Annotated in this window: 60 protein-coding genes (2 of these 60 cut by a window edge); 58 read left to right on the plus strand and 2 right to left on the minus strand. The window is 39.7% G+C overall.

Annotation, left to right across the window (positions count from 1 at the left end; all coding sequences use genetic code 11):
- From hemW to CS898_RS09140, 33 genes are all read left to right on the plus strand, one after another.
- A protein-coding gene (gene hemW, locus CS898_RS08980; RefSeq protein ID WP_099208887.1) for a radical SAM family heme chaperone HemW crosses the window boundary here: on the plus strand, positions 1-327 show its 3' portion. It extends 804 nt beyond the left edge of the window; only the last 327 of its 1131 coding nucleotides appear in the window; the start codon falls outside the window, past its left edge; its stop codon occupies positions 325-327.
- A gap of 148 nt (positions 328-475) precedes the next feature.
- A complete protein-coding gene (gene hrcA, locus CS898_RS08985; protein WP_009431963.1) occupies positions 476-1498 on the plus strand; it encodes a heat-inducible transcriptional repressor HrcA in 1023 nt (340 codons plus the stop codon).
- Positions 1499-1511: 13 nt separating this feature from the next.
- Positions 1512-2033 carry a nucleotide exchange factor GrpE gene (gene grpE, locus CS898_RS08990; RefSeq protein WP_099208888.1) on the plus strand — a complete coding sequence of 174 codons (522 nt, stop codon included), beginning with the start codon at positions 1512-1514 and terminating at the stop codon, positions 2031-2033.
- An 11-nt stretch (positions 2034-2044) separates the two neighbouring features.
- On the plus strand, positions 2045-3874 hold the full coding sequence (dnaK, locus tag CS898_RS08995) for a molecular chaperone DnaK (protein WP_009430457.1): 1830 nt from the start codon (positions 2045-2047) through the stop codon (positions 3872-3874).
- A gap of 248 nt (positions 3875-4122) precedes the next feature.
- Positions 4123-5769, plus strand: coding sequence for a DEAD/DEAH box helicase (locus tag CS898_RS09000; RefSeq protein WP_009431865.1), 1647 nt, complete (start codon positions 4123-4125; stop codon positions 5767-5769).
- Positions 5770-5943: 174 nt separating this feature from the next.
- Complete coding sequence (gene dnaJ / locus CS898_RS09005) at positions 5944-7068, plus strand: molecular chaperone DnaJ (RefSeq protein ID WP_009430943.1); 1125 nt, start codon at positions 5944-5946, stop codon at positions 7066-7068.
- A gap of 8 nt (positions 7069-7076) precedes the next feature.
- Positions 7077-7985, plus strand: coding sequence for a 50S ribosomal protein L11 methyltransferase (gene prmA / locus CS898_RS09010; RefSeq protein WP_099208889.1), 909 nt, complete (start codon positions 7077-7079; stop codon positions 7983-7985).
- Positions 7978-8682 (plus strand): RsmE family RNA methyltransferase, encoded by a 705-nt coding sequence (locus tag CS898_RS09015; RefSeq protein WP_159459157.1) that lies wholly within the window; start codon positions 7978-7980, stop codon positions 8680-8682. Before prmA ends, CS898_RS09015 begins: the two co-directional genes overlap by 8 nt.
- Positions 8683-8686: 4 nt before the next feature.
- On the plus strand, positions 8687-9997 hold the full coding sequence (gene mtaB / locus CS898_RS09020; RefSeq protein ID WP_039880865.1) for a tRNA (N(6)-L-threonylcarbamoyladenosine(37)-C(2))-methylthiotransferase MtaB: 1311 nt from the start codon (positions 8687-8689) through the stop codon (positions 9995-9997).
- A gap of 2 nt (positions 9998-9999) precedes the next feature.
- Entirely contained in the window at positions 10000-10338 is a 339-nt protein-coding gene (locus tag CS898_RS09025; protein ID WP_009431398.1) for a histidine triad nucleotide-binding protein, read from the plus strand.
- Positions 10339-10448: 110 nt separating this feature from the next.
- Entirely contained in the window at positions 10449-10628 is a 180-nt protein-coding gene (gene rpsU, locus CS898_RS09030) for a 30S ribosomal protein S21 (RefSeq protein ID WP_009431570.1), read from the plus strand.
- A 12-nt stretch (positions 10629-10640) separates the two neighbouring features.
- Positions 10641-11090 (plus strand): GatB/YqeY domain-containing protein, encoded by a 450-nt coding sequence (locus CS898_RS09035; protein ID WP_099208891.1) that lies wholly within the window; start codon positions 10641-10643, stop codon positions 11088-11090.
- A 79-nt stretch (positions 11091-11169) separates the two neighbouring features.
- Positions 11170-12009 carry an NfeD family protein gene (locus tag CS898_RS09040; protein ID WP_234976057.1) on the plus strand — a complete coding sequence of 280 codons (840 nt, stop codon included), beginning with the start codon at positions 11170-11172 and terminating at the stop codon, positions 12007-12009.
- A 3-nt stretch (positions 12010-12012) separates the two neighbouring features.
- The gene (floA, locus tag CS898_RS09045; protein WP_009431904.1) at positions 12013-13002 is read left to right on the plus strand and encodes a flotillin-like protein FloA; all 990 of its coding nucleotides are present in this window, start codon (positions 12013-12015) and stop codon (positions 13000-13002) included.
- On the plus strand, positions 13002-13382 hold the full coding sequence (locus CS898_RS09050; RefSeq protein WP_009431467.1) for a hypothetical protein: 381 nt from the start codon (positions 13002-13004) through the stop codon (positions 13380-13382). The genes floA and CS898_RS09050 overlap by 1 nt, the downstream gene beginning before the upstream one ends.
- Positions 13383-13401: 19 nt before the next feature.
- Complete coding sequence (locus tag CS898_RS09055) at positions 13402-14427, plus strand: PhoH family protein (protein ID WP_099208919.1); 1026 nt, start codon at positions 13402-13404, stop codon at positions 14425-14427.
- Positions 14408-14881, plus strand: coding sequence for an rRNA maturation RNase YbeY (gene ybeY, locus CS898_RS09060; RefSeq protein WP_009430948.1), 474 nt, complete (start codon positions 14408-14410; stop codon positions 14879-14881). Before CS898_RS09055 ends, ybeY begins: the two co-directional genes overlap by 20 nt.
- The gene (locus CS898_RS09065; protein WP_009430482.1) at positions 14868-15584 is read left to right on the plus strand and encodes a diacylglycerol kinase; all 717 of its coding nucleotides are present in this window, start codon (positions 14868-14870) and stop codon (positions 15582-15584) included. Before ybeY ends, CS898_RS09065 begins: the two co-directional genes overlap by 14 nt.
- A complete protein-coding gene (gene cdd, locus CS898_RS09070) occupies positions 15577-15981 on the plus strand; it encodes a cytidine deaminase (RefSeq protein ID WP_009431788.1) in 405 nt (134 codons plus the stop codon). The genes CS898_RS09065 and cdd overlap by 8 nt, the downstream gene beginning before the upstream one ends.
- Complete coding sequence (gene era / locus CS898_RS09075; RefSeq protein ID WP_009431952.1) at positions 15978-16865, plus strand: GTPase Era; 888 nt, start codon at positions 15978-15980, stop codon at positions 16863-16865. Before cdd ends, era begins: the two co-directional genes overlap by 4 nt.
- A complete protein-coding gene (gene recO / locus CS898_RS09080; protein WP_039880878.1) occupies positions 16852-17574 on the plus strand; it encodes a DNA repair protein RecO in 723 nt (240 codons plus the stop codon). The genes era and recO overlap by 14 nt, the downstream gene beginning before the upstream one ends.
- Before the next feature lie 16 nt (positions 17575-17590).
- Complete coding sequence (glyQ, locus tag CS898_RS09085) at positions 17591-18475, plus strand: glycine--tRNA ligase subunit alpha (RefSeq protein WP_099208893.1); 885 nt, start codon at positions 17591-17593, stop codon at positions 18473-18475.
- A complete protein-coding gene (gene glyS / locus CS898_RS09090) occupies positions 18468-20549 on the plus strand; it encodes a glycine--tRNA ligase subunit beta (protein WP_009431189.1) in 2082 nt (693 codons plus the stop codon). The genes glyQ and glyS overlap by 8 nt, the downstream gene beginning before the upstream one ends.
- Positions 20550-20558: 9 nt before the next feature.
- A complete protein-coding gene (locus CS898_RS09095) occupies positions 20559-21176 on the plus strand; it encodes a CBS domain-containing protein (protein ID WP_009431679.1) in 618 nt (205 codons plus the stop codon).
- Between the two features lie 10 nt (positions 21177-21186).
- The gene (locus CS898_RS09100; RefSeq protein ID WP_009430520.1) at positions 21187-22005 is read left to right on the plus strand and encodes a pyruvate, water dikinase regulatory protein; all 819 of its coding nucleotides are present in this window, start codon (positions 21187-21189) and stop codon (positions 22003-22005) included.
- A gap of 8 nt (positions 22006-22013) precedes the next feature.
- Complete coding sequence (locus CS898_RS09105) at positions 22014-23024, plus strand: deoxyguanosinetriphosphate triphosphohydrolase (RefSeq protein ID WP_009430843.1); 1011 nt, start codon at positions 22014-22016, stop codon at positions 23022-23024.
- Positions 23025-23026: 2 nt separating this feature from the next.
- Positions 23027-24820 (plus strand): DNA primase, encoded by a 1794-nt coding sequence (dnaG, locus tag CS898_RS09110; protein WP_159459158.1) that lies wholly within the window; start codon positions 23027-23029, stop codon positions 24818-24820.
- The gene (gene rpoD, locus CS898_RS09115) at positions 24798-25898 is read left to right on the plus strand and encodes an RNA polymerase sigma factor RpoD (protein ID WP_009430262.1); all 1101 of its coding nucleotides are present in this window, start codon (positions 24798-24800) and stop codon (positions 25896-25898) included. The genes dnaG and rpoD overlap by 23 nt, the downstream gene beginning before the upstream one ends.
- Positions 25898-26575 (plus strand): tRNA (adenine(22)-N(1))-methyltransferase, encoded by a 678-nt coding sequence (locus tag CS898_RS09120; RefSeq protein WP_099208895.1) that lies wholly within the window; start codon positions 25898-25900, stop codon positions 26573-26575. Before rpoD ends, CS898_RS09120 begins: the two co-directional genes overlap by 1 nt.
- Entirely contained in the window at positions 26562-27356 is a 795-nt protein-coding gene (locus tag CS898_RS09125) for a Nif3-like dinuclear metal center hexameric protein (RefSeq protein ID WP_009431935.1), read from the plus strand. Before CS898_RS09120 ends, CS898_RS09125 begins: the two co-directional genes overlap by 14 nt.
- Before the next feature lie 46 nt (positions 27357-27402).
- Positions 27403-27873: a 5-(carboxyamino)imidazole ribonucleotide mutase gene (purE, locus tag CS898_RS09130; RefSeq protein WP_009431569.1), complete on the plus strand. Its 471-nt coding sequence runs from the start codon at positions 27403-27405 to the stop codon at positions 27871-27873.
- 27 nt (positions 27874-27900) lie between these two features.
- Positions 27901-29568, plus strand: a complete 1668-nt coding sequence (locus tag CS898_RS09135) for a formate--tetrahydrofolate ligase (RefSeq protein ID WP_099208896.1) — start codon at positions 27901-27903, stop codon at positions 29566-29568.
- A 9-nt stretch (positions 29569-29577) separates the two neighbouring features.
- A complete protein-coding gene (locus CS898_RS09140; RefSeq protein ID WP_099208897.1) occupies positions 29578-29877 on the plus strand; it encodes a YerC/YecD family TrpR-related protein in 300 nt (99 codons plus the stop codon).
- 85 nt (positions 29878-29962) lie between these two features.
- Here the strand turns inward: CS898_RS09140 and CS898_RS09145 are convergent, their stop codons facing one another.
- Positions 29963-31720: an Rqc2 family fibronectin-binding protein gene (locus tag CS898_RS09145; protein WP_099208898.1), complete on the minus strand. Its 1758-nt coding sequence runs from the start codon at positions 31718-31720 to the stop codon at positions 29963-29965.
- 275 nt (positions 31721-31995) lie between these two features.
- Here CS898_RS09145 and gmk point away from each other — a divergent pair, with 275 nt between their 5' ends.
- Genes gmk through CS898_RS09215 form a run of 14 tightly spaced genes read left to right on the plus strand, consistent with a single transcriptional unit; the run spans position 31996 to position 45529 of the window.
- Positions 31996-32631, plus strand: coding sequence for a guanylate kinase (gene gmk / locus CS898_RS09150; RefSeq protein WP_099208899.1), 636 nt, complete (start codon positions 31996-31998; stop codon positions 32629-32631).
- Positions 32612-32905, plus strand: a complete 294-nt coding sequence (gene rpoZ / locus CS898_RS09155; protein ID WP_009431314.1) for a DNA-directed RNA polymerase subunit omega — start codon at positions 32612-32614, stop codon at positions 32903-32905. Before gmk ends, rpoZ begins: the two co-directional genes overlap by 20 nt.
- A complete protein-coding gene (coaBC, locus tag CS898_RS09160; RefSeq protein WP_234976056.1) occupies positions 32895-34082 on the plus strand; it encodes a bifunctional phosphopantothenoylcysteine decarboxylase/phosphopantothenate--cysteine ligase CoaBC in 1188 nt (395 codons plus the stop codon). Before rpoZ ends, coaBC begins: the two co-directional genes overlap by 11 nt.
- Positions 34083-34117: 35 nt before the next feature.
- Entirely contained in the window at positions 34118-36283 is a 2166-nt protein-coding gene (gene priA / locus CS898_RS09165; protein WP_099208901.1) for a replication restart helicase PriA, read from the plus strand.
- Positions 36284-36287: 4 nt separating this feature from the next.
- Positions 36288-36803, plus strand: coding sequence for a peptide deformylase (def, locus tag CS898_RS09170; RefSeq protein WP_099208902.1), 516 nt, complete (start codon positions 36288-36290; stop codon positions 36801-36803).
- A complete protein-coding gene (gene fmt, locus CS898_RS09175; protein WP_099208903.1) occupies positions 36800-37696 on the plus strand; it encodes a methionyl-tRNA formyltransferase in 897 nt (298 codons plus the stop codon). Before def ends, fmt begins: the two co-directional genes overlap by 4 nt.
- Positions 37697-37719: 23 nt before the next feature.
- Positions 37720-38403: a zinc metallopeptidase gene (locus CS898_RS09180; RefSeq protein WP_099208904.1), complete on the plus strand. Its 684-nt coding sequence runs from the start codon at positions 37720-37722 to the stop codon at positions 38401-38403.
- Positions 38384-39679 carry a 16S rRNA (cytosine(967)-C(5))-methyltransferase RsmB gene (gene rsmB / locus CS898_RS09185; RefSeq protein WP_159459159.1) on the plus strand — a complete coding sequence of 432 codons (1296 nt, stop codon included), beginning with the start codon at positions 38384-38386 and terminating at the stop codon, positions 39677-39679. The genes CS898_RS09180 and rsmB overlap by 20 nt, the downstream gene beginning before the upstream one ends.
- Positions 39673-40704, plus strand: coding sequence for a dual-specificity RNA methyltransferase RlmN (rlmN, locus tag CS898_RS09190; RefSeq protein ID WP_009430527.1), 1032 nt, complete (start codon positions 39673-39675; stop codon positions 40702-40704). The genes rsmB and rlmN overlap by 7 nt, the downstream gene beginning before the upstream one ends.
- Positions 40701-41411 carry a Stp1/IreP family PP2C-type Ser/Thr phosphatase gene (locus tag CS898_RS09195; RefSeq protein ID WP_099208906.1) on the plus strand — a complete coding sequence of 237 codons (711 nt, stop codon included), beginning with the start codon at positions 40701-40703 and terminating at the stop codon, positions 41409-41411. Before rlmN ends, CS898_RS09195 begins: the two co-directional genes overlap by 4 nt.
- The gene (gene pknB, locus CS898_RS09200) at positions 41408-43372 is read left to right on the plus strand and encodes a Stk1 family PASTA domain-containing Ser/Thr kinase (protein ID WP_099208907.1); all 1965 of its coding nucleotides are present in this window, start codon (positions 41408-41410) and stop codon (positions 43370-43372) included. Before CS898_RS09195 ends, pknB begins: the two co-directional genes overlap by 4 nt.
- Positions 43369-44253, plus strand: a complete 885-nt coding sequence (gene rsgA, locus CS898_RS09205) for a ribosome small subunit-dependent GTPase A (RefSeq protein ID WP_099208908.1) — start codon at positions 43369-43371, stop codon at positions 44251-44253. The genes pknB and rsgA overlap by 4 nt, the downstream gene beginning before the upstream one ends.
- Positions 44244-44894 (plus strand): ribulose-phosphate 3-epimerase, encoded by a 651-nt coding sequence (rpe, locus tag CS898_RS09210; RefSeq protein WP_009431267.1) that lies wholly within the window; start codon positions 44244-44246, stop codon positions 44892-44894. Before rsgA ends, rpe begins: the two co-directional genes overlap by 10 nt.
- The gene (locus CS898_RS09215; protein WP_099208909.1) at positions 44891-45529 is read left to right on the plus strand and encodes a thiamine diphosphokinase; all 639 of its coding nucleotides are present in this window, start codon (positions 44891-44893) and stop codon (positions 45527-45529) included. The genes rpe and CS898_RS09215 overlap by 4 nt, the downstream gene beginning before the upstream one ends.
- A 49-nt stretch (positions 45530-45578) precedes the next feature.
- Here the strand turns inward: CS898_RS09215 and rpmB are convergent, their stop codons facing one another.
- Positions 45579-45770, minus strand: coding sequence for a 50S ribosomal protein L28 (gene rpmB, locus CS898_RS09220; protein WP_083815457.1), 192 nt, complete (start codon positions 45768-45770; stop codon positions 45579-45581).
- A gap of 181 nt (positions 45771-45951) precedes the next feature.
- On the opposite strand from rpmB, the gene CS898_RS09225 reads away from it, so the two are divergent.
- The 11 genes from CS898_RS09225 to CS898_RS09275 form a co-directional block, all read left to right on the plus strand.
- A complete protein-coding gene (locus CS898_RS09225) occupies positions 45952-46989 on the plus strand; it encodes an ABC transporter ATP-binding protein (protein WP_009432037.1) in 1038 nt (345 codons plus the stop codon).
- Complete coding sequence (locus tag CS898_RS09230; RefSeq protein WP_009431519.1) at positions 46982-47824, plus strand: ABC transporter permease; 843 nt, start codon at positions 46982-46984, stop codon at positions 47822-47824. The genes CS898_RS09225 and CS898_RS09230 overlap by 8 nt, the downstream gene beginning before the upstream one ends.
- Positions 47811-48581 (plus strand): ABC transporter permease, encoded by a 771-nt coding sequence (locus CS898_RS09235; RefSeq protein ID WP_099208910.1) that lies wholly within the window; start codon positions 47811-47813, stop codon positions 48579-48581. Before CS898_RS09230 ends, CS898_RS09235 begins: the two co-directional genes overlap by 14 nt.
- Before the next feature lie 8 nt (positions 48582-48589).
- Positions 48590-49621: an ABC transporter substrate-binding protein gene (locus tag CS898_RS09240; RefSeq protein ID WP_099208911.1), complete on the plus strand. Its 1032-nt coding sequence runs from the start codon at positions 48590-48592 to the stop codon at positions 49619-49621.
- A gap of 29 nt (positions 49622-49650) precedes the next feature.
- The gene (locus tag CS898_RS09245; protein WP_099208912.1) at positions 49651-50832 is read left to right on the plus strand and encodes an NAD(P)/FAD-dependent oxidoreductase; all 1182 of its coding nucleotides are present in this window, start codon (positions 49651-49653) and stop codon (positions 50830-50832) included.
- A 74-nt stretch (positions 50833-50906) separates the two neighbouring features.
- Positions 50907-51938, plus strand: coding sequence for a hypothetical protein (locus tag CS898_RS09250; protein WP_099208913.1), 1032 nt, complete (start codon positions 50907-50909; stop codon positions 51936-51938).
- A gap of 166 nt (positions 51939-52104) precedes the next feature.
- Complete coding sequence (locus CS898_RS09255; RefSeq protein ID WP_099208914.1) at positions 52105-53178, plus strand: BMP family lipoprotein; 1074 nt, start codon at positions 52105-52107, stop codon at positions 53176-53178.
- Between the two features lie 162 nt (positions 53179-53340).
- Entirely contained in the window at positions 53341-54843 is a 1503-nt protein-coding gene (locus CS898_RS09260) for an ABC transporter ATP-binding protein (RefSeq protein ID WP_099208920.1), read from the plus strand.
- A complete protein-coding gene (locus CS898_RS09265; protein WP_009430213.1) occupies positions 54830-55963 on the plus strand; it encodes an ABC transporter permease in 1134 nt (377 codons plus the stop codon). Before CS898_RS09260 ends, CS898_RS09265 begins: the two co-directional genes overlap by 14 nt.
- Positions 55956-56882 carry an ABC transporter permease gene (locus CS898_RS09270; RefSeq protein ID WP_099208915.1) on the plus strand — a complete coding sequence of 309 codons (927 nt, stop codon included), beginning with the start codon at positions 55956-55958 and terminating at the stop codon, positions 56880-56882. The genes CS898_RS09265 and CS898_RS09270 overlap by 8 nt, the downstream gene beginning before the upstream one ends.
- A gap of 110 nt (positions 56883-56992) precedes the next feature.
- A protein-coding gene (locus CS898_RS09275; RefSeq protein ID WP_099208916.1) for a LytR/AlgR family response regulator transcription factor crosses the window boundary here: on the plus strand, positions 56993-57671 show its 5' portion. 29 nt of this gene lie beyond the right edge of the window; the window shows 679 of its 708 coding nt (coding positions 1-679); the start codon lies at positions 56993-56995; the stop codon falls past the right edge of the window.

Consider the following 57671-nt stretch of genomic DNA (forward strand, 5'->3'; position numbering starts at 1 on the left):
AGCCAACGTTGGGCCAATACGACTTGTCTTTCTTCCTATATGGAGGACCTAGCCCTGGACAAAAAGCCCATTAGTCAAAGGGAAAAGCTAAGTGATCGAGACCGGCTTATGGAAAAAATTATCTTGTCCCTAAGACTCAATAGGGGAATACCTGTGAAAGACCTTGAAGAAGGATATGGGATTGACTTTAAAAAAGTTTTTTCCAAAGCTATTGAAAAAAATATCCAAGCCCAAAGCCTAGAAGAAGTGGACGGTTTCTACCGTCTTACCAGATATGGTCGGGATGTGGCCAACCAAGTGGAATTAGATTTTTATCGAACTTTTTAAAGAGCTCCTAGGAGCTCTTTTTTTCGTAGGAAAATTATTTTAGAAAAGATTAGCAGTCCTATTGACAAAGTGCCAAAAGCATAGTAATATATAGACAGAAGGTTTGGCACTCCCTTTAATTGAGTGCTAATAAGAAAGGGTGAAGAAGATGGATGAGCGAAAGATTAGAATATTAAATGCCATCATTCACTCCTACTTGGAAATCCCTATTCCTGTAGGATCTAGAAAGATTTCAAAGGAATATGACTTGGGAGTGAGTTCTGCTACGATTCGTAATGAAATGAGTGACTTAGAAGATTTGGGTTACTTAAACAAGCCCCACACCTCTGCAGGGAGGATTCCTTCCGATAAAGCCTACCGCTTTTTTGTGGAGGAGTGGAAGGATCAAAAGCGGGCCATTGCTTCAGATCAAAAGCTCTATATTGTTGACCTACTAAAAAAAGCTATGTATTCAACAGAGGAACTTTTGAGTCAAACGGCCAAACTGCTGAATGAAATAACTAGATTTCCGGCTTTTGTTTTAGCCCCTAGTCGTCAAGACCGAATCTTAAAGCAAATTGAATTGTTGCCAATTCATGATAAATTTTTGTTAGTTATCCTAGTTGGTGACCAGGGAATTGTTGAGAAAAACATTTTGAGGTTGCCTAATAAAATTTCTGAGGAAGATTTAAAGTCTCTAAAGTACAGCTTGAACAAAAACCTATGTGGTGTTGACTTCTCTTCCTTTGATTCTGTTCATATCCAATTAACAGGGGATATGGTGGAATATAAGGGCCTGATTACAGCCATTGTAGATTTAGCCATCCACTTAACGGAAAAAGTTGAAAAAGTTGACGTCTACAGCCAAGGGCTGACAAGTATTTTGGACTTAGAAGAGTTCCAAGACTTCAGCAAGGCCAGAGATGTAATTCGGTTTATGGAAGATCCTAGAAACATTGTGGAAATCTTCCCTAAAGATACAGATTTAGGTGATGTTCATGTCATTATTGGCTCTGAAAACAAAGAAGAAGTTCTACATGAAAATTCTCTAGTAACAGGGACCTATGCTATTGATAGTAACCGCATTGGACAAATTGGCGTTATTGGGCCAGTTCGCATGGATTATCCCTGGATTATAGATATAGTCGGCACTGTTGCAAAGAATCTTTCTAAAAGTATTCAAGTAATGTAGAGAAGGTGATGAAATGGCGAAGGAAAAGAAAAATGAAGATTTAGATTTACAAGAGGAGGACCTTTTAGAGGAGGACCTGGACCAAGAGGATTGCTCAGAAGAAAATCCAGAAGTTCAGGCCCAGGAAGACTCCTATAAGGACCAACTCATTCGATTAACAGCAGATTTTACAAACTATAAAAGAAGGGTTGAAAAAGAAAAAAAAGACTTTTTAGCTCTGGGTGTTAAAAAGGTTGCTCTAGATTTATTGGGAGTCATCGACAATTTTGAGCGAGCTCTAGACCACTCTGATGAAGATTCCTCTTTTAAAGAAGGGGTTGAAATGATCTACCAGCAACTTTTAGACCTGTTAAAGAAAAACAATATATGTCCTATGGAAGCTCTGAACGAAAAGTTTGATCCAAACCGTCACCACGCTGTTTTAGTAGAAGAAAAAGAGGGCGTGGAAGAAGGAGTTGTTATCGATGTCGTTCAAAAGGGCTATATGATAAATGATGAAGTATTAAGACCTGCTATGGTCAAAGTTTCACAATAAGGAGGAAATTTATGAGCAAAATTATTGGTATTGATTTAGGAACAACAAACTCAGCTGTAGCTGTTATGGAAGGTGGAGATTCCATCATTATTCCAAACATTGAAGGAAACCGTACAACACCTTCAGTAGTGGCTTTTACAAAAGATGGGGAAAGACTGGTTGGAGAAACAGCAAAACGTCAAGCAATCACAAATCCTGACCGGACAATTGCTTCTATTAAAAGACACATGGGAAGTGACTACAGTGTAGAAATAGATGGCAAGAAATACTCTCCTCAAGAAATTTCAGCTATGATCTTACAAAAATTAAAAGCAGATGCTGAAAGCTACCTGGGAGAAAAAGTAACTGATGCTGTTATCACTGTTCCAGCTTACTTTACAGATGCCCAAAGACAAGCTACAAAAGACGCAGGAAAAATTGCTGGTCTAGAAGTTAAACGGATAGTCAATGAACCAACAGCCGCTGCCTTGGCCTATGGAGAAGACAAGGATCAAGATTCACAAACTGTTATGGTCTTTGACCTTGGAGGAGGAACTTTTGACGTGTCCATCCTGGAATTATCTGATGGAGTCTTTGAAGTTCATGCAACTCGAGGCAACAACAAACTTGGTGGGGATGACTTTGATAACCGTGTTATTGACTTTATTGCTGAATCCTTTAAAAAGGAACACGATGTTGACTTAAAGGCTGACAAGATGAGCCTTCAACGTCTAAAAGAAGCTGCTGAAAAGGCTAAAAAAGAATTATCTTCAACCATGTCTACAAATATCAACCTTCCCTTTATTACTGCAACAGCAGAAGGTCCACTTCACTTAAATATGGACCTAACTCGGGCTAAGTTTGATGACTTAACCAAAGACCTTGTAAAGGCAACAGAAGGACCAGTTAAAGAAGCCTTAAAGGATGCTGGTTTATCTGCAGGAGATATTGATAAGGTCTTACTTGTTGGTGGATCTACCCGGATTCCTGCTGTTCAAGATTCAGTTAAAAAATTAATCGGCAAAGACCCACAAAAAGATATTAACCCAGATGAATGTGTAGCCCTAGGTGCTGCAATCCAAGGGGGAGTTTTAAGTGGAGATGTAAAAGACTTACTTTTACTTGACGTAACTCCCTTGTCTCTAGGCCTTGAAACCATGGGTGGGGTTACTACACGCTTAATTGAAAGAAATACAACAATTCCTACAAAAAAATCTCAAGTGTTTACAACAGCTGCAGATAACCAAACCAGCGTAGATATTCATGTTCTTCAAGGGGAACGTCAAATGGCAGCAGACAATGTGACCTTGGGCCGCTTCCAACTTGATGGAATTGCGCCAGCTCGCCGAGGAATCCCTCAAATCGAAGTTACCTTTGATATTGATGCCAACGGAATCGTAAATGTTTCTGCCAAGGATTTAGGAACTGGAAAGGAACAACACATTACCATCACTTCCTCTTCCAACCTAACAGACCAAGAAATTGAAGAAAAGGTTAAAGAAGCAGAAATGTATGCAGAAGAAGATAGCAAGAAGAAAGAATCTATTGAAGTGAAAAACAATGCAGATTCTATGATTTACCAAGCAGAAAACACCTTGAAAGAAGTTGAAGGTAAGATTGGTGATGATGATAAGAAAAAGGTTGAAGATGCTGTCGCAGCCTTAAAAGAAGTAAAAGATTCAGACGATATTGATGCAATCAAAGCAAAAACTGAAGAATTAACTCAAGCCTTCTATGCAATTTCTGAAAAGCTCTACCAAGAAAATGCGGCTCAAGGAAATCCTGGAGAAGCTGACGGTTCTGAAGAAAATGTAACCGATGCTGACTATGAAGTTGTAGACGAAGACGAAGATCAAGAATAAGACTAGCAAGCTTTTAATGAGATATATAGGCTGTTGCCAAAGATAAGAGGGGCTCAATTTTGAGCCCTTCTTTTTTATCATGGTTAGGGGATAGGTTTTTTTAAGGGATCGAAAAAAAACAAGTTGCCTTGGAAAGTAAGAAAAAGAGGAAATTCTACCTATTTTATGCTATAATGATAAAAGAAAGAACTTGAAGGCCGGGTGAATCTCGGCCTTTTTTGTTTAAAAAATACAATTAGGAGAATATATTGAGATTTAATAAATTAAACTTATCTAAAGAACTTTTACGGGCCATTGACGATATGGGATTTGAAAGGCCTTCAGAGGTCCAGGAAGCAACAATTCCCTACATTCTTCAGGGGAATGATATTTTAGCCCAAGCCCAAACTGGAACAGGAAAGACAGCCTCTTTTGGGATTCCCATGATTGAAAAGATTCAAGATAAGCAATTAAAATCCCCCCAAGGCCTGGTCCTAGTTCCGACTAGAGAACTGGCGAGACAGGTGACGGAAGAATTAAAAAAACTTGCTAAGTATAAAAGATTTATCAAGCTGGCGGCTATTTATGGTGGCGCTGATATGGGTAAACAATTAAGCCAACTTAGAAATGGGACAAGCATTGTTGTTGGAACTCCCGGCAGAATTATGGACCATATGAAGAGAAAAAGCCTTCAGCTGGATCAGCTGGAATTTTTAGTCTTGGATGAAGCAGACGAAATGTTTGATATGGGTTTTAGGGATGACATGAAGACCATTATTGAAAAGACCAATCCAAACCGTCAAACCCTGTTTTTTTCTGCTACTTTTGACAACAATATTAAGGATTTTTCCAAACTCTACCAAGATAAGCCTAAAAAGGTTATTCTTGAAAAGAAAGAATTAACAGCTGAAAAAATCCACCAATACTATTTGGAATTAAACAGGAATATGAAGACGGAGATATTAAACAGACTCCTGCTAATCCATAGACCCAACAAGTCCATTATCTTTTGCAATACCAAGAAAATGGTTGATAGCTTGGAAGTTGAAATGGCCCAAAAAGGATACCAAGTGGCCTCTCTACATGGAGATATGAGACAATCTTCCAGGGACCAAGTGATGAAAAAGTTTAGAGACGGCAGTATTGACCTATTAATTGCAACGGATGTAGCGGCTCGAGGCTTAGATGTATCCGATATTGATTTGGTCTTTAACTATGACCTACCCCAACAATCTGAATACTATGTCCATAGGATTGGCCGGACAGCCAGGGCGGGGAAAAAAGGTATCTCCTTTACTTTTGTGACAAATAAGGACTATGACAAATTTAGAGAAATTGAAGACTATGCTAATATAAAAATGGACAAAATGAGCCTACCTACAAAAAAAGATGTGGAAAAAGAAGGTATGGAAAGCTTGTATGAAAGAGTTAATAAGAGCATAGTTCCATCAGCAGATCAAGAAGAATACACAGACCTCTTAAATAGGCTCTTAGGTCAAGGACACAGCCTCTATGATATTGGGGCATCTCTGTTAAAGATGGTAAACCAAGAAGCCAATAATGTAACTCTGGTCGAACTTGACAAGGTAGACTTTGGCAAAAAGTTTGAATTGTCTAGGTCAAAAAAATCAGGAAATTTTGGAAAAAAGGGCAAGAAGGACTGGGGAAATAAAAAAATCCAAGGGCCGAAGATCTTCATCAACAAGGGAAAAAGAGACGGTGTCGACTCAAGAGAAGTTATCCGTTTAATTAGAAGATATACTGATGTGGCCACTAAGGATATTGGGCGAATTAATATTATGCCCAATTTTACCTTTGTGGAAATTCCAAAATCCAAGATTAAAAAGGCCATAAAAGATTTAAACGGTAAAAAGATTAAAGGCAAGCCTTTTAAGGCGGAATATTCAGAAAAATAAAGAGGCCCCAGCCAAAAATGACAAGGAGATAGAAAGACGAGGAGGAAAAAAGCCTCGTTTTTTCAAGTGGACTAGGCTATAAAAGCTTGGAAGGGGTCTTATAGGGAAGTCTTCCCTTTTTTATGGATATCAGGTACAATATTATCATTTGAATTGATAGAAAGTGGGATTGGATTGAGAGATTTTTATGAAATTTTAGGAATCAAAAAAGAAGCAACACAAAGAGAAATAAAAAAAGCCTATCGAGTCCAGGCGAAAAAATATCATCCGGATTTAAATCCTGGAGACAAGGAAGCAGAGCAGCAATTTAAGGAGGTTACCCTGGCCTATGAGGTTCTAAGTGATGAAAGTAAGAGACAAAACTATGACCTCTATGGGGAAGACTCTTTAAAAGATGGTTTTTCTGGTCAAGGTGGTTTTGGCGGCTTTGGAGATATTTTTGGCGACCTTTTTGATATCTTTGGTGGCGGATTTTCAGGAAATTATGCTTCAAACAATCAAAAAGTTCCCAAAAGAGGCGGAGATATTCGCGCTGATGTGGAGCTTGACTTTAAAGAAGCTGTTTTTGGCTGTGAAAAAGATGTGACCGTCCGGCGGACAGAAATCTGCAGGAGCTGCGATGGTAGTGGGGCAGAAGAAGGAACAGAGGTCCACAAATGTGAAAGATGTCATGGATCTGGCCAGGTTAGAGAGAGCAGGCAAAGTCCCTTTGGCCGTATGGTACAAGTTGTTCCTTGTCCAGACTGTCAAGGGAAGGGAGAGATTATAGAAACTCCCTGTTCCCACTGTCATGGGAGTGGACGGGAAATCTTCTCTAGAAAGATCCATGTCCATATTCCCAAGGGAGTCAACAATAAAAGTATTCTCTCCATGCCTGGAGAAGGAAACCATGGAGAAAATGGGGGACCAGCAGGAGATCTCTACATCTATATTTCTGTAAAAGAGGATCCAATCTTTAAGAGAAAGGGCCACGATATCTATATTGACCTACCGGTTTCTTATATGGATGCAGTCCTAGGGGCAAGAATTGAAGTGCCCACCCTGGATTCCATAGAAAGCTTCGACCTTCCCCCAGGAACTGTAGGAGGAAAGATCTTCAGTCTGGCAGGAAAGGGAGTACCCAAACTCCAATCTGTAGGCCGGGGAGACTTTTACTTTAGGGTGGAAATTATTGTTCCCCAAAAAATCAGCAAGAGACAAAGAGAACTCTTAGAAGAATTAAGGGGAGAAAGCCCCAGTGAAGCCAAGACGGAACGCAAGGGATTTTTTGACCGGGTCAAAGAGTGGTTTGAAGAATAGGAGAGGCTATGCAATATTATGAGGTAACCCTTTTTGGACAAGAAAAAGATTATAATGAAGTCCTGTCCTGGCTACTGGACCATGGTGTGGATACCTTTAGGGAGGAAACTCCTTCTCTAGTGGATGAATTAAACTCTAGTGAAATTCAATGGGACTATGTTGATGACAATCTTTTAAATACAAAAAAAGGTCAATTATTTATCCAGTTTTATCCATCAGAAGAAGAAAAGGGTCTGATTAAAGAATTTGAAAATTATGTTATAAAAAATGACCTGGGAGAAGTAGGGGTTAGACAACTACAAGAATCTGATTGGGCCAATGACTGGAAAAAATACTTTCAACCCTTTGACCTAGGAGAAAATCTGGCCATTGTTCCCTATTGGAGTTCCTATGAGACAAGCCGGCAGAAAATTTTAATTGATCCCGGTATGGCTTTTGGGTCAGGGAGTCATGAAACAACCTATTTTTGCCTGGAAATGTTGGAGAAATATGTCCAAGAAGGAGACCTGGTTTATGATGTAGGCTGTGGGTCAGGAATCCTGTCCGTGGCCAGCTCCATTCTAGGAGCAAGTCGGGTTCAAGGAGTGGACATTGATCCTCTAGCTATTGAGGCGTCCTACCACAATAGTCAGTTGAACTCCTGTGAAAACTGTGACTTTTCCAAGGGAGATCTATTGGCTAACTTTCAAGAAAAAGCAGACCTGGTGGTGTCCAATATCTTTGCTGAAATTATCATTGACTTTTTGGGAGATTTGGGCCAGTGCTTAAAAAGGGGAGGAATCTTTATTGCTTCTGGAATCCTTACAGAAAAAAAGCCTGCTGTCATGGAGGCTCTAAAAAACCAGGGATTTAGTATTTTAGAGGACCACGATAAAAATGACTGGTCTGTCATTGTGGCTAGGGCGAAAAATGACTAGGGTATTTTTAAATGACGATCAAAAATTGGATCCAGAAGACCTTCACCACCTCTTTCATGTTTTGAGGATGAGGGCTGGGGATTCTCTAGAGGCAGTTTATAAGAGAGACCTCTATAGGGCAAGACTGACAGACCAAAGTGCCCAGGATGGGAACTTGGTCTTGGAAGAAAAGTTGGAAGCCAGAGAAAAAGGCTACCGAGTCTTTCTTCTACAAGGGCTAGCCAAGGGACAAAAGTGGGAAGAAGTTTTAGAGCATGGAACAGAGGTAGGGATTGATACCTTTGTGGCCATCCAAATGAAAAGAAGCCTGAGAAAGGTCAACCATAAATGGGACAAGTTAAAAAATCGTTGGGAAAAAATTGTGGAAAAAGCCGCCAAACAATCTAAACAAATAGACATTCCCCAGGTTTATCCTCCCATGACCTTAAAGGAAGGTCTAGAAATTCTTCCCAAGGATAGCTTGATTTTAGTCTGTTATGAAGAAGAAAAAGACCACTTTATGAAAGATTATATCCAGGGACAAGAAAAAAACATTGCCCTAATCATTGGACCGGAAGGTGGTCTGGATCCTGAAGAAGTTGACCTAATCAAGGCCAGAGGCGGTCATCCAGTAAGTCTGGGAAAAAACATCTTAAGAACGGAAACGGCTCCTTTAATTGCTGGAGACCGAGTATATTGCTTAATGGAAGAGAGGTGATTTTATCTCTACAAATCATAGAAAAAGTGTCCATATCCTGACCCTGGGTTGTAAGGTGAATGCCTATGAATCCGAGGCCATGTTGGAGCTATTTGAGAAGGCTGGCTACCAGGTACACAATAATCCGGAGGAAGTCTCCGATATTTATATCATCAACACTTGTACAGTAACTAACCTGTCGGACCGGAAGAGTCGGCAATTCATTCGTCGGAGTAAGAGGGCCAACCCCCAGGCAGTAGTGGCTGTAGTGGGCTGTTATGCCCAAACTTCTCCGGACCAAGTAGAGGCCATGGAAGATGTAGACTTGGTCTTGGGTACAAAAGACCGAAATAAAATTGTGGATTATATCGAAGAAATTTTGATCAAGAGGCAAAAGATTGTTCGTGTTACTGATTCTTCAATGCATAGAGAATTCGAAAGCTTTTTTATTGAAAACCAAGAAGACCACACCCGGGCTTATGTAAAAATCCAGGATGGCTGCAATCAATTTTGCAGCTATTGTATCATTCCCTATGCTCGAGGTCCCATTCGGTCAAGAGATCCTCAAGAAACCCTGGAAGAAATTCAATCTCTAGTGGACCGGGGCTACCAAGAAGTGATTTTAACAGGGATTCATGTTGCTAGTTATGGTGTAGATTTAGGAGAAATTCGTCTGATTGATTTGATTGAACGGATTGCAAGGATTCCTGGTCTAAAGCGAATTCGCCTGTCCAGTGTAGATCCAAGACTAGTGACAGAGGACTTCATCCAAAGGCTGCAGGCAACAGGAAAGGTTTGTGACCATTTTCACCTATCCATGCAACATGCATCCAACAAGATTTTAAAGGCCATGAACCGAAAGTATAGTCAGGAAGATTTTTTCGAAAAGACAGAAATTATCCGGAAATACATGCCCTATGCAGGACTAACAACAGACTGTATTGTAGGTTTTCCAGGTGAAGAAGAAGAGGACTTTGAAATTTTAAAGGACTTTGTAAAAAAAGTTGGTTTTTCCAGAATCCATGTCTTCCCATATTCTCCAAGAGAGGGAACCAAGGCTGCTAGCATGAAACAGCTTGATGGCAAAATAAAACAAGCAAGGTCTAAGGCCTTGTTAGAGGTTGGAGAAGAACTTTCTTTAGATTTTATTGATCAAAATAGGAATCGAGACCTGGAGGTCTTGTTTGAAAAAGAAGAAAGAGGTCTCTATCATGGCTATACCACAAACTATATCCGGGTAGTAGCTTCCAGTCAAGAGAACTTAACAAATAAAATCTGTCATGGTACAATTAAAGATAAGACAGTGGAACCTGTAGAATTTCAAATAAGGAGGTAAAAATGGACTGCCTATTTTGTAAAATTATAGCAGGGGAGATTCCCAGCGAAAAAATTTACGAAGATGAAGAGATGTTTGCCTTCAAGGACATCGACCCCCAAGCCCCTGTACACTTTCTTTTAGTTCCTAAAAAACACATCAAGAGTGCTGACGATTTAAAGCAAGAAGATGCAGAATTAATTGGCCACATTTTCTTAAAGGCTGCAGAAATTGCCAGAAGCCTAGGTTGTGAAAATGGATACCGGATTGTCAACAACTGTAAAGAAGACGGGGGACAAAGTGTAGACCACCTTCATTTCCATGTTTTAGGACAGAGATCTTTGCAATGGCCACCAGGTTGATGGCCTAGAACTTTAGCCTAGGGAAAATCGTTGCTATTTTTAGTGAAATCGTGTATAATAATACAGTATTAGCCGTAGGCTTAACTCTTAGAAATGAGAGGAGGGAAATTATGTCAGAAATCCGTGTTGGAGAAAATGAATCATTGGACAATGCTTTAAAGCGCTTCAAACGTCAATGTGCTACTAGCGGTGTACTCAAGGAGTATCGTAAAAGAGAACATTATGAAAAACCCAGTGTACGTCGTAAAAAGAAGTCTGAAGAAGCACGTCGTAAAAAACGTAAATACTAAGGAATGGTGAATATGTCTTTAAAAGAAGAACTTATGGCCGATTTAAAAAAGGCGATGAAAGAAAAAGACAAAAAACGCAAAGATACCATTACAATGGTGCGTGCAGCCATAAAACAAAAAGAAGTTGATGAACGAGTTGACTTAAAGGATGAAGATGTTTTAGCCATTATATCCAAGCAAGTCAAGGAAAAGAAAAAGTCCATCGACGAATTCAAAAAAGGTAATCGGCAAGATTTAGTAGATGCCACAGAGGCTGAGATTGAAATTTTGTATGATTATTTACCAAAACAATTATCAGAAGATGAACTTAAAGACATTGTGCAAGAGACAATTTCCCGCTTAAGTATCCACAGTAAAAAGGACATGGGACGTTTAATGCAAGACATTATGCCCCGTATTAAAGGACAAGCAGATGGTCAAACCATTAATCGTCTTGCGCAAGAATTCTTCACAGAAGAATAATGACCCGGACTTTCCGGGTCTTTTTTTATAAATACTTTTCCTGGGTATATATAAATAGGTGGTGGTAAAAGTGAAAAAAATGATTTATCTTTTGACCATTTTTATTTTTTGGGGACAAATTACATATGCAAGCGCCTTGGAAAGCCAGACCTGGTCTCAGGGATTTCATTGGAAGACATCCTTGCAAGAAGAGGGGGTAGGGGCTTCTGCCAGTAAGGACCTGACCCTGTTTGTTGAAGGCAAGGACAAGACAGGGGTCCAAGCTCAGACTAAGTTTCAAGAAACCATGCAAGAGCTTATGACCAATCCGTGGATTGTGGACTTTCTCCTTGTCTTAGGGATGGTGAGTTTTGTCTTGGAACTATTCAGACCAAAATTCGCCCTATGGGGGATAGTCAGTGCCTTATCCTTTGGTTTTTTCTTTATAGGAAATATTTTAGCAGGTTATGCCAGTCCAATATCCATTTTTTTCTTTATCCTGGGAGTTTTTCTCTTAATTGTAGAGGCCTTTATTCCTGGTTTTGGCATCCCAGGGGTCCTGGGGATCTTAGCGATTTTTCTAGGTCTTATGACGGCCATGCATTCTGTCAATGCAGCCCTTACCAGTTTAACAATCGCCAGCTTATTTACCCTGGCTACTATTTTAATTTTGATAAAAAAGGGAACTCGATCCCCCTGGCTAGACCGGGTTACCTTGAAGGTTTCCAACAATAAAAAAAGTGGATATAACTCAAGTCCTCAAAGCTCTGTTCAAATTGGAGACTTGGGCATTGCGCTGACAAGTCTTAGGCCATCGGGCTTTATCTCCATTCAAGGAGAAAGGCTGGATGCCATTAGTGAAGATGGTTTTGTTGAAAAATCGAACCCTGTGGAAGTGGTTAAAGTCCAGGGATCGAAAATTATAGTAAGGAGGAAGTAAAATATGGAGTATTTAATTTTAGCCCTAGTCATTCTTGTAGTCCTCGGAGTAATTCTATTTTTAAATTTTGTCCCCCTTGGTCTATGGATCACGGCCTTTTTCTCTGGTGTTTCCATAAAAATTACAACCCTTGTGGGAATGCGCCTAAGAAGGGTTCGGCCTAGAAGGATTGTCAACCCCATGATTAAGGCCACAAAGGCAGGTTTGGATTTGCGAATCGAGAACCTAGAGGCTCACTATTTAGCTGGAGGAAATGTTAACACTCTGGTTGATGCATTAATTGCAGCCCAAAGAGCCAATATTAACTTGGAATTTGAACAAGCTGCAGCCATTGACCTTGCAGGCCGGGATGTTTTAGAAGCTGTCCAAGTGTCTGTCAACCCCAAGGTCATTGAAACGCCTAATATTTCGGCTGTGGCTCAAGATGGAATTGAGGTTATTGTTAAAGCCAAGGTTACTGTACGAGCAAATATTGACCGCCTAGTAGGTGGAGCTGGAGAAGAAACAATCATTGCCCGGGTTGGGGAAGGAATTGTAACAACAGTAGGGTCAGCAGCAAGCTATAAGGCTGTTTTGGAAAATCCGGACTCTATATCAAAAGTCGTTTTGGAAAAGGGCTTAGATTCAGGAACAGCCTACGAGATTTTATCCATCGATATTGCTGATGTGGATGTTGCTAGAAATATTGGGGCCAGACTTCAAACAGACCAAGCAGAAGCTGACAAGAAAATTGCCGAAGCCAAGGCATCAGAACGTCGTGCCATGGCCATGGCCCAAGAACAAGAAATGCGGGCTAAGGTTGTAGAGGCTGAATCTCAAGTTCCTTTAGCCTTGGCAGAAGCTTTAAAAGAGGGCCACCTGGGAGTTATGGACTACTATGAAATGCAAAATGTCCTCAGTGACACCTCTATGAGAGAAGCCATTTCAAAGGCTACAGACCCCAAGGAAAAGATGATTAAAAAAGATTCCTTTAGGGACAAGGATAAGAACTGATGGGAATTTTCTTAAAACACCAATCCATTAAAGATTTGATGGGCCTTTTGGAAGAAAACCTTGAAAAATTAGATCAGGCAGATTTAAAATTAGCCCAAGAGGGTCTGGGCATAGCTAGATCTAGTCAAGCTAGAGATTCAAAAGAAGAAAGACAAAAAAGTCTTAAAGAGAATTTAGGCAAAAAAATAGAAAAGGATCGCCTAAGAGACCAAGCCCATGAAAATACAAAGGAAGAAATCTTTAGGGGCTATACTGGAGAAGACTTCAAGGAGGAAGCTTTAAACTTGGAAGACCTTCCCTATTGGGCCCAGGGAGTGGTCTATCAAACGATTTTTGAAAGACCTAAGTCCAGAAAGAGATACCGAAATCGAAGAAGATAAAAGAAAGGTGGGTATTTTTTTGCAAAGTAAAGTAAGCGTTGAATTTGAATCAAATGACCAAGTCTCCTCCTTATTGGGAAGGCTGGATGAAAATATACAATTAATTGAAGAAAATTTTGGCGTAGAAAGTCAACTGGATGGACTGACCTTAAAGCTTAAGGGACCTGAAGATAAGGTTGGTCAGGTTAAGGAACTTATAGACCAGCTCCTTCAAGTTTTACAAAAACAAAAGAGATTGGACAAGCAAGATATTCTTTACGCTATGAATTTAAAAAAAGATGGGATTGATTCAAATTTAGCCGACTTGTATGCAGAAACATTTGTCTACACGGCAACGGGTAAACCCATCCGGGCCAAGACCCTGGGACAAAAGAGGTATTTGGATGCCATCCAAAAAAATGACGTTGTCTTCGGTGTGGGTCCGGCTGGGACAGGAAAGACCTATCTTGCTATGGCCTGTGCAGTCAAGGCCTTTAAGGAGCAAAAGGTATCCAGAATTATTTTAACTCGTCCAGCCGTTGAAGCAGGGGAGAGCCTTGGCTTTTTACCAGGGGACCTACAAATGAAGGTAGACCCCTATCTAAGGCCCCTCTATGATGCACTTTTTGACCTCATGGGCTATGATACCTATCAAAAATACGTGGAACAAGGCTTAATTGAAGTGGCTCCCTTGGCCTATATGAGGGGGCGGACCCTGGACAATGCCTATATTATTTTGGATGAGGCCCAAAATACAACTCCACAACAAATGAAGATGTTCTTAACCCGCCTGGGCTTTGGATCCAAGGCAATCATAACTGGGGATATTACCCAAATTGACCTACCGTCAGGGAAAAAATCGGGTTTAAAAACAGTCTTAAAAATCTTAAAAGATGTAAGAGGAGTTTCCAGTGTGTATTTAACCCGCTATGATATTGTAAGACACCCCTTGGTACAAAGAATTATTGATGCTTATGACCGGTTTGACTCCAAGGAAAAAGCCAATAAGGATGAAAAAAAGAAGTTAAAGAAAGAGGAAGAGGTTCATGAACAAGCTAAAGAGTGAAAAAATCTTCTTAAATTTAAATGAATGTGATATAAAAGAGGATGACTACCAGGCCATAGTAGAGGCTTGCCAAGTGGCTCTGGGCCAAGAAGGGATTGAGGATGTGGTGGATATCAGCCTCTCTCTTGTATCTCCAGAAGAAATACAAGAGCTTAACAGAACCTACCGCCAAGTGGATGCAGTAACAGATGTCCTGTCCTTCCCTATTAACGAGAGTTTTGATGGCCACTTGGAATTAGGAGATGTGGTCATTAACCTGGATCGGATTGCCAGTCAGGCTCAAGAGTACGGCCATAGCTTTAAGCATGAGCTACAATACCTAACAGTCCATAGTGTTTTGCACTGTCTGGGCTATGACCACATAGATCCTGAGGATAAAAAGGTCATGCGGGCCAGGGAAAAAGAAATTATGGCCTGTCTTGACGGGGACGAGGTAGACCATGAAGAGGGGTAATTTTATTAACTCCTTTAACTATGCAGTTCAGGGGATTATCTCATCTATCCAGACCGAAAGAAATATGAAAATCCACTACCTAGCAGCCATTGCTGTTATTGTGGCTAGCTTGTTTTTCAACCTGACTCGGGTAGAATTTATGCTTCTTTTCTTTGCAGTCACCTTTGTTTTAACCAGTGAACTTATCAATACCGCCATTGAAAGAACGGTGGACTTGGTAACGCAAAGCTATAATCCCGTGGCTAAATTGGCCAAGGACATTGCAGCAGGAGCCGTTTTAATTGCTGCTTTAAATGCTTTGGTAGTGGGCTACTTGATTTTTTTCGATCGGATTAATACGGGAACGGAACTCCTAGTTTTTAAACTTAGGTCCTCCAATCCCCACTTGGCCTTTGTGGCAGTTTTCCTGGTCATTGTCCTAGTGGTGGCGGGAAAGCTCTTGTGGATGCGCCGTAGTGGAGGAACCTTTTTTCAAGGAGGAGCAATAAGTGGGCATACAGCCTTGGCTTTTTGTATGGCCACCATCATCAGCCTGATTGTTGTCAAAGGTTTGGTCATAGGGATGTCCTATTTCATCGCTTTTTTGGTGGCTCAATCCCGGGTGGAAGGAAAGATTCACAAGGTATCGGAAGTTGTTTTAGGGGCCCTGGTGGGGAGCCTAGTGGCCTTTATTATCTATCGATTGGTGGGATATTATGGATAAAAAAGACTTATTTAAAGAAGCCCTTAAGATGAAGGAGCGGGCCTACGTTCCCTATTCTCATTTTCATGTAGGGGCCTGTGTTTTGGGAGATAATGGAAAGATATATGGAGGATGTAATATTGAAACAGCCTCCTATTCACCGACAATTTGTGCAGAAAGAGTGGCTATTTTCAAGGCTATTTCTGACGGAGTTCAATCTATTCAAGCCATTGCTGTTACAGGGGATGCCAAAGATACTATGCCTTGTGGGGTCTGTAGACAGGTCATGGTGGAATTTGCAGACCCAAGCATGAAGGTATATATTGTCAATAAAGAGGATGATTTTAAAGAATACTCTTTAGAGGAACTTTTACCCTTTAGTTTTTCAAAAAAAGATTTAAAAAAGGAGACAAGATGAAGTCAGGATTTGTTACAATTATTGGTCGGCCCAATGTAGGAAAGTCGACCCTAATCAACCGGATTGTAGGTGAAAAATTGTCCATCACCTCCAACAAACCTCAAACCACAAGAAATAAGATTCAATTAATTCATACGACTGAAGAGGCCCAAATTATTTTTATGGATACACCAGGTATCCAAAAACCAAAAAATAAGCTGGGGACCTATATGTTGGGAGTCTCTAGAGAGACCTTGGGAGAAGTAGATGTTATTACCGCCATGGTGGATGCTTCTAAGAAAATAGGAGCCATGGACCAATGGATTTTTAAGGAATTAGAGGGATTTAAAGGTAAGACTCCAATTCTCTTGCTCATCAATAAGATTGATGAAATTCCAAAGCCAGATATCCTACCCTTGATTGACCAATATGCCAAGTTAAATCTTTTTGAAGAAATTATTCCAATCTCAGCTATTAATGGAGATAATATAGAGGAATACTTATCGGCCTTAGAAGGTTTTCTACCTGAAGGACCCCAATATTTTCCCGATGACATGATTACAGACCAGCCAGAAAAATTTATTGTAGCTGAGTTCATTCGAGAAAAGGCCTTGGAAAATCTCCAAGAGGAAGTTCCACATGGGGTCATGGTGGTGGTTGAATCCATGAAGATGCGAGAAAATAAAAACTTAATGGATATTGAAGCCACAATCTTTGTGGAAAGAAAGAGCCATAAGGGGATTATCATTGGAAAGTCAGGAAGTATGTTAAAGAAAATAGGCTCTTCCAGTCGTCTAGATTTAGAGCGCTTATTGGATACAAAAATCAACCTGCAATTGTGGGTCAAGGTGTCCAAGGATTGGCGAGAAAAAGAAAATCAGGTTGAGCGATTTGGCTACCAATAGGTTTAAAAGTCGGGGCATTGTCCTTGACGAACAGGTCTATGGTGAGTCCAGTAAAATATTACGAATCTTTACCAGGGATCGGGGAAAACTTTCAGTCATGGCCAAGGGAGCCCTTAGGGCAAAAAGTTCAATCTTATCCTTAACCCAGCCTATGCTGGAAGGAGACTATCTTTTTTCTATGGGTAAGACCTTTGCCTATATCCACGAGGGTAGGATTATTAAGGACCATTATAAGTTGAAAAATGACTTTCGGGCCATGGTTGCTGGAACATTTATTTTAGAAGTCTTGGACAAAAGTTTGGAGTATGGCCAGGTCAATACAAAAATTTATGACTTGGTGGATAAGACCTTAAGTCAACTGGAAGAGGGGTTTTCCAGAACCCTTGTAAATGCCTTTTTAATTAAGGGCCTAACATTTCTGGGTTACCGGCCAATTATTGGGAAAAGATCAAAATTTATAGGCAATAGTACTAGGTATTTTGACCCAAAAAGTGGTATTATAGAATATGGCTTAAAAGCTGGAAAAGGAAGAACTATCCAAGAAGAGGACTTGGACTATATAGAAAAGATATTATATAGTCCCTTGGATAACCTACCAGGGTCCGATACTTGTGATGAATACTTGGTCTTTGATCTTTTAATGGATCTTCTTTACACACATTTAGACCTTACGAAAATTAACAGCTACGACTTACTAGCCACATTTTGAGGAGGATAAAGAACATATGCATTTTCAAGAACTAATGCAAACTTTAGAAAGTTATTGGAAAGAACAAGGCTGTATTATTATGGAGCCTTACGACATAGAAAAGGGAGCAGGAACCATGAATCCCTTTACCTTCCTAAAGGCTTTAGGGCCTGAACCTTGGAAAACAGTCTATGTTGAACCATCTAGACGGCCTGCAGATGCCCGCTATGGGGAAAATCCAAACCGTCTTTACCAACACCACCAACTACAAGTGATTTTAAAACCATCACCGGAAAACGTCCAAGACCTTTATTTAAAAAGTCTACAAATGATTGGGATTGATGTTAAAAAGCATGATATTCGCTTTGTAGAAGATAACTGGGAATCACCAACTTTAGGTGCCTGGGGACTGGGCTGGGAAGTTTGGTTAGATGGGATGGAAATCACGCAATTTACTTATTTCCAACAAGTAGGATCCATCAACTGTGACCTGGAATCAGCAGAATTGACCTATGGTCTAGAACGGATTGCCATGTATCTTCAAGATGTGGACAATGTCTATGACATTAGCTGGAACGACCAATTAAAGTATGGGGATATCTTCCATAAGGCAGAATACGAACATTCAGTTTATAGTTTTGAATTGGCAGATGTTCAAATGCTCAAAGGCCTCTTTGACACCTATGAAAAGGAATCAGAAAGAGTCATTGAACAAGGCTTGGTTATGTCGGCCTATGACTATGTTTTAAAATGCTCTCACACCTTTAATGTTTTAGACGCTAGAGGAGCCATATCTGTTTCTGAACGGACAGGTTATATTGCAAGGGTAAGAAATTTGGCAAGGAAGGTTGCTTCAGAATATTTAAAACAAAGAGAAGAAATGGACTTTCCACTTTTAAAGGCAGGTGTAGACCATGAATAATCAATATTTACTTGAAGTAGGAGTAGAAGAACTTCCAGCTAGATTTGTTGAAATGGGTCTAGGACAATTAAAGGATCAAATACAAAAACGCCTAGATGAACAAGCTGTAGACTATGATGAAATCAAGAGTCTGGCAACACCTAGACGATTGACCATCATCATCGAAGGCTTAGCTGACAAGCAAAAAAATATGGAAGAAATTGTCAAGGGACCATCTGTAAAGATTTCTTATGATGAAAACCACCAGCCCACCAAACCTCTCTTAGGTTTTATGAAGAGCAAGGGCTTAACAGAAGATTACCTCTACCAAGAAAACCTCAAGGGAACGGACTACATCTATGCAAAAATCCAAACTGGAGGCAAGGATGTTGAAAGTATCTTACAAGAGATTATTCCTGAATCCATTCGAGGAGTTTCTTTTCCTAAAAATATGCGTTGGGGCGGAAAAAATATTCGCTTTGCCAGACCAATTCGATGGATTGTCTCCCTCTTTAATGATCGGGTGATTGACTTTGATTTTGAAGGAATTCCTGTGGGACAAGAAAGTAGAAGCCATCGCTTCTTAGGTAAAAACCCCCTTCTTATCCCAAATGTAGATTCTTATGAAGACCTTCTTTTAGAAAACTATGTCCTGGTAGACCAAAAGAAACGCTATGAAAAAATTAAGTACCAAGCGACTCGAAAGGCCAAGGCCTTGGGTGGGGAAATTAAGGACGATGAAGATCTTTTACAAGAGTTGACCTATATCGTAGAATATCCAACAGCTATTGTGGGCAATGTCAATGAAAAATACATGAATCTTCCCCCTGTAGTCATTACAACACCCATGAGGGAGCACTTAAGATATATTCCAGTCTATGATGCAGAGGGAGCCCTAAAACCTTACTTTATCACCATTCGAAATGGAAATAGTGACTATGAGGAAATTGTAGCCCAAGGAAATGAAAAAGTCTTAGCAGCCAGACTGGAAGATGCCGTCTTTTTCTATGAAGAAGATCAAAAAAGAAGTCTGGAAGAAAGACTGGAAGACTTAAAAGGTGTTATGTTCCACGACAAACTAGGCACCCTTTATGATAAGACCGGTCGTCTCCAAGCCCTGACTGAACAAATTGGTGACTACTTGCAAGTGGCTGAGGAAACGAAAACTGCCCTGGGCCAAGCTTCAAACTTGGCCAAGACAGACTTGGTAACCAATATGGTTCAAGAGTTTACAGAACTTCAAGGTCTCATGGGAGCCATCTATGCCAAGAATGAAGGAAGGCCAGATATTATAGCTACTGCCTTAAATGAGCAATACATGCCTCGTAAGGCCAATGGAGACCTACCTCTTACCACTACAGGATCTATTTTATCCATAGCTGATAAGCTAGATACCATTGTAGGTCTTTTTGCCATCGACCTCATTCCTACAGGGAGCCAAGACCCCTTTGGACTTAGAAGACAGGCTATTGGTTTAATCAATATTATTAAAAATAAAAATTGGCACCTACCCCTGTCTATTGCTGTTGATTATGCCCTATATATCTATGTAGGCCACCAAGAATTGGTTTTTGACTATAACATCGTTAAAGAAGCCATTATGAATTTCTTATTGGGACGTATTCGTCAAATGCTCCTGGATGAAGGCTATCGTTATGACCTTATTGATGCTGTCTTAGCTACAGGTGTGGATGATGTTGTAGATATCTTTAAACGCTGCCAAGACCTAAAGCTTGCTTTGGAAGACTTACCCAAAGACTTCTTTGAAGCCTATATTCGTTTGGGCCACCTAGCTGTAAAACATGAAGATTCCATGGAATTTTCTCAAGATCAGCTCCTAGAGGACCAAGAAAAGAAATTGTATGAAGACTTTACAAGGGTTAAGGCAAAAATCGATGAGGAAATTGAACCTTCAGACTACCTAGCCAAGATGCAAAGCTTGAATGAACTAACAGATAGCATTCATGATTATTTTGACCAAGTTATGGTTCTAACAGAAGACCCAATCTTGTCCTCTAACCGTTTGAGTATGCTCCACAATATTTATGAAGAAGTTAAGGGGATTCTTGATATCAACCAATTAGTTTTAGAATAGGATGATTCCATGAAATTTACAGCGAGGCAGAAAGAAATTATCGATATCGTAAAGGACTACCAACCTATTACGGGAGAGAAAATAGCAAGCAAACTAAATTTGTCTCGTGCAACCCTTAGACCGGACTTTACCCTTTTAACCATGGTGGAAGTTCTAGGAGCAAGGCCCAAAGTAGGCTACTATTATCTAGGGCACCATGAGTCTATAAGTCAACGGAAAGAATCTTTAAGCATGTCCGTAGAAGAAGTGATGAGCCTGCCGACCCTGGTTGATGAACAAACGTCCATTTACGATGCCATAGTATCTTTATTTTTAGAAGATGTTGGAACCTTGTTTGTTACAAACGAAGGCCTATTAACTGGGGTTGTTTCCAGAAAAGACCTCTTGAGGTCTTTTCTGGGAGGGCAAACTCAAACAACTCCCGTAGGGGTTTTGATGACAAGAGAGCCGAAGATTATAAAGGTTGATAAGGATGCCTCGGTACTAGAGGCAACAAAACTTATTGTAGAGCACGACATTGATGCCATTCCCGTTGTGACAAAAAAAGAGGATGGTTATCTTGTCGTGGGACGCTATACTAAAACCAATATTGCAAAACTATTTGTAGAAATGCTAGGAAATGATTAAGGGAGAGAGCATGAAAGACAATCCATTAATGATTTATGTAATTTCAGACTCCATTGGAGAAACTGGAGAATTAATCGCCAAGGCAGCAGCCAAGCAATTTGAAGCTTCGGATTATGAAATTTTAAGATTTCCTTATCATAACTCTATAGAAGCTATTGAGCCTGTTTTTGAAGATATGATTACGAGAGAAAAGAAGGTCCTAATTTATACAAATGTAGAAGAAAACACTAGAAAGTACATTGAAAACAGGACAAAAGAGTTAAATATTCCCACAGTGGATGTCATGGGCCCTCCCATGAAGGCTCTAGAACAAGCCCTAGGCTATGCACCTCTTAGGGAACCTGGCCTAATTCGCCGTCTGGACGAAAACTACTTTAAAAAGGTAGAAGCCATTGAATTTGCTGTAAAATATGACGATGGAAAAGATCCTAGGGGAATTATGGATTCAGACCTCTTGATTCTTGGGATCTCAAGAACATCAAAAACTCCCTTGTCTATGTACCTGGCCCATAAATTAATCAAAGTATGTAATGTTCCCTTGGTTCCAGAAGTACCAGTACCAGCGGAGGTTTATAAAAAAGATCCCAAGCAAATTGTAGGTCTTATTGCTGGGTCAGATAAGATTTTTTCTATTCGGGAGGAGCGCTTGAAGTCTTTAGGCCTTCACTCTTCCACCAAGTATGCCGACCTTAAGAGAATCCAGGAAGAAATAGACTATTCTACCCGGGTTATGAAAGAAATTGGCTGTCCCATTATTGATGTAACCCATAAGGCCATAGAAGAAACTGCTGAGTTAATTTTGGAATATATTAATCATCCTGAAATATGAGGTGAATTATGCTAAGAGATCGTCTTGCCTTAGAGGCATTAGAAGAAGAGATTCTTTGTGACCAAGCAAGTCTTGCAAAAAAAAGTCAAGGTCGTTTAAGGACGGAAGAACCCTGTCATTGGAGGACAGACTTTCAAAGAGATCGAGACAGAATCCTCCACTCCAAAAGTTTTCGACGCTTGAAACACAAGACTCAAGTTTTTATAGCCCCTGAGCAAGACCATTATAGGACTCGACTGACCCATACCCTAGAGGTATCACAAATTGCCAGAACCATTGCTAGAACCCTAGCCTTAAATGAAGATTTAACGGAAGCTATGGCCCTGGGACACGATTTAGGTCACACCCCCTTTGGTCATAGTGGAGAAAAGGTCCTAAATGAAATCCATCCTGGGGGATTTAAGCATAACCAACAAAGCCTAAGAGTTGTAGATTTTCTTGAACATAGTGAGAATCGGCAAGGACTGAACCTAACGTTAGAAGTCAGAGATGGTATTGTCAACCATTCGGGGGACCAAGTGGCTAAGACTCCGGAAGGGAAAATTATCAAGTTTGCCGATCGGATTGCCTATATTAATCACGATATTGAAGATGCTCTTCGGGCAGGAATTATTGACCAAGACGACTTGCCCAAGTCCAGTCGGAAGTATCTAGGTGAAACAAAAAGTCAGCGGATTACAAGTCTTATCCAGGGGATTTTGGATTATTTTGATCAAAATGGTCAAGTGGGCATGATAGAAGACATCTACCAAGAAATGATGGGCCTTCGAAGTTTTATGTTTAAACGAGTTTATTTGAACCCCAAGGCCAAGGGAGACGAAGATAAGATTAAAAAAGTTATTGGAGACCTATATAACTATTATATGGAAGAAGACCTCCCCCAAGAGCATATTGCCTTATACAAGGATAGACAAGACTCTCGTGCGGACCAAGTATGTGATTATATCGCCGGAATGACGGATCGATTTGCCATGCAATGTTGGACGGAATTATTTATGCCAAAACATTGGAAGGGATAAAAATGTCTTATCGAATTGATGATGATGTATTAAATGAAATAAAGGACCGGGCAAATATTGTTGATTTTATCGGACAGTATGTCCAGTTAAAAAAAACAGGCTCAGGCTATGTAGGCCTGTGCCCTTTTCATAATGAAAAAACACCTTCTTTTCACGTTCGCGAAAGAGAAGGTTATTATTATTGTTTTGGCTGCCATGCTACAGGGGACATTTTTAGCTTTATGATGGAACACAACCATATGAGCTTTGTGGATTCAGTAGAGGAGCTGGCCAAGAGGTATGGAGTCCAGTTAAAAGAAGAGAATAAATTGGACCAAGCCAAGAAAAAGTACTTAGAAAAGTTATATCAAATCAATCGAGAAGCTGCCTTCTTTTACATGAAAAACTTATCCAGGGAAAAGGGCCCCTTACTTTACTTGGAAAACCGAGGAGTGGGAAGAGAAATTATCTTAAAGTATGGATTGGGTTACGCTCCCTTGAGAAAAAAAGATTTGTGTGAACATTTACTCTCTTTGGGGTATAAGTTAAATGAGATTGAAGACTGTAACTTAGTTTTTATCAATCAAACCAGCGGGGAGGCATCTGACCGCTTTAAAAATCGGATCATTTTTCCTATTATCAATTCCAGGGGCCGGGTCATCGGCTTTGGAGGGAGACAGTTTAACAGTGATTATGGGCCTAAATATTTAAATTCCAGGGATACCCCAATTTTTCACAAGGGGAAAAACCTTTATGGTCTAAATATTATCCAACAAAAAAAGAACCGTGACCGGATTATTCTTGTTGAGGGCTACATGGATGTTATTGCCTTGGGAAGCCAAGGGATTTATGATGCTGTAGCCAGCCTGGGAACAGCCTTGACCAAAGACCAAGGACAATTGCTAAAAAAATATGGCCAGGAAGTTTTCGTCTGCTATGATGGGGACGAAGCCGGAATTCGGGCGACAAAACGAGCAATCAATATCCTTTTTTCGGTGGGGATTAAGGCAAAGGTTATCTGTCTTAAGGATGGAATGGATCCTGATGATTTTATCAAGACCTATGGGCCAGATGCCTTTGAATTGGAAGTAAAAAGAGCCAAGGATGCCATTGAATACCTTATTGAGGATTTGAAAAAAAACTTTACATTAGACTCAGCAGAAGGTAAAATAGGTTTTTTAAAAGAGGTTTCTAAACTTTTAAGAGGGATTCAAAGCCCTGTAGAAAGAGATATCTATATTGACCAGGTTGCCAGAAACTATCAGATCAGTCGCGAAAGCTTAAAGATGGAAATTGAATCTGGTCAGTCCAGGAAGAGTTTTGTAGAAAAAACACCTACAATTCAAACCAGACCAGAAGCAGATATTGGCAATAACATCAACCAAAGAAACCTGATGCGGATTCTTTTAATGGATAAGAATCTTTTTGATGACTTTCAAAAAAGAAAAATATTTTGGAATAATACAGGTTATGAACGGGCCTTTGAAGACCTAAAAGGCTGGGAAAACTTGGAGTTCCCTCTTGACATAGAAGAGGCTGCGAACCGGTGGGTCGAAAAGAATTATTTATCCAGGGAAGAAGGTTACTTTTTAAAGAATTTGGAAATTAACCCGACCATGAATGACCAAATTGCTGAAGAAGCCCTGCGTAAATTAAAGATAAACTATTTAAAGAAGAGAAGACAAGAACTAATTCAAGATATTGATGATGCCGAGACTGACAGCAGCCGGGATCTTTCAAACTTAATTCAAGAATTTAATGAAATAAATAAGCAGATTTTAGAGGGGGATCGATATGAAAGCAGAACTAACGAATAAACCCGAAAACTCAAGAGGGATCATTATCGACCAGTTAATGAAAAAAGGTAAGAAAGATGGAAAGTTAAGCTATGAAACCATTGCCCAAGCTCTTGACCAATGTGAAGAACTAGATAGCGATGAAATAGATGACCTCTATCAAAACTTTGAAGACCAGGGAATTGACTTAATTGGTGATGAAGACAAGGAAGAAAAAACAGGTGAAGACAAAAAAGATAAGGAAGATGACTTGTCTGTTCCTAAGGGAGTTAGTGTAGACGATCCTGTTCGTATGTATTTAAAGGAGATTGGAAAAATTTCTCTTTTAACCGCTGATGAAGAAGTGGCTATTGCCAAGAGAATGGAAAATGGCGATGAACTGGCCAAGCAAGAATTAGCTGAAGCAAATCTTCGTTTGGTTGTCAGCATTGCCAAGCGTTATGTAGGCCGGGGGATGAGTTTTCTTGATTTGATTCAAGAAGGAAACCTGGGCCTTATGAAGGCTGTTGAAAAATTTGACTATACCAAGGGCTTTAAATTTTCAACCTATGCCACTTGGTGGATTCGTCAAGCCATTACAAGGGCTATTGCGGACCAAGCTAGGACAATCCGGATTCCTGTCCATATGGTAGAAACCATCAACAAGCTTGTTCGTGTCCAAAGACAATTGGTTCAAGACTTGGGGCGAGATCCCTCTCCGGAAGAAATTGCCCAAGAAATGAATTTAGATGTGGAAAAGGTTCGGGAAATCCAAAAAATTGCCCAAGAACCTGTCAGTCTTGAAACTCCAATTGGGGAAGAGGAAGATTCCCACCTAGGAGATTTTATTCCAGATGATGAAGTTCTCTCCCCTGTAGATGCCGCTACGTTTACCCTCTTAAAAGAACAGTTAGATACGGTCTTAACCACCCTAACAGAAAGGGAAAAGAAGGTCTTAACCCTACGCTTTGGTCTGGAAGATGGTCGGGCAAGAACCCTGGAAGAAGTGGGTAAGGAATTTGATGTAACCCGAGAAAGGATTCGACAAATTGAAGCCAAGGCCTTGAGAAAGTTGAGACATCCAAGTCGGAGCAAAAAATTAAAGGACTACTTGGAATAATGGAGAGACTAGAAAAAATCCTATCCTTATCGGATCCAGTTGACACAATGGCAGATATTGGCACGGACCATGGGTTCGTGCCTTATACTTTTCTGAAAGAAAAAAAGGCAAAGTTTGCCATTGCTACAGATATTTCTGCCCCTTCTTTGGAAAAGGCCAAGGCCCTTTGTAGCTCCTGGGGGAGCAAAAAAGTTCAATGTCGTTTGGGTGATGGCCTAGCCCCCTTAAATCCAGGAGAGTGCCAGGCCATTGTCATAGCAGGCATGGGAGGAAACTTGATTTACACCATCCTCCAGGAGGGACTGGAGATTGCAAAATCCTGTCAATACTTAATTCTTCAGCCCATGCAGGCTGTTGACTTTTTAAGAGAAAATTTGCAGGGATTAGGCTTTTATATCGAAAAGGAAGATATGGCCTATGAACGAGGAAAGTATTATCATATTTTTAAAGTCTTTTATAATCCTGATTTATGTGAGGAAAATCAAGATCCCTATAGGGCCTTTTTAGAAGAAAAGAGTCCTATAAAAAAAGCTTGGCTGGCTCATGAAATGAAGCGTCTAGAAAATCTATCGAGCCATATAAAAAAGGCTCAAGATTCCTCGAGGCAAGAGGAAAAGTTAGCAGAAGTGGAAAAGAAAGTATTGAAATTAAGGGAGTGGTTGGATGAGTTTTGTTAAAGAGGTCTACCAAGTTCTATGTGAATTTGCTCCGGAAAATTTGGCAGAGGATTGGGATCCAATAGGACCCCAGATCTATTTTCCTCAAGAAAAAGTTCGGGGAATTTTATTTTGCCTAGATGTAACAGATAAGGTCTTAGAAGAAGCTATAAATCAGAACTGTAATGTGATTGTTTCTCACCATCCTATGTTCTTTAAGGGTCTACAAAGAATTGATATTGAGGACTATAAGTCCAATTTAATTTACCAAGCTCTAAAAGAAAAAATATCGATTTTATCGGCCCATACAAACCTAGATCGAACAGAGAATGGAGTGAATGATGCCCTAGCTGAAAAGTTAGGTCTCAAAGACCTGGAACCTCTTTACCTGGATGACCAAGGAAGAAATTTAGGTTATTTGGCTAAAGGACAATTTAAGACCATGGAGGATCTTTTAGCTAGCTTGGAAGACCTGGTCCAATACCGAGATCCTATTATCTATGGAAGGCTTCCTCAATCCTTGGAAAAAATTGCCATCCTGGGAGGTAGTGGGGCAGAATTTTTAGATACGGCCATCCAAGCAGGCGCCGACCTTTTAATTACCGGAGATGTCAAATACCATGATGGACAAGATGCCTATGAAAAGAATTTTTGCCTAATTGATATTGGACACTATGACAGCGAAAAGTATGTCTTGGAAAAGTTACAGGACCTATTTAAGGAGAAAAGAACAGTCCTTTATGAGTCTTGCGATTTTATTATTCAAAAGTGTTTTCTTGACAGGAAAACTTCCCGTTGTTAGTATAGTAAATAGATAAAAACAAAAAATTGAATCAGGAGGTAAAGAGATGAAAGTAGCAATTATAATGGGTAGTATTTCAGATCGTAAAATTGCTGAAGGGGTGCAAAAGATGCTGGATAAGTTTGGTGTGGACTATGACACTAAAGTTATTTCAGCCCATAGAACTCCTTATGCAGCCAGTGAGTTTGCATCAAAAGCTGAAGAAGGAGGCTATGGTGTTATTATAGGAATTGCCGGAAAAGCTGCTCACTTGTCAGGAGTCTTAGCTGCTTATACAACTTTACCAGTTATTGGGGTACCTGTTTCAAGCTCAGTGGAAGGTCTAGATGCTCTTTTAGCTACAGTACAAATGCCAACAGGGGTTCCCGTAGCAACAGTCGCTATTAATGGTGGCAAGAATGCAGGAATTTTAGCTACAGAGATTTTAGCGGTGGCTGACAAGAGCCTAAGAGAAAAATTAAAGGCCTATAAGGAAGAATTAGCAGCTGAAGTTGACGAAATGAATAAAGAATTATAATTTATTTTCCAAAAAGGGGGGAAGTCATTGAAAACCGACGTTGAAATCGCAAGAGAAGCTCAACTAGAAAATATTGAAGATATTGCTAAGGGACTAGGCTTAACAAGAGATTCTTTAATTGAATACGGCAAGCATATGGCCAAGATATCCAAAGAAACTTTAGACCAATGCCAAGAAAAAGAGGATGGAAAACTGGTCCTTGTAACGGCCATTAACCCAACTCCAGCTGGAGAAGGAAAAACAACTACAAATATTGGTCTTGCCATGGCCCTTTCTCAAAGAGGGAAGAAAGCCATCACAGCCTTAAGAGAACCCAGCTTGGGACCAGTTTTTGGCATCAAGGGAGGAGCCTGTGGTGGGGGCTATGCTCAAGTTTTACCCATGGAAAACATCAACCTCCACTTCACTGGAGACTTCCATGCCATCACCAGTGCCCACAACTTAATTTCCGCAAGTATTGATAACCATATCCACCAAGGCAATGCTCTAAATATTGACTTGAGAAAAATTATTTGGAAAAGAGTCATGGATATGAATGACCGGGCCTTAAGACAAATTGTTGTAGGTCTTGGATCAGAAAAAAATGGCTTCCCAAGAGAAGACGGCTTTGATATTACCGTTGCATCTGAAATTATGGCCATCTTGTGCCTATCCCATGATTTAATGGACTTTAAGGAAAAAGTGGCTAAAATTACAGTGGCCTATACAGTGGATGACCAACCGGTTACTGTTGCGGACTTAAAAGTCCAAGGTGCAGTGGCTATGTTGATGAAGGATGCCCTTTTGCCTAACCTGGTTCAAACTATTGAAAATACACCAGCCATTATTCATGGAGGCCCCTTTGCCAATATAGCCCATGGTTGCAACTCTTTAATTGCAACAAAAACAGCCTTAAAACTGGCAGACATTACTGTTACAGAGGCAGGTTTTGGTGCAGACCTAGGTGCTGAAAAGTTTCTAGATATCAAATGTCCTGTTGGAGGCTTAAAACCTGATTGTGTAGTTCTTGTAGCTACAATTCGAGCTTTAAAATACAATGGAGGTTTAGCAAAATCTGACTTAGGCCAAGAAAACATCCAAGCCTTAAAAGATGGGGTCGTTAATTTAAAACGGCACATAAGCAATTTAAAGAAATATCAACTTCCCTTGGTTGTTTGTATTAATACCTTCCCAACAGATACAGAAAAAGAATTAGAAACTTTGGAAAATATATTGAAAGAAGAAGGCGTTGCCTACGCTAGGTCTACTTGCTTTGCCCAAGGAGGCCAAGGAGCCTTAGACTTGGCAGACAGAGTCTTGGAAGCCCTGGATAAGGAGTCAAACTTTCAACCCCTTTTAAGGGAAGACATGGACCTGGAAGAAAAACTACTTTGCCTAGCAAGAGAAATTTATGGGGCCAAGGATGTAATTTACTCAGACCAGGCTAAAAGACAAATGGAAAGAATCCGCAAGGAAGGTCTGGACCATCTACCAGTTTGTGTGGCAAAGACCCAATATTCTTTCTCTGATGACCCTAACAAATTAGGAGCTCCAACAGATTTTAACCTAACTGTTCGTGAACTCATTGCTGAAACCGGGGCCAACTTTATTGTGGCAAAAACTGGAGATATTATGACCATGCCCGGTTTATCCAAGGATCCAGCAGCCAACCATATGGATATAGATAAAAATGGAACAATTACAGGACTATTTTAAGGAGTGAATATGGCATATCAATCAAAAATAAAATCGGAAAATACAGATGCTCTTTTTGATGCAATTCTAAGTTTAAAAAATAAGGAAGAATGCTATCGGTTTTTTGAAGACATCTGCACAGTAAAGGAACTACAATCCATAGCCCAAAGGTTAGAGGTTGTAAAACTCTTGGTATCTAAAAAAACCTACCATGACATCGAACAGGAAACAGGTGCTAGCACAGCGACCATTAGTCGGATTAACCGTGCCTTAAATTATGGGGCAGATGGATATAAGCTAGTTTTAGAAAGATTGGACTATATAAAATAAAAGAGTAGTTAAAAATATCCCCGAATCCTTAGGATTCGGGGATATTTTTAACTATGGATTAAGATTTGAATAAAAAGCTAGAGTCTTAACTTTGTCGAGTCAAAGACTTAGGAATATTTTGTCCTGAGACGTGGACTGTTTTAAAGTTTGTATAATGGACTAGGCCCAGCTTATTTGAGGGATGTCTTTTGATATATTTCTTTAGGGTATAGTCAACATCTACGTGCTTAGACCCTCTAAGCTTACTAAAATAGGCAGCTAGTCCGGCGGCAGCCAGCATGTCTTCATTTTTAAACTCTTGTCCATTGGACTTTAAAAGAACATGAGAGCCGGGATTATTCCGAATATGGAACCATAAGTCATCCTTGTTGGCAATCTTAAAGGTAATTTCATCATTTTGGCGGTTATTTTTTCCTACATAAATCAGGGCTGTTTTACTTTGAAAAACCATGGGATTAGAGGACTTATTTTTATTCTTTTTATTTTTTCGAGATTTTTGTCCTGAAATTAATCGGTAGGAATCCTTGATTTCGTCCAGGTCTCTAGGATTTTCGGCCCAATCAATTTGTAGGGAAATTTCCTCATAGGCTTGAATTTTTTCTAAAGTTTCCTGGATTTGATCCTTTAAAATACTGGCAGCATGCTTTAATTTTTGGTAGCGTTTATACATTTTGTTGGCATTTTGTGCAGGGGACAATTTAATGTCCAAAGGAATCTTGATGGTTTTAAGGTCTGGGTCATAAAAGTTTTCAGTCAAGAGTTCTTTTTGACCGGCTTCAATGGCATGAAGGTTGGCAGAAATTAAGTCTCCATAGACCTTATATTTTTCTCGATTTTGGGCAGCATCTAACTCATTCCTAAGCTTACCCAATTTTGAATAGTCCCGGTTGAGTTGAATCTTTAAATTTTTTCTTAGATCAGCTGACTTTTGTTGAATCAGGTCTTTTTCAGCTCTTTGGGTATAGACATTTTCCAAAAGTTCTGAAGGCGAGTCATAAACTTGACTTCCAGGACCATACATGGTTAAGGGAAGGTTGGAAAAATCAAGAATTTTTTCGTCTTCCAGGTCTTCATAGATAGCAAAGAGATAGTTTTTCTTCTTTACTTCTTGGAAAAAATCGTAGGCTAGCTTTAGAAGCTTTTCTTGGTCTTCTGAATCTAGGGCTGATTTAGGTAAGGCTTCATCAAGACCTGCTCGGAAGTTAATCTCCCGAGTCAGGGTTTTTGAAATTCCCATATAGTTTGTAATTAAAAATTGTTGAAAAGTCTTATTTTCTGGAGATTCCAAGTAGGCCTTGGCAAAGTCCTGGCAACTTTCGTCCAGGATGGATTTTTTTTGGTTGATGACATCAGACGAATAGATTTTTCCAGGCAAGACTTCTCGGACAGAACTCATGCTGGACCCTACCTTGGTAAGGCAATCAATAATTTGGCGACTGTCTGTGTCAATTAGGATAATATTGGAATATTTTCCCATAATTTCAACGATTAAGGATAGTTTTACGCTATCTCCTAATTCGTTATAGCCTTCAAAGACAAATTCAGCAATCCGGTCTTGGCCAATTTGCTTGACCTGGATGAGTTTGGATCCTTGGAGGTGCTTTCTCAAGACCATACAAAAGAGAGGGGGCTGCATGGGATTTTCCAGTTTATTTTTTGTTAAATACATTCTAGGGTGGTTTGAAGACACACTAATCAAGAGAGTTTCGTTAACTTGAGTCTTACGAAAGCTCATAAAAAGTTCATGGTGGGTTGGTAGGTGAATCTTATCTACTCGGCTAGAAAGTAAGTGTTTATTTAATTCTTCAACGACGCTTTTGAGCATCATTCCATCATATGACATAGTAATTCCTCCTTTGCATATTATAACATAGCTGGCAGGCGAAGAAAATTTTCCTGGAAGAAGACTTAAATTTATAGAAAGGAGACAGGAAAAGAGGCAAGGATTTGAAAGAATTTCGTCTAATTTCCACTATTTATTCGTCTTCCGTGTTATAATGAAAAGAAAGTATTGTGGAGATAGAGGGCGTGTCTTTCAAAGGAAGGCAAAATATGCACTTATTTGGAGGCAGCCTGTCGAAAATACACAGAATTTGATAAGGATGGTGGAGGACAGGAATGTCAAAAGGTTTTTTACTTGTATTATCTGGGCCAAGTGGGTCTGGCAAGGGCACAGTCAGTGCAGCTTTGATGGAGAAAAACAAAGAAATTAAGTATTCGACTTCTGTGACGACCAGGACACCCAGGCCGGGTGAAGTCAATGGTGAGAACTACTTTTTTGCCACAATGGAAGAATTCGAAAAGATGGTTGAAAATGATGAATTACTGGAACATGCCCATGTTCATACAAATTATTATGGCACACCTAAAGAGTTTGTTTTCAATCAAATCAATCAAGGTGAAATTGTACTTTTAGAAATTGATGTACAAGGGGCCCTTCAAGTAAAGGACAAGTATAAGGAAGCAGTCTTCATCTTTTTACTACCACCGTCTATGGATGAGTTGCTTGACCGGATCCGTAAGAGGGGGACCGAGACAGAAGAAGACATTGAAACAAGATTTTCCAATGCTTTTAAAGAATTGGATTTTGTTGGAGAATATGATTATTTTGTTGTCAATGACTCTGTGGACCAAGCCGCTAAAGATATTGAATCGATTATTGCAGCAGAAAAGCTTAGAGTTAAAAGACATTCAAATATTAAAAAGATTATGATGAAGGGAAGGAAGGATTCATTTGAACATTCCAAGTTTTAAAACCATTGATGAAATAACCGATAGTCGCTACGCTCTTGTGATGCTTGTTTCCAAACGCTCTAGAGAACTAGTGGATGGGAAAGATGCCTTAATAGATACAGACTTGAAAAAACCGGTATCTATTGCCATTCAAGAAGCTGTGGAAGGGGCGATTACTTTTGCTACAGAAGAAGAACATCTGGCTCAATTAGAGCTTGAAAGGCAAAAAGAACTGGAAGAACAACTATTACTAGAAGCTGAGATGGAAAAGGAAGCTGAAGAGATTGAAGAATAAGAAAATCTTAATTGGTGTCACAGGTGGGATTGCGGTTTATAAGGTCGTAGACCTCATTAGCCGTTTAAAAAAACAAGGGGCTGAAGTTAAGGTTATTATGACAGAACATGCAACACAATTTGTCACACCATTGACTTTCCAAACTCTTTCAAAAAATGTAGTCTATACCGACATGTTTGCCAGCCTAAGCAACATGGATGTGGAACATATCAGCCTGGCTAAATGGGCAGACTTAATCCTCATTGCACCGGCTACAGCCAACACCATTGCCAAGATTGACTTGGGCCTGGCGGATAATATGCTTACAACCGTACTATTAGCCAAGCGGTCTCCTGTAATGATTGCGCCAGCCATGAATACCTATATGTTGGAACACAAGGCTACTCAAGACCATTTAAAAAATTTAGAAAAAAATGGCTACATTATTTTACCTTGTGACCAAGGAGTTTTGGCTTGTGGAGATGCAGGAAGTGGTAAACTTTTAGCCCCTGAAAAAATATTAGAAGCCATCCAAGACCACTTTACAGTCAAAGACTTGGAAGGAGTGGATATTGTAGTAACAGCAGGAGGCACAAGAGAACCCATCGACCCAGTTCGCTATATTGGGAACCGGTCTTCCGGTAAAATGGGCTATGCCATTGCAGAAGTGGCCAAAAAAAGAGGGGCTCAGGTCCACTTGATTTCGGCAAATGCCTCTCTTCCTGTACCAGAAGGAATAGACTATATTCCTATTGAAACGACCGAAGAACTCTACCAGGAAGCCAGCAGATTATTTGATAACTGCGATGTCTATATTTCCCCAGCAGCACCGGCAGACTATCGACCCAAAGAGCGCTTTGATCAAAAAATCAAGCATAAAGATCAGAAAGAATTAAGTATAGACCTAATCTCTAATCCGGACATTATTAAAAACCTGTCCAAGAGGAAAAAGAAACAAATTATGGTAGCTTTTGCAGCAGAAAGTCAAAACCTAGTAGAGCATGCAAAAGAAAAGCTAGAGTCTAAAAATGTAGATTTTATCGTGGCCAATAATATTAAAAAGAAAGATGCAGGCTTTGCCACAGACACTAATATTGTCACTATTATTGATAAGGAATCTGCTATAGACTATGCCAAACAGACAAAAAAGGATTTGGCAGAAATTATTTTAAACAAAATCGTAAAGTTGTTAGGATGAGCTAGAGGAATCTAGCTCTTTTTATCGGAGGACTTGTGTATATTAATGTTTGTGTTCAACAAAACTTTATAGGATTTGACCAAGTCTACACCTATTCCACTAAGCTGGATAAAAAGGATCTTTTTGTTGGCCAAAGAGTCAAAGTTCCCTTTGGTAAAAAGATTTTAATGGGGATTATTCTAGCCATTGATGTTGAAAACACCTCAGGCTTTGAAGCTAAAGAAATGCTAGGGACTTTGGAAGACCAAGTCTTTCTTCCTCAAGATCTAATGGTCCTGGCTGAAAAAATGTCTGAAAGATATTTTATTGGCCCTTTTACTAGCTTGGCCTATATCCTACCTCCCAGTAATGGACAGGGAATTTTTTTTGACCAGGGGAAATTTAAGGTTGAAAACTTACCTGACCTAAACCGATATGGCTACTTACAGGGCCAGGGGAAAAATCCATCCCAAGAAAAGGTCTTAGACCTTTTAAAGAGTCAGGGTCCCTTGTTGAGGTCAGAAATTTTAGACCGGTTAGATGTCAGCGCCTCTCCCATTCAAACCTTGATTAAAAATGGAGTTATCGGTCCAGTTAAAGAAGAAAAAAATTGTCAGCCCCCGCAAATGTTGACTCCAGACCAAGAAAGAGCCTACCAAGAATTTTACCAAGACCAGAAGCTGGAGACCCTACTTTTTGGAGTCACCGGCAGTGGGAAAACTGAGCTATACCTTCATTGGGCCCAAGATTGCATTGAAAGAGGCCAAAGGGTCTTGATTATCCTTCCTGAAATTGCCCTGACACCTCAAATGGTGGAAAGAGTCCAGGCCAGGTTTGGGTCTAGAACCAGTGTTATGCATTCCAAGTTAACAGATAGTCAAAGGAAGCTGGAATGGACTAGGATGCGAAATGGCCAGGTGGATATTCTTGTTGGGGCCAGGTCGGGAATCTTTGCCCCCATGGAAAATCTAGGATTAATAATCCTGGACGAAGAGCAGGAATCCTCCTACCAATACCATCAATCCCTCCGCTATGATGTGAGAGAGGTGGCTAAAATGCGGTCTGAAATTACAGGTGCCCGATTAGTTTATGGGTCGGCTACTCCTGAAGTTTCCCTATTTTATCAGGCCCAAGAGGGTGATATAAAGCTTATCCAGCTAAAAAATCGAATCATGGACCGGCCTCTGGCTAGGGTTCATCTTGTGGATATGCGAGAAGAGCTTTCTACGGGCAACCTCTCCATTTTAAGTAACGTCTTACATCAAAAAATCCAAAAGACCCTAAGTCAAGGCAAGCAAGTTATTTTATTTTTAAATCGAAGGGGATATTCAAATTTCGTCTCCTGTAGGCATTGTGGAACGGCTATTAGATGTGATTCTTGTGATATTTCCATGAACTACCATAAAACCATCCACAGGTTAAGATGCCACTATTGTGGGTCTACAAAACCCCTGCCAAAGACTTGCCCTGTTTGTGGGTCAAAACTTATTAAGCCTTTTGGTGTTGGGACTCAGCAGGTAGAAGAGTTGGTAAAAAGTTTATTTCCTCAAGCCAGAGTTCACCGGATGGACAGGGATACAACCAACAAGAAAGAAAGCTATTTTTCTCTCTATGAGGATATGAAAAATAGGAAAATTGATATTTTGATTGGGACTCAAATGTTGGCCAAGGGCCTAGATTTTGAACATGTAACCTTGGTGGGGATTTTGGCGGCTGACACATCTTTATTTCTATCAGACTACAAGGCTCAAGAACAATGTTATGCCCTCTTGACCCAAGTTTCTGGGCGTTCAGGAAGGGGGAAAGACCCTGGAGAGGTGGTTCTTCAAACCTATAATCCTGATAACTATGCTATAAAGACTGCCTGTCAGGGCGACTATAAAGATTTTTATAACATGGAAATTAAGCAAAGACAGGCCTATGACTACCCTCCCTTTAAAAAGCTCATTAGTGTCCAGCTAACGGGGCCAGATAAGGAAGAGGTCTATGAGGCAACAAAGAATTTTTACAGGGATTTAACAAGATCCATCCGGACCTTAGATGTTGTAGGAACAAAAATTATTGAAAATCCCAAAATTAAAAACAAATATACTTTTAAGTTTCAGATAAAATCTAACAAAGCTGACCTAGCCTTGTTAAGAAAATCTCTGAAATGGGTATTTAAGAAGTATATGAAAGAAAGTAAGGGTAAAATTTATATAGATATTATTTTTGAGAGGTGATTAAATGGCCATAAGACAAGTAAGGATAGATGGAGACCCCTTATTAAGAAAAAAATCAAGGGAAGTAAAGGAAGTCAATGACCACATCCGTCAATTGATTGATGACTTGTTTGATACCATGTATGAAGAGGAAGGAGTAGGAATTGCAGCTCCTCAAGTCGGTGTCTTACGACGGGTTTTCGTTGTGGATGACAGAGAAGGAAATAAATTGGCCTTGATTAATCCTGTTTTGGAATTAGCTGGGGAAGAAGTCATGGCTTATGAAGCCTGCTTATCCGTTCCGGAAAGACAAGGCACTGTCAGCCGTAAAAAACAAGTTAAGGTTCGTTTTTTAGACCAAGATGGGCAAGAACAAGTTTTAGAAACAGAAGAATTTTTAGGACGGATTATTCAACATGAATATGACCACTTGGATGGAATCTTATATACAGATCGAGCCAGCAGAGTCTATACCATGGAAGAAATTGAAGCCATGCAAAAAGAAGCAGAAGGAGAAGGGCTAGAGGAGGAAGAGCTTTGAAAATTGTTTTTTTCGGGACACCTGACTTTGCCTGTCCAGCCCTAGAAAGTCTTCATGAATCCCATGAAGTTTCTCTGGTTATAACCCAACCTGATGCACCGGCAGGTCGAGGAAAAAAATTAAAACAATCAGCCCTTGGAAACTTGGCAGAACAATTAGGTCTTCCCCTGATTAAACCCCAAAGTTTAAAAGAACAGGAAATCCTGGACCTTTTAAGAGACCAAGAAGCAGACCTATTTGTAGTTGTTGCCTATGGGAAGATTTTATCCCAGGAAGTTTTAGATATTCCCAAGTATGGTTGCTTTAATATCCATGGATCCCTACTCCCAAAATACCGGGGAGCAGCTCCTATTGAAAGAGCCATCCTAGATGGAGAAGAAGAAACTGGGATATCCATTATGAAAATGGGGCCAGGTCTAGACGATGGACCTGTAGCCCTAACAGCCAGTGTAGAAATCGCTGAAAAAACTTCTCTAGAATTAAGAGAGGAGCTAAGTCATCTGGGAGCAAAACTTATTTTAGAGGCAGTAGATTTAATTCAAACAAATCGCTTAGATTTAAAAGACCAAAATGACCAATTGGCCACTTATGCCCATAAGATTAGCAAGGAAGATGGCCAGTTAAATTTAGGGAAAGATAGTGTATTTCAAATGCTTAGAAAAATTCAAGGTATGGATGGTTACAAGGGTGCTTTTTTTACAACAAAAAACGGGAACTACAAGGTTTTTAAGGCCCAAGAATCATCTAGAGAAATCCAGGATCTTCTTCTAGTAGATCAAGACCTCTTTCTCAAGGGGAAAGATGGTTGCATCCAAGTGGAAATAATTCAGGCTCCTGGAAAAAAGAAGATGAATGCCAAGGACTATCTAAGAGGAAATAGCATAAGTTTATAAATTAGAAGGGTTGTGGAAGAAAGATGCCTTATTATTATTTTAATACATCCTATATTCTGTATATTTTACCGGGCTTTTTACTAGCCCTTTATGCCCAGGCCAAGGTCAAATCAGCCTATCAAAAATATGGACAAATTGCCAGTGGATCTAGCTTTAACGGAGCCAGCCTAGCCCGAAAAATTCTAGATGACAATGGCCTTCAAGGAGTGTCTATTCACAGGGTTTCTGGGAATTTGAGTGATTTTTATAACCCTGCAGACAAAACGCTTCATTTGAGTGAGGGGGTTTATAGCCAGTCTTCAGTAGCTGCTTTAGCCGTTGCCGCTCATGAATGTGGCCATGCCATCCAAGACGCAAAGGATTATTTTCCCCTAAAGCTGCGGTCTTACCTAGTACCAGCAGCCCAGTTTGGGTCAAATTTTGCCTTTATCTTATTTTTTGCAGGCTTGGTTTTCAGTCAATTTTTAATGAACTTAGGAATTGCCCTTTATGCCATAGCAGTTTTGTTTACCCTGATAACCCTGCCAGTAGAATACAATGCCAGCCACCGAGCCAAGGACATTTTAGGGGGCCTCTTACCAGGCAATGAAATGCAGGGGGTAAACACGATGCTAGATGCAGCAGCTTTAACCTATGTAGCTAGCTTGGCAACAGCCCTAGGAACCCTTCTTCGGCTCTTGGCCCTAAGTGGAAACAGAAGAGATTGAGATGTTAAGAAATGAAATTTTAAAGGCCCTATTGGCCATTGACTCTGGAGAAGAATCTTTGGAGGATGTCTTAAAGATAGAATTTAAGAATGAAAAGGATGCAGGCCTCTATCGAGAAATCGTAAAGGGGGTTTTTCGTCATAAAATCACCCTGGACTATGCTATTCAATCCTTTATGAACCGGAAGAATCAAAAACTCCACAAGCCTATTGAAATGATTCTTAGAATGGCTTTTTACCAATGGATTTACCTGGACCGGGTTCCGGCTCATGCCATTGTCAATGAGAGTGTAAAGTTAGCTAAAAAAGTTGGTCACAAGGGATCGGTGGGTTTTGTCAATGCTATCTTGAGGAAGGCCACCAAGGAAAAAATCCATCCAGAGGAATGGAAATTTTCTTCTATTGAGGAAGAAATCAGTATTAAATATTCTCTTCCCATGGAATTAACTTCTTATTTAATTAATTCATATGGGGAAGATTGGACCTTGGACTTTGCGCGCCATTCTATAGAAATACCTGCAACAGATTTAAAAGTCAACACATCTAAGATTTCAACAGAAGATTTGATGGAAAGCTTAGCTAAAGAAGGGATTCGGTGCAAAGAAATCCCGGGAGACCTAGATGCCCTAAGGTTAGTAAGGGGAAATATTTTCTCTACCAGGGCCTTTAAGAAGGGGCTTTTTTATGTTCAAGACCTGGCTGCCATGGAAGTGGCCGACTTTGCCTTAAAGGGCCAAGGAAATGGGTTTAAAAAGGCTCTAGATGTCTGTGGTGCCCCAGGAGGTAAGTCTATTGATTTGGCTTTAATAAAACCAGACTTAGAAATTCAATGCTGTGATGTCAGCGTGAAAAAAGTAAAGAGGATCCAAGAGAATATTCAAAGGCTGGACTTAAAAAATATAAGTCCTAAATTAAGAGATGGACAAAGACCCTCAAAAATTGAAAAAGAAGCCTTTGACCTAGTTGTATTGGATGCCCCTTGCTCTGGTTTTGGTCTTTTAAAAAGAAAGCCTGAAATAAAATATAGGAGAACCATAAAAGATATTAATAGCCTTGTGAAATTACAAAAATCCTTATTAGAAGCATCGGCAACCTGCTTAAGGCCTGGAGGAATTTTGGTATATTCCACCTGTACAATAAGTAAGGAAGAAAATGAATACTTAGTGGAAGAATTTTTAAAAAACCGGAAAGATTTTACCCTTGTGGATCAAAAATTTCTTCCCTTAAACCAAGAGACGGATGGATTTAAGATGTTTAAATTGGTGAAAACATGTTAACCTTAAATGAACAAAGACTGGAAGACCTGGAAAAGAGCCTTAAAGATCGAGGTCAGGCAAGTTTTAGAGGACGACAATTGTTTGAATACTTCCATAGACAATTGGGAACAGATATTGCCGATTGTAGCACTCTGCCCAAGAGCCTAAGAGAGGATTTAGGGGATCTACCATTAAGACGTGTGGATATAGCTCATACCTTTGAATCAAAAAAAGACCAAACGAAAAAATTTCTTTTCCGTTTGGAAGACCAAAGGCTTATTGAAGGGGTTTTAATGAAAAACAATTATGGTTATAGCCAATGCATATCAACCCAGGTGGGTTGTCGTATGGGCTGTCATTTTTGTGCTTCGACTAAGAATGGTTTGATAAGAAATTTAAGTCCCTATGAAATGTTGGGGCAAATATATGAAACTACACGAAGATATGGTAAAATTCATAGTATCATCTTGATGGGTAGTGGAGAGCCCCTGGATAATTTAGATAATGTCCTTATTTTTATGGATATTTTAAATAGCCCCTTGGCCTACCCTATGAGTTACCGCAATATGACTCTTTCAACTTGTGGCTTGGTGCCGGGAATTTTAGACTTGGCAAACCAGGACCGAAAGGTCAACCTGGCTCTTTCCTTGCATTCTCCCTTTCAAAAGGTAAGAGAAGGCATGATGCCCATAGCCAAGCACTATGATTTGAAAGAAGTTTTTCAAGCCTTGGACCAATACACAGACCGCTTGGGGCGTAGGGTTTCCTATGAATATACCTTAATTGACGGAGTCAATAATAGGGAAGAGGACTTGAAAGAATTACAAAAATTATTGAAAAACCGTCTCCATCATTTAAACTTGATTCCCTTAAATCCTATAGATGAATATCAGAAAGACCGTCCGGAAAGGGACAAGGTCCTCTATTTCAAAAAAAGGTGTGAGGACATGGGCTTAAATGTAACCATTCGGCGAGAGCAAGGTGGCGATATTAACGCATCTTGCGGGCAGTTGAGACAAAAATTTGAGGAAGAGGAAGGATTATGATAGCATACGGAGCTACGAACGTTGGAAAGGTTCGTAAAAATAATGAAGATGCCTTTAAGATATCGGATAAAGAGAATATCTACTTATTGGCAGACGGCATGGGAGGTCACCTGGGTGGTGAGTTTGCTTCAAGTATGGCCGTACAAGACTTAGAAAAGCTCTTAATTGACGTCAGAAATAAGACGGAAATCAAAGAGGCCATCGAAGAGGTAAACCGAAAAATTTACCAAAAATCCTTAGAGGATGAAAATCTATCCGGTATGGGAACGACTCTATCTATGGTAAAAATCCTTGAAGACCACCTGTATTTTGCCAACATTGGAGATAGTCGGATTTATCGATTGAAAGATGGGAATTTGACCCAGCTTACTATTGATGATTCCTATGTAAACTATCTGTTAGAGGTTGGAGCCATTACTTCGGACCAAGCCAAGGACCATCCAAAAAAAAATGTCCTCTTAAAGGCTTTGGGAACAACTGAGGATATTGAAGTTTTTGTCCAAGAAGTTCAATGGCAAGAAGATGATTTATATTTACTCTGCTCAGATGGCCTGACAAATATGTTGGACGAAGAAGAAATTCAAGAGATACTTTCTTCTCATGAGGCCAAGGAGGCAGTAGATATATTAATTGACAGAGCCCTTGGTCGGGGAGGAAAAGATAACATAACAGTGATTATCTTAACCATAAAAGGAGGTGCCCAATGATCGGTTATACCTTAGCAGACCGCTATGAAATTTTAGAAAAAATTGGTAGTGGAGGTATGGGGGATGTTTATAAGGCCTATGATAAACGTTTAGACCGGATTGTGGCCTTAAAGGTTTTAAAAACTGAATACAACGAGGATGAATCCTTTGTCCGTAAGTTTAGAAGAGAATCTCTAGCAGCAGCTAGTATTTCTCATCCCAATATCGTCAGCATCTATGATGTAGGGTCTGAAATTTTAGAAGGGCAGACCTATTATTATATAGTGATGGAATATATTGACGGTAAGACCTTAAAAGAGGTTATTCAAAAGGAAGGCCCCCTTCCAGTAAAGCAAGCCTTCCACTTTGCTCTACAAATTGCAGAGGCTTTAAAGGTGGCCCACTCCAAACACATTGTCCATCGAGACATTAAGTCCCAAAATATTATGGTGACCAGGGACTATCGGGTCAAGGTGACAGACTTTGGCATTGCCCGGATTGTAGGAAACTCCACTGTAACCATGACAGATTCTGTTATGGGAAGTGTCCACTATTTTTCTCCGGAACAAGCTAGGGGATCTAAAATTGACACCAGGTCAGATATTTATTCTTTGGGAATTGTCCTATTTGAGATGCTGACAGGGGATGTACCCTTTGATGGTGAGAATCCGATTTCTGTAGCCTTAATGCACATTCAAAACCACATGCCTCTTCCTTCAGATATCAATCCCAATGTAGATGTGGCAGTGGATGATATCGTTCGTAGAATGACTATGAAGGATCCCAAAGAAAGAATCCAAAAGGTAGAGGATGTAATTCAAATTTTGAAAGACTACCTCTTAAATCCTAGGGCCCAGCAAAAGAAAGTTAGCCAAATGAAAAGGGGCCAAACCCAACCCTTGAGTCAAACAGAAATACTCCAAGCTCAAAGTCAAGTCGACAATAGACCCCGCCCTGCAAGGAGACCTAATGAATCCAAGAAAGATCCAGAACGTCGGAACAAGAAAAAGTCCAATTTACTGGGGACACTTTTAGGGGTCCTGGTGGCAATCCTGATCTTTGTAGGCATCATCTTTGGAGGCTATAAGTATTTAACCAGGGATAAGTCTACAGACCTTGTCTTGGAAGACTATACCAACCAACCCGTTGCAGAAGTGCAAGAAAAAGTAGAAGCTATGGGACTTCTTTTCGAAATTAGCGAACAAAGAGAAAGCAATGACGTTCCAGCAGGAACTGTTTTGGAACAAAATCCTCCTAAGGGAACCCATATGAACAAGGGAGATACTGTTTATGTAGTGGCTTCTACAGCATCCAGTGAAGTAATTGTTCCTTCAGTTAATGGCCGTAGTTATGATGAAGCTAGGGCCCTGTTGGAAAAATCTGGCTTAACCATTGGCTCTGTGGACTATCAATTTGACAAGGATATTCCTGAAAAGATGGTTATTGGTACAAACCCACAAGCTGGAACTAGTGTCAAAAATGGAAGTTCACTTGTTTTAATCGTCTCCAAGGGAGAGGATGATGAAACAGTTGTCGTTCCAGACCTTAAGGGGAATAGCGTTGAATTAGCCCGGAAGTATTTAGAAGAGGTCGGATTGAAATTAGGTAGTATTGATGAAAAGTCAGATGACAGTGTGGATGTTGGTGAAGTAGTAAAACAAAGCTATGAAGCTGGAACCAAGGTTTCCAAGGGAACGGCTGTCAACCTAATTATCCGCAAGGATAAAGACGATTCCGATAGTCGGGAAAAACCAGAGAACAACAAGCTTAGAAACTTCAAACTCAATGTAAACATTCCAGCTGATGACCAGTCTCACAACTTAACTGTTCAAAGGAAGTCAGAAGATGGTAGCGAAACTGTTGTGGACCGGATGGTGGAAAGTGGACAAGTATCAAATTTAAAATTAAAGGGTAAAAATGGGGATGTTTTTGAAGTTTATGTCGACGGAAATATTGTAAATTCCTATACGGTGGGTCAATGACCAGGGGAAAAATTATCAGGTCTCTAGGGGGCTTTTACACAATAGACTCAGATCTAGGCTGCCTAGAGGCTCGGGCCAAGGGAAATTTTAGGCATTTCGGCTATAAGCCTCTAGTGGGAGATTGGGTTACCATCTCCTTTGATCACAGGGAAGGGGTTGACAACCTAGCCTATATCGAATCTATTGAAGAGAGGAAAAATACCTTGATTCGGCCTCCAGTGGCCAATATTGACCAGGTTCTTTTATGCCTGCCTGTTGAAAATCCCAAGTACAACCTACCCCTTATCGATAACCTGTTAGTTCATTACGCCCTGGAGGGCTTACCTGTTCTTATCTTAATCACTAAGGTGGACTTAAATCCTCAAGAGGCAGAAAAGTTAAAGGAAATTTATACTAAGGCCCACTATCCCTGTTATCTGATGAATTTGACAGAAGAAAGTAGCAAAAAAGACCTAATTCCTCTTCTTAAAGGAAAGACAACAGCCTTGGCAGGGGTTTCAGGGGCTGGAAAATCTACTCTTACCAGCCTCTGTATTAATAAAAAGCTAGAAACTGGAAGAGTCAGTGAAAAAACAAAAAGAGGAAAGCACACTACAAGGCATGTAGAACTCTATCCAGGTCAGGATTTTTATCTTTTAGACACACCAGGTTTTAGTCGCTTGGATATTGAAGCTATCCAGGCAGAGGACTTAGCCCTTTATTTTCCGGAAATGAAAGAAGACTTAGGGCATTGTAAATTTTTGGACTGCAACCATATCAATGAACCAGGTTGTGCCATCAAAGACAAGCTGGCCCAGGGAAAGATTGCCCAATCTCGTTATGAGAATTACTGCAACTTGTTTAAGGAATTAAAAGAAAAGGAGAAGAACAAATGGCGCTAATTGCACCGTCAATCTTATCGGCTAATTTTGCTAATTTAGAAAGGGACTTCGACCTTCTAAACCAAAGTCCTTGTGACTATATTCATATTGATGTCATGGATGGCCACTATGTTAACAATCTGACTTTTGGTCCTCCTGTAATTAGCCATTTAAGACCCTTGACCAAAAAACCCTTTGACGTCCACTTGATGATTGACCGACCAGAAAGAAGCTTAAAGGCCTATAAAGAGGCTGGAGCAGACCTCTTAACCGTTCACACAGATGCTACGATTCACCTTCATAGGACCATTCAAGAGATTAAAGAAATGGGCTTAAAGGCAGGAGTAGCCTTAAACCCGGCCCAAAGTCCAGAAGAAATCAGATACATTTTAAGAGATTTGGACTTGGTTCTTTTAATGAGTGTAAACCCTGGTTTTGGTGGCCAATCCTTTGTACCCCAGGTCTTGGATAAAATCAGAGAGTTAAAGGAAATGAGGACTCAAGGAGGCCACTCCTTTAAAATTGAAGTAGATGGTGGGGTTAAGTTGGACAATGCCAAAGAAGTTCTTGATGCAGGGGCAGATATCTTGGTGGCAGGAAGTGCAGTTTTTAACGCCCAAGATCCTCTTAAACGGATTCAAGAGTTTAAGGACATCCAATGAAGGTCGCTATTGTTTCGGGGGGACAAGCCCCTCCTAAAGACTTTCTTCAAAGATATAAGGATTGGTATATTATTGCGGCAGATTCCGGCGTCCATTGTCTTTTAGAAGCCGGGATAGCTCCCCAGCAAGTTATTGGAGATTTGGATTCTATTGAACTTCAGGATTTAAAAACCCTTGAGGACAAGGGGATTAAGGTTAAGAGTTTCCCTAAGGAAAAAGATGAAACGGATACCCATCTTTGCCTCTTGGAAGCCATCCGCCTACAGGCTGAGTCCATCCATGTCCTTGCTTGCTTTGGTAGACGCTTTGATCAGACCCTGGCCCACTTGGCCTTGCTTGAAATAGCCCATGATTATAAGATAGCTTGTGCCCTAGTAGACCCAGAAAATCAGGTGGAATTTTTAGGTCCAGGTAAATACCAAGTTTCTAAGGGGAATTATAAATACCTAAGTCTAGTTCCTGTAACGGAATCCATTACTGTGAGCTTATACCATATGAAATACCCACTGGAAAGGGGAATTCTCTATCGGAAAAAAAGTCAAGGTATTAGCAATGAGATCTTAGATCAAGAAGGAACCATAAAATTACACAAGGGAAAGGCATACTTAATCCATTCTAATGATAAAAAAAGGTGAGTTCCTGGGAACTCACCTTTTTAATGTTTAATTTTTAAAAATCTTGGGATTAAAGAGCTCTTTTTACTTTACGAGAGCGTAGACAACGCGTGCAAACATAAATTCTCTTTGGACTTCCATCTACGATAGCACGAACGCGGCGTACATTTGGAGACCAAGTTCTGTTTCCTCTACGATGAGAGAAAGAAACAGTGTTTCCAAATATTTTACCTTTACCACAGATTTCACATTTTTTTGCCATAGAGCACACCTCCTATCCCAAATTTACATTTTCGTGTTTTTCAATACTCCTTATTCTACCATACAATGGCCAGACTTGCAATAAAAATAATGAGCTTTTAAAGGGGGAGTCTTATCTTGACAAGTAAATTTACTATCCATATAATAACGTTAGCTTAAATACTTTAGATAGGGGGGAAGTGATGAATTATTTACACATACAAGATATTTCTAAAACTTTCGAGGATAAAAAAGTCTTAGATCATATTGATTTACAAGTTGAAAAAGATGAATTTCTAACCTTATTGGGGCCCAGTGGTTGTGGGAAAACAACCTTATTAAGAATTCTAGGAGGTTTTGAGAGGGCGGACTCCGGTAAAATTTTATTTGAAGGTAGAGATATTAGTCAGCAGGCTCCCTATCAAAGACCCATGAATACAGTCTTTCAGCAATACGCCCTATTTCCTCACTTAAATGTATATCATAATATTGCCTTTGGTTTGAAATTAAAAAAGTTGCCAGCCAAGCTTATTAAAGAAAAGGTATCAAAGATTTTGGAGCTAGTAAATTTAGTTGGCTATGAGAACAGGACCATTCAAAGTCTCAGTGGGGGCCAGCAACAAAGGGTGTCTATAGCTCGGGCTCTAGTGAATGAACCCAAGGTCCTTTTGTTGGATGAGCCTTTGGCAGCCCTAGACCTTAATTTAAGAAAGAAGATGCAGCTGGAATTAAAAACCATGCAACAACAAGTAGGTATTACCTTTATCTATGTAACTCACGACCAAGAAGAGGCCCTAACTATGAGTGACCAAATCGTAGTCTTAAATGAAGGGAAAATCCAACAGGTAGGGTCTCCTGTTGAAATCTATAATGAGCCTAAAAACTCTTTTGTGGCAAAGTTTGTGGGTCAAAGTAACATTCTAAAGGCGACTATGAAAAGAGACTTCTTGGTCACCATCAAGGACATTGACTTGGATTGTGTAGACAAGGGCTTTGCAGAAAATGAAAAGGTCCAAGTGGTCATTCGACCAGAAGATGTGGAAATATCAAAAACCAAGGGGCAATTCCAAGGAAGGGTTCTTTCTACGGTTTTTAAGGGAATCCACTATGAAATGGTCTTGGATATCATGGGTAAACACTGGCTAAGCCAGTCCACTCGACCCTGGCAAGAAGGAGAAGAAATTCGGGTCTATATAGACCCTGATAATATTCATGTCATGAAGGAGGAAGACCATGCGTAAGTTAAGCCTACCTTATTTTTTCTGGCTCTTGGTCTTCGTTGTTTTTCCCCTTATTTTAATTGTCCTCTTAAGTCTACAAGAGGGGAAAAGTTTTGACTTACTCCATATGAAATGGACCTTGGACCACTATGAAAAGTTTTTTTCTCCCATGTATTTAAATATTTTGGCCAGAAGTATTAAATTTGCTGTCTTGTCCACCATAGCCTGTTTAATTGTGGGTTATCCAATCGCCTATTTTATCAGCCAACTGCCAGAGAATAAAAGAGATTTCTATATTGTTTTAATCTTGATTCCCATGTGGATGAATTTTTTACTAAGGACTTATGCCTGGATTACTCTTTTGGGCAACCATGGAATCCTAAACAATCTCTTAGGATTATTGGGCTTGGGACCATTTTCGCTTATGTACAACCAAGGGGCAATCTTTGTGGGAATGATCTATAACTTTTTGCCCTTTATGGTCTTACCCATCTATACGGTTCTTTTAAAAATGGACAAGGACTTGATTGAGGCAGCTAGAGATCTGGGAGCTACCAATGGAATGGTTTTTAGAAAGGTAGTTTTTCCGCTGTCCCTTCCTGGGGTAACCAGTGGAATAGGCTTGGTTTTTATTCCGGCCATTTCCACCTTCGTCATCCCTGGTTTCTTAGGGGGTAACAAGTACCCCTTTATTGGAAATTTTATTGAACAACAATTCCGCTTTACCGGAAATTGGTCCTTTGGATCAGCCTTGTCGGTTAGTTTAATTGTCATTTTAATCTTATTCATCCTTATTGGAGCCTTGGTTAATAAATCTAGATTGAAGGGAAGGGATAAGCAAATTGAAAATCTTTAGACGGTGTTATTTATTTCTTGCCTATTTATTTCTCTATGGCCCCATTTTTGTTATGATTGGCTATAGCTTTAATGACACCAAGCTAAGAGGTGTTTGGGCCGGCTTTACAGGACGATGGTATCTAAACTTATTCCAAAATCAAGAAATCTTAACAAGTTTTTACTATACTTTAATTACAGCCGTGGTGGCGACCTTGATTTCAGTTCTCCTAGGTACCATCACTAGTTTAGGCTATTATTTCTTAAAAAAACCCCACCAGGCCATACTAATGAACTTAAACCAATTACCAGTTTTTAATCCAGATATTGTAACAGCCATTGGTTTAATGAGTATATACCAACTCATGCACCTGAGGTTGGGTCTATTTACCCTAATCTTGTCCCATGTAGTTTTTTGTACTCCCTATGTAATTTTAAGTATCTTGCCTAAATTAAAACAGTTAAATCCTAGAATGATTGAAGCCTCCTTGGACCTAGGGGCTACCCCTCTTCAAACCCTAAGCAAGGTAGTGATTTATCAAATCAAGCCGGGAATCTTATCTGGAGCCTTAATGAGCTTCACACTTTCCTTAGATGATTTCGTCATTAGCTTTTTTACCACAGGGTCTGGAGTTAGTAACTTAAGTGTTTCTCTTTATTCTATGGCAAAAAAGGGGATAGATCCCTCTATGTACGCTCTTTCTACCATTATGTTGGTTTTAGTTTTTAGCTTGTTATTTATCATCAATAAAAAATTTGATGGTTTACATTGGTCTTAAGGAGTAAAATGAAAAAATTAATTGTCCTGTTGACTTGCTTGTGCATTCTAACAGCCTGTAAGGGATCCGAAGAAAATATAGTTCATGTCTATAATTGGGGAGAATACATGAGTGATGAAGCAATAAAGTTATTTGAAAAGGAAACTGGGTATAAAGTAATATATGAAACCTATGCTTCTAATGAAGACCTCTATGTTAAGTTGTCTTCTTCCACCGAGGCTTATGATGTAGTCGTTCCATCGGATTATTTAATTGAACGCTGCATCAAGGAAGACCTGGTACAAAAAATAAACAAGGAAGCCATTCCAAACTTTCAAGGAATTTTTGATTCCTTAAAGAATCCTTCCTATGATCCAGGAAGCCAATATTCGGTCCCTTATTTTTGGGGGACTCTAGGGGTGGTTTACAATGGAAAAAATATCAAGGAAAAGTTAGACAGCTGGGATTGCTTATGGGATGAAAAATATAAGGGAAAAATTCTCATGTATGACTCCCAAAGAGATAGCCTTGCCATTGCCCTGAAGAGGCTAGGTTTTAGTATGAATTCAAAAAAAATCCAGGAGCTAGTTCAAGCCAAAGGTTCTTTAATCCAGCAAAAGCCACTTGTCTATGCCTATTTGGCAGACGAGAGCCGGGATGTTATGGTTCAAGGTGATGCAGACCTGTGTGCTATGTACAGTGGGGATGCCGTCTTGATGATGGAAGAAAATAAAGACTTACGTTATTTTGTTCCAAAAGAAGGATCCAACCTATTTATGGATTCTTTTATGATTCCTAAAAATGCTAGAAATCTAAAAGGAGCAGAGGCCTTTATCAATTTCATGTGCAGACCGGACATTGCCCGGTTAAATGTAGATGAGGTCCAAGGCTATTCAACTCCTATTAAAGCAACCTATGAGGGCTTGCCAAAGGATATTAAGAACAACCCAGTAGCCTACCCGGATTTAAGTAAGTTGCCGCCTCTAGAAGTTTACAAGGATTCTTCAGATATCAATGATCTTTATTATGATTTATGGGCTGAAGTCCAGGCTGCTTCTTAGAAGGATATGAAAGGAAAGGGTGTAGTAAAATGCATTACAAATATTTAATTTTAGGAAATGGAATTGCAGGCCACGCTGCTGCAAAGGAAATTCGGAAAAATGATCCAGAAGGATCCATTGCCCTTATTGGAAATGAAGGCTATCCTACCTATTTTAGGATTAAATTAACAGAACTTATCCGCAGTGATATTGATGATTCTTTGTATCTAGGAAAACAAGAAGAATACGATCGCTTGAAAATCGACCTGTTTTTAAATACAGAAGTAGCTAAAGTGGACTTTGATAAAAAGAGTTTAAAAACATGTGAAGATGAGGAATTTACCTGGGATAAACTCTTAATTACAACAGGAGCCTCCTCCTTTGTACCACCTATTCCAGGAGTAGAAAAGAAAAATATTATGACCATAAGAAGCCTAGATGATCTGAAAGACTTTAAAGACGCCTTGGAAAGAGCTGAAGATGTAACTGTAATCGGTGGTGGACTTTTAGGTCTTGAAGCGGCTTATTCCATCAATCAAACCGGGAAAAAAGTCCATATCATTGAAACCTTTGACCACCTACTAGGTAGACAACTCAATACGGAAGAGGGAAGAAAGGTAGAAGAAGCCTTGAAGAAGATGGACATGGATGTTTATTGTGGAAAGAACACTAGCCAATTCTTAGGTCAAGACCAAGTTAGTGGAATTGAATTGGCAGATGGTAGCCAAATAAAATCCGAATTGGTTTTATTATCTACAGGTGTTCGACCCAACCTTGGCCTTTTTAAAAACAGCGACTTAGGAATTGACCGGGGAATTAAAGTAGACCAAACTATGAAGACAAACTTACCAGATGTTTATGCTGCTGGGGACTGTGCCCAATTTGGCAATGTAGTTTTAGGCCTGTGGACAGCAAGTATGGAAAATGGGAAAATTGCTGGCTATAACCTATCTGCAGATGGTCCAGCAAAAACTTATGAAACACCTAAAAACTTTACTGAACTATCCATTGGAGATATCAAGGTCTTTAGCGTTGGACAAACTGGCGATGAACTCGTGGTTTATGGCGAAGATACCCCTGAATATGAACTTAGGGTCTTTGTCCAAGACGGAAAGCTAGTAGGGGGAATTCTTTCAGGAAATACCAAAGAAAAGACTAAGCTAAAGAATGCTGTCTTTAACCACCTGTCTATTGATGAATTTAAAAAGGAATTTCCAAATTTAAAGGCTTGATGCTTTTTATTTTCCTTCATTCATGGTATGATAAGTTAAAGTAAAACCATTGAAAGAAGATGGAGGATTATGCAATGAATAGAAAACTAAAAAACTTGGTAGTTCTCGCACTATTTCTAGTAATATTATTTGTGAGTACTTTTACCGGCGCCTTTGGTCACCAATATGAATGGCCACAACTTGACAAGGATCAAGGAAATTTTCATGGATTGATTTTCGATACACCGACAAATGTTAGTAATTTAAATGTTGTTCGGTCTATTGATCAAAACGAAAAAGACCCCTTGGTGCGCTATGATATTCAATTTACCTATACTGGGGATAATTCCAATATGCGGATTTTAGGAGTACCCAACCGTCATGTTTATCTACCAGAAGGTGTACAAGCCCACCGGAGTAATGTCACTCTTAAGGGAGAATATGACAAAATAAATCAAAACCTATTTGAAAAACTTTCCACCAGTGGTCTTCTAAAAAAAGAAGGTCTTTCAAGTTTTAGAGCGGTTTCTCAAATGAGAGTACCCCTATCTAGCAAGGTGGCAGACTATTCTTTTACAGTTTATGAAAAACCAATTCCTCTATTTTCTAGGAATTATGATAAACTTGCTGACTTAAGCGTTTTCATTACCAATGCTCGGATGGACCGCTTTACAGATTCTAACATAGCCAAAAAAGGATCTAACTTGAAAGTAAACACCAAGGCAGATTCTCAAGCGGGAACCTATGTGAACCATTTGGAAAGAATTGACGAAGGAAAGCTAAACAACATTTCCTTGAAAAAAAATATTTGCACCATATTATTTATTCTTTCTTTACTTGGAACAGTTCTGTTTATTTGGCTGGATAAGAATAAACTATTCTATGGGGCTATGATTTTTATGATGATCATGATTCCATCATTTTATCCATTAATGGATGTAGGTGTATCTACCCTAGCCATGTTACTGCTTTATCCTCTATTGGCCTTTATTGCAGCCTTGGCATCTAAGTTAATGCACTATGACCAAGTAAAAATAACAACCAACGACTTAAAACAATCTCTGGCTTTTACAATCCTATTCTTTATTTTGAATATGTTGATTTTTATCTTGCCCAGGGCATTTTAAATAAAAGTTAAAGACTTTAAATCTCCTAAGCTGGTTCAGCCTAGGAGATTTTTTTATGAATAGTCTATAAGGAAATCTTTACCAGAAAAATAGAAAACCTTTACATGCTTGTTAATTAATTATGAATGAAGTATAATAAGAATATAAAAAGAAATGGAGGAGAATTATGAAGAAAACATCACTTGTACTTGCTCTTGTTATGCTATTATCTACTCTATTAGTTGCTTGTGGAGGCACAAACAACAATGGAGCTAACAATAATGGCCCAGCAGAAGCAGGCGCTGAAGCAACAGACATATCTGTAGGTTTTGTTACAGATGAAGGCGGAGTCAATGACGAGTCCTTTAACCAAGGGGTTCATGAAGGCTTGATGAAGGCAGAAAAAGACCTAGGAATCAAACAAAGCTATCAAGAATCCAACGTAGCTGCAGACTATGCAAAAAATATTGACACCCTACTTGATGCAGACAATAACCTAATCGTTGCAGCAGGATTTAAACTTGCTGACGATGTGGAAAAGAAAGCTAAAGAAAACCCAGATGTTAACTTTGCCATCATCGACTTTGCTTATGAAAATACTCCTGAAAACTTAGTAGGAATTGTTTTCCAAGCAGAACAACCATCTTTCTTAGTTGGTTACATTGCTGGGCGTACAACTGAAACCAATAAAGTTGGTTTTGTTGGAGGTCAAGAAGGAAATGTAATCTGGGGCTTTGACTATGGTTATGAAGCTGGAGTTAAATATGCAGCCAAAGAACTTGGTAAAGAAATTGAAGTAACCAAACAATATGTTGGAAACTTTAAAGACGTACCAAAGGGAAAATCCATTGCACAAACCATGTTTAATGGCGGATGCGACGTTGTCTTCCATGCAGCAGGAGATGCTGGGGCTGGAGTTATTGAAGCAGCTAAAGAAGCTGGAAAATGGGCAATTGGTGTAGATAAAGACCAATACAGCTTAGCACCTGAAAATGTATTAACTTCCGCTATGAAACGTGCAGACGTAGCTGTTTATAATATTATAAAAGACCTGGCAGATGGCAAACCATTCCCAGGTGGTCAAACTATTACCTACAGCTTAAAAGATGGCGATGCAGTAGATATTGCTCCATCTTCAGATAAAAATGTTAAGCCAGAAATTTTGCAAGAAATTCCTAAACTAAAAGAAAAAATTATTAAAGACGAAATCAAGGTTCCTTACAACGAAGAAACTTATAAAGAATTCGAAAAGACTCTTTAATAAATCATGATTTGAGGCAGGGAAACCTGCCTCTTTTTTTTACATAAAATAAAGAGAAAGAAAGGCCATTAAACATGTGTCCATAAGGCTTATTTTATGGTATAGTATATTTAAATAAGGAGGTATCTTTTGGTTAATTTAGATCATGACTTAGCAGTTGAAATGCGGCAAATAACAAAAAAATTTGGCAACTTTACAGCCAATGACTCCATCGATTTTGACTTAAAAAAGGGAGAAATCCACGCCCTTTTGGGAGAAAATGGTGCCGGTAAATCAACTTTAATGAATATACTTTATGGCCTGTATACACCTACAGAGGGCGAGATTTTCATTAATGGAGAAAAAACAAATATCTCCAATCCAAACGATGCCATTGCCCATGGATTGGGTATGGTTCATCAACATTTTATGCTTATTGAACCCTTTAAGGTTTATGAAAACATTATATTGGGTGTTGAGCCCATGCAGGGTATGTTTATTAATCGGAAGAAAGCAAGAGAAAAAGTGGAGGACCTATCTAAAAAATATGGTCTTTCTATTAATGTGGACAGCTACATTAGAGATATTAGTGTAGGGATGCAGCAAAGGGTAGAAATTTTAAAGGCTCTTTATCGGGGGGCAGAAATCCTAATTTTTGATGAACCTACGGCTGTTCTAACCCCTCAAGAAATTGATGAATTTATCGAAATTGTACGGAACCTTGCTGCCCAAGGAAAAAGCATCATCATCATTACCCACAAACTCAAAGAAATTAAGGCCATGGCTGATCGGTGCACCATTATCCGTCGGGGTAAAAAAATTGATACAGTAGATGTTCCTAGTGTTTCCCCGGAAGAACTAGCCAGTAAGATGGTTGGTCGAAATGTAGATTTTCGCATTGAGAAAAAGCCAAGTCAAGTTGGAGATGTGGTCTTAAAAGTGGACCAACTAAACTATACCGACAAGCGAAAGGTCAAGATTTTAAATGACTTTTCCCTAGACCTCCACTATGGAGAAATTCTAGGAATTGCTGGAGTTGATGGCAATGGACAATCGGAACTTCTAGATATTTTAACAGGTTTAAGAAAGACGGATTCTGGCAAAATTTATTTGAAGGATAAGGACATTACCAATAAATCTCCTAGAGAAATTCAGGAAAGTGGCATGAATTGCATACCGGAAGACCGGCAAAAAAGAGGCTTGGTCCTAGAGTTCACAACGGCGGAAAACCTAGTTTTGGAACAGTACCGTCATGCTCCCTATTGTAAAAAGGGCATCTTGCAAGAAAAGGTCATTCAAGATCATGCAGACCAACTCATGACCAAGTTCGATGTTCGGCCCAACAATGCCAACTACATTGCAGGAGACTTGTCTGGAGGGAACCAACAAAAACTGATTATTGCCCGAGAAATAACCAATGATCCCGATGTTTTAATTGCAGCCCAACCTACTAGGGGACTGGATGTAGGAGCTATCGAATACATCCATCAATTCCTAGTGGAACAAAGAGACAAGGGAAAGGCTGTTTTACTAGTGAGTTTCGAATTAGATGAAATTATGAACCTATCAGATCGGATAGGAGTTATTTACGAAGGAAAAATTAACTTCCTAAGCAAACGAGAAGATACCAATGAGAGAGAACTAGGTCACTATATGGCAGGAGGTGGAACAAATGAAGCTAAATAAACAAAGTCATTTATTTAACACCATCCTGAGTATTTTAATGGGCCTGTTGGTAGGGGGAATCCTCCTACTGGCTATTGGAGTTAACCCTCTTGCCGCCTTAAAAGTCATTATCCTAGGAGCTGTTGGAAAACCAAAGTATATTTCCTGGACCCTGGTTCAAGCAACTCCCTTAATCTTAACAGGTTTGAGTGTGGCCTTTGCCTTTAATACAGGTCTCTTTAATATTGGAGCAGAAGGACAATTTGTCGTAGGTTCTTTAGCTGCAGTTATTGTTGGGGCCCTTGTACCTTTGCCACCAGTTATCCATGCTATAGTAGCTATCTTAGCAGGAATGCTAGCTGGAGTTATTTGGGGTGGACTTGTGGGCTTTTTTAAGGCGAAATTCGGCATCAATGAAGTGGTAAGCTCCATTATGTTAAACTGGGTAGCCCTGTATTTAAGTAATCTTTGTATGGCCTATCCTTTTATCAGAAAACCTGAAAGCGATAACTCCTATGATATTTTAGAATCTGCCAGTATAAAATTCCTAGGCCAATGGAAGCTATCCGAAGCAGGAAGGTCATTTTTAAAGGCCCATAAGGTTTTAAAAGACTTTATGACACCGCCTCTTAACTGGGGGTTAGTCCTGGCCATTGTCTGTGCTATTGCTGCTTGGTACATTTTAAAACGTACAAGCCTGGGCTATGAATTAAAAGCCGTTGGCTTTAATAAAGATGCTGCAGAATATGGTGGGATTAACATTAAAAAAAGTATTATCGTATCCATGGCCATAGCCGGAGCCTTAAGTGGGCTGGCTGGAGCCGTTATGGTCTTAGGGGTTAATGAAAATATCGCCATGCTATCAGGCCAACAAAACTATGGATTTAATGGGATTGCCGTTTCCTTAATTGGAGCCAATGCTCCCTTGGCTTGTATACCGGCAGGAATCCTATTTGCAGCCCTGACCTATGGTGGTGGAAAACTGAATTCCCAACTCAATACACCATCAGAAATCGTCAACATAATCATTGGAATTATTGTATTCTTTATAGCCATGCCAAAACTCTTCCAGCTGATTAAAAATTATCTAAATAAAGGCAAGGGCATGAAAAAAACTGGGGAGGTCAAAGTCAATGAATGATATTGCAGGAATCTTAGGAATTACATTAATGTATTCCACCCCACTAATCTACACAGCCATGGGGGGCTTAATTAGTGAAAACTCAGGTGTTGTAAACATCGGTTTAGAAGGCATGATGACTATAGGAGCTGTTGTTGCCGCCACTGTTGGTTACTATGTCCAAAACCCCTGGATAGCTTTTCTCTGTGCTGGCTTAGCAGGAATGGCCCTGGCCCTCTTGCATGGGATTGCCACCATTCAATTTGGGGCTGACCATGTAGTTTCAGGGACAGCCATTAACTTAATAGGCCCCGGTCTTAGCGTCTTTATTGCACGAATCTTTTTTGACGGAGCCGCTATGACCAAGCCCATACCCTTTGACAAGAAACTACCTCAATTATTTTCAAATACCTTTGAGCCAACAAATCCCTTATCTTTAATCTTCAAACAATACGCTACAGTGTACCTGGCCTTTATCCTAGTAGCCATCGTCTATATCTATTTAAATAAGACCCGGTCAGGCTTGCGCTTAAGATCTGTTGGAGAACACCCCAGAGCCGCAGAAACTGTAGGGATCAATGTCTATAAGATGAAATACATTGGGGTCTTGACATCAGGATTTTTAGCTGGATTGGGAGGAGCCAGTCTTTCCCTAGCCATTGTAGCCAACTTTAAAGAAACCCTAGTATCCGGTCAAGGTTTTATCGCCTTGGCAGCCGTTATTTTCGGTGGTTGGAAACCAATTGGAGCCTTGGTTGCCTGTCTACTCTTTGGAGCGGCAGAAGGCCTTGTAGTTTATTTGGGCTATTCTGGTTACAATATTCCACCAGACTTATTAAATATGCTCCCCTATGTTTTAACAATTATCGTCTTAATCTTATTTGTAGGAGAAGCCAATGGCCCAACAGCCAATGGAAAACCCTATGAATCACAAAAATAAAAATCGACTTGAAGATATTGGGACCCTGAAAAGTCCCAATATTTTTTTAGTTTTGAGCTACTTGAGGATAAAGATATGAAATTCAAAGTGCTAAAAAGAAAGGGAAAGATATGATTCGAATAGCTCTTATAGATGACCAGGAAATTTGGCTTCAAAAATTAGAAAAAGACCTCGAAGAAATCCTTTTAAGCTTGGGAAAAGAAGGAAAAATTCAATCCATGACCAAGGCCACCACGCTATTAGAAGAGTACCAAGACGGCTATTATTTTGACCTATTATTTATAGACATCCAAATGAAAGACTTAGACGGGATTCAGTTAGGAGAAAAAATTCGGAGTTTAGGAGATAATCGGGTAAAGATGGTTTATGTTTCTGCCTTTCCAGATCTGGCCTATAAGGCCATCAACAATGAAGTGATTGGATTTATAGACAAGGCATCCTATTGTAAAAAAGACTTAGAACTTGTTTTAAAAAGGGCACTTAAAAAGTTGGAAAAAACCACAGAATACTATGAATTTTTTCAAAATAGGCAAAAAAGATCCATTGACCAAGAAAAAATTCTCTATTTTTTTAAAGAAGGGAGAAAGGTTGGCATCCAAACCATAAGCTCTGAAGGCTACCAGATCCTATGGATTTCTGGGGATTTAAAAACAGCGACCCAGGACTTGGGAGATAGGTTTTTGCAAATTCGCCAGGATCTTGTCATTCAACGGTTTTATGCTAAAGATTTGGGGAATTATAGGGTGAAAATGCAGGATGGAAAAGTTTTCACAGTAGGCAGGTCTTATC

The organism is Urinicoccus timonensis (assembly GCF_900232945.1).
GTDB classification, from domain to species: domain Bacteria; phylum Bacillota; class Clostridia; order Tissierellales; family Peptoniphilaceae; genus Urinicoccus; species Urinicoccus timonensis.

Bases quoted from the DNA above. Each gene is read 5' to 3' on its own strand.
- CS898_RS09230 (WP_009431519.1), top strand. From the start codon at position 46,982: ATGCGTAAGTTAAGCCTACCTTATTTTTTCTGGCTCTTGGTCTTCGTT.
- CS898_RS09180 (WP_099208904.1), top strand. From the start codon at position 37,720: ATGCCTTATTATTATTTTAATACATCCTATATTCTGTATATTTTACCG.
- CS898_RS09270 (WP_099208915.1), top strand. From the start codon at position 55,956: ATGAATGATATTGCAGGAATCTTAGGAATTACATTAATGTATTCCACC.
- rsgA (WP_099208908.1), top strand. From the start codon at position 43,369: ATGACCAGGGGAAAAATTATCAGGTCTCTAGGGGGCTTTTACACAATA.
- CS898_RS09095 (WP_009431679.1), top strand. From the start codon at position 20,559: ATGAAATTTACAGCGAGGCAGAAAGAAATTATCGATATCGTAAAGGAC.
- hrcA (WP_009431963.1), top strand. From the start codon at position 476: ATGGATGAGCGAAAGATTAGAATATTAAATGCCATCATTCACTCCTAC.
- cdd (WP_009431788.1), top strand. From the start codon at position 15,577: ATGGATAAAAAAGACTTATTTAAAGAAGCCCTTAAGATGAAGGAGCGG.
- dnaG (WP_159459158.1), top strand. From the start codon at position 23,027: ATGTCTTATCGAATTGATGATGATGTATTAAATGAAATAAAGGACCGG.
- CS898_RS09250 (WP_099208913.1), top strand. From the start codon at position 50,907: ATGAATAGAAAACTAAAAAACTTGGTAGTTCTCGCACTATTTCTAGTA.
- CS898_RS09215 (WP_099208909.1), top strand. From the start codon at position 44,891: ATGAAGGTCGCTATTGTTTCGGGGGGACAAGCCCCTCCTAAAGACTTT.
- CS898_RS09120 (WP_099208895.1), top strand. From the start codon at position 25,898: ATGGAGAGACTAGAAAAAATCCTATCCTTATCGGATCCAGTTGACACA.
- CS898_RS09265 (WP_009430213.1), top strand. From the start codon at position 54,830: ATGAAGCTAAATAAACAAAGTCATTTATTTAACACCATCCTGAGTATT.
- rlmN (WP_009430527.1), top strand. From the start codon at position 39,673: ATGTTAACCTTAAATGAACAAAGACTGGAAGACCTGGAAAAGAGCCTT.
- CS898_RS09225 (WP_009432037.1), top strand. From the start codon at position 45,952: ATGAATTATTTACACATACAAGATATTTCTAAAACTTTCGAGGATAAA.
- grpE (WP_099208888.1), top strand. From the start codon at position 1,512: ATGGCGAAGGAAAAGAAAAATGAAGATTTAGATTTACAAGAGGAGGAC.
- glyQ (WP_099208893.1), top strand. From the start codon at position 17,591: ATGCATTTTCAAGAACTAATGCAAACTTTAGAAAGTTATTGGAAAGAA.
- rpoD (WP_009430262.1), top strand. From the start codon at position 24,798: ATGAAAGCAGAACTAACGAATAAACCCGAAAACTCAAGAGGGATCATT.
- CS898_RS09145 (WP_099208898.1), bottom strand. From the start codon at position 31,720: ATGTCATATGATGGAATGATGCTCAAAAGCGTCGTTGAAGAATTAAAT.
- rpsU (WP_009431570.1), top strand. From the start codon at position 10,449: ATGTCAGAAATCCGTGTTGGAGAAAATGAATCATTGGACAATGCTTTA.
- CS898_RS09025 (WP_009431398.1), top strand. From the start codon at position 10,000: ATGGACTGCCTATTTTGTAAAATTATAGCAGGGGAGATTCCCAGCGAA.
- def (WP_099208902.1), top strand. From the start codon at position 36,288: ATGGCCATAAGACAAGTAAGGATAGATGGAGACCCCTTATTAAGAAAA.
- rpmB (WP_083815457.1), bottom strand. From the start codon at position 45,770: ATGGCAAAAAAATGTGAAATCTGTGGTAAAGGTAAAATATTTGGAAAC.
- prmA (WP_099208889.1), top strand. From the start codon at position 7,077: ATGCAATATTATGAGGTAACCCTTTTTGGACAAGAAAAAGATTATAAT.
- rpe (WP_009431267.1), top strand. From the start codon at position 44,244: ATGGCGCTAATTGCACCGTCAATCTTATCGGCTAATTTTGCTAATTTA.
- CS898_RS09100 (WP_009430520.1), top strand. From the start codon at position 21,187: ATGAAAGACAATCCATTAATGATTTATGTAATTTCAGACTCCATTGGA.
- CS898_RS09050 (WP_009431467.1), top strand. From the start codon at position 13,002: ATGGGAATTTTCTTAAAACACCAATCCATTAAAGATTTGATGGGCCTT.
- CS898_RS09195 (WP_099208906.1), top strand. From the start codon at position 40,701: ATGATAGCATACGGAGCTACGAACGTTGGAAAGGTTCGTAAAAATAAT.
- CS898_RS09125 (WP_009431935.1), top strand. From the start codon at position 26,562: ATGAGTTTTGTTAAAGAGGTCTACCAAGTTCTATGTGAATTTGCTCCG.
- CS898_RS09240 (WP_099208911.1), top strand. From the start codon at position 48,590: ATGAAAAAATTAATTGTCCTGTTGACTTGCTTGTGCATTCTAACAGCC.
- CS898_RS09105 (WP_009430843.1), top strand. From the start codon at position 22,014: ATGCTAAGAGATCGTCTTGCCTTAGAGGCATTAGAAGAAGAGATTCTT.
- pknB (WP_099208907.1), top strand. From the start codon at position 41,408: ATGATCGGTTATACCTTAGCAGACCGCTATGAAATTTTAGAAAAAATT.
- CS898_RS09140 (WP_099208897.1), top strand. From the start codon at position 29,578: ATGGCATATCAATCAAAAATAAAATCGGAAAATACAGATGCTCTTTTT.
- dnaK (WP_009430457.1), top strand. From the start codon at position 2,045: ATGAGCAAAATTATTGGTATTGATTTAGGAACAACAAACTCAGCTGTA.
- CS898_RS09035 (WP_099208891.1), top strand. From the start codon at position 10,641: ATGTCTTTAAAAGAAGAACTTATGGCCGATTTAAAAAAGGCGATGAAA.
- ybeY (WP_009430948.1), top strand. From the start codon at position 14,408: ATGAACAAGCTAAAGAGTGAAAAAATCTTCTTAAATTTAAATGAATGT.
- CS898_RS09065 (WP_009430482.1), top strand. From the start codon at position 14,868: ATGAAGAGGGGTAATTTTATTAACTCCTTTAACTATGCAGTTCAGGGG.
- CS898_RS09245 (WP_099208912.1), top strand. From the start codon at position 49,651: ATGCATTACAAATATTTAATTTTAGGAAATGGAATTGCAGGCCACGCT.
- CS898_RS09260 (WP_099208920.1), top strand. From the start codon at position 53,341: ATGCGGCAAATAACAAAAAAATTTGGCAACTTTACAGCCAATGACTCC.
- CS898_RS09255 (WP_099208914.1), top strand. From the start codon at position 52,105: ATGAAGAAAACATCACTTGTACTTGCTCTTGTTATGCTATTATCTACT.
- glyS (WP_009431189.1), top strand. From the start codon at position 18,468: ATGAATAATCAATATTTACTTGAAGTAGGAGTAGAAGAACTTCCAGCT.
- era (WP_009431952.1), top strand. From the start codon at position 15,978: ATGAAGTCAGGATTTGTTACAATTATTGGTCGGCCCAATGTAGGAAAG.
- CS898_RS09040 (WP_234976057.1), top strand. From the start codon at position 11,170: ATGATTTATCTTTTGACCATTTTTATTTTTTGGGGACAAATTACATAT.
- CS898_RS09015 (WP_159459157.1), top strand. From the start codon at position 7,978: ATGACTAGGGTATTTTTAAATGACGATCAAAAATTGGATCCAGAAGAC.
- floA (WP_009431904.1), top strand. From the start codon at position 12,013: ATGGAGTATTTAATTTTAGCCCTAGTCATTCTTGTAGTCCTCGGAGTA.
- purE (WP_009431569.1), top strand. From the start codon at position 27,403: ATGAAAGTAGCAATTATAATGGGTAGTATTTCAGATCGTAAAATTGCT.
- gmk (WP_099208899.1), top strand. From the start codon at position 31,996: ATGTCAAAAGGTTTTTTACTTGTATTATCTGGGCCAAGTGGGTCTGGC.